At 61.3% G+C, this 57671-nt stretch carries 44 protein-coding genes and 4 pseudogenes (1 of these 48 running past the window's edge); 34 read left to right on the top strand and 14 right to left on the bottom strand.

Annotated features, from left to right (window positions below):
• Window positions 1–5 precede the first annotated feature (5 nt).
• Entirely contained in the window at window positions 6–737 is a 732-nt protein-coding gene (locus tag ACFOKF_RS21770) for a FadR/GntR family transcriptional regulator (protein ID WP_380798660.1), read from the top strand.
• 124 nt (window positions 738–861) lie between these two features.
• The gene (locus ACFOKF_RS21765) at window positions 862–2049 is read left to right on the top strand and encodes a CaiB/BaiF CoA transferase family protein (RefSeq protein WP_380798659.1); all 1188 of its coding nucleotides are present in this window, start codon (window positions 862–864) and stop codon (window positions 2047–2049) included.
• A gap of 76 nt (window positions 2050–2125) precedes the next feature.
• Here ACFOKF_RS21765 and ACFOKF_RS21760 read toward each other — a convergent pair whose 3' ends face one another.
• On the bottom strand, window positions 2126–3265 hold the full coding sequence (locus ACFOKF_RS21760) for an acyl-CoA dehydrogenase family protein (RefSeq protein ID WP_380798658.1): 1140 nt from the start codon (window positions 3263–3265) through the stop codon (window positions 2126–2128).
• A gap of 191 nt (window positions 3266–3456) precedes the next feature.
• On the opposite strand from ACFOKF_RS21760, the pseudogene ACFOKF_RS21755 reads away from it, so the two are divergent.
• Window positions 3457–4569: pseudogene (locus ACFOKF_RS21755) on the top strand (LysR family transcriptional regulator); the annotation flags it as partial.
• Window positions 4570–4717: 148 nt separating this feature from the next.
• Here ACFOKF_RS21755 and ACFOKF_RS21750 read toward each other — a convergent pair.
• The 5 genes from ACFOKF_RS21750 to ACFOKF_RS21730 form a co-directional block, all read right to left on the bottom strand.
• Complete coding sequence (locus ACFOKF_RS21750) at window positions 4718–6205, bottom strand: aldehyde dehydrogenase family protein (RefSeq protein WP_380798657.1); 1488 nt, start codon at window positions 6203–6205, stop codon at window positions 4718–4720.
• A 22-nt stretch (window positions 6206–6227) separates the two neighbouring features.
• Window positions 6228–7856: a GMC family oxidoreductase gene (locus ACFOKF_RS21745; RefSeq protein WP_380798655.1), complete on the bottom strand. Its 1629-nt coding sequence runs from the start codon at window positions 7854–7856 to the stop codon at window positions 6228–6230.
• On the bottom strand, window positions 7853–9208 hold the full coding sequence (locus ACFOKF_RS21740) for an MFS transporter (RefSeq protein ID WP_380798654.1): 1356 nt from the start codon (window positions 9206–9208) through the stop codon (window positions 7853–7855). Before ACFOKF_RS21740 ends, ACFOKF_RS21745 begins: the two co-directional genes overlap by 4 nt.
• A gap of 80 nt (window positions 9209–9288) precedes the next feature.
• Window positions 9289–10221: a PDR/VanB family oxidoreductase gene (locus ACFOKF_RS21735; RefSeq protein ID WP_380798652.1), complete on the bottom strand. Its 933-nt coding sequence runs from the start codon at window positions 10219–10221 to the stop codon at window positions 9289–9291.
• Window positions 10222–10367: 146 nt separating this feature from the next.
• Window positions 10368–11681 (bottom strand): Rieske 2Fe-2S domain-containing protein, encoded by a 1314-nt coding sequence (locus tag ACFOKF_RS21730; protein ID WP_380798651.1) that lies wholly within the window; start codon window positions 11679–11681, stop codon window positions 10368–10370.
• Between the two features lie 221 nt (window positions 11682–11902).
• On the opposite strand from ACFOKF_RS21730, the gene ACFOKF_RS21725 reads away from it, so the two are divergent.
• From ACFOKF_RS21725 to ACFOKF_RS21710, 4 genes are all read left to right on the top strand, one after another.
• Window positions 11903–14161 carry a TonB-dependent receptor gene (locus ACFOKF_RS21725; RefSeq protein WP_380798650.1) on the top strand — a complete coding sequence of 753 codons (2259 nt, stop codon included), beginning with the start codon at window positions 11903–11905 and terminating at the stop codon, window positions 14159–14161.
• A gap of 54 nt (window positions 14162–14215) precedes the next feature.
• Window positions 14216–14998, top strand: a complete 783-nt coding sequence (locus tag ACFOKF_RS21720; protein ID WP_380798649.1) for an SDR family NAD(P)-dependent oxidoreductase — start codon at window positions 14216–14218, stop codon at window positions 14996–14998.
• Window positions 14999–15144: 146 nt separating this feature from the next.
• On the top strand, window positions 15145–16188 hold the full coding sequence (locus tag ACFOKF_RS21715) for an aromatic ring-hydroxylating dioxygenase subunit alpha (RefSeq protein WP_380798647.1): 1044 nt from the start codon (window positions 15145–15147) through the stop codon (window positions 16186–16188).
• A 76-nt stretch (window positions 16189–16264) separates the two neighbouring features.
• A complete protein-coding gene (locus tag ACFOKF_RS21710; protein WP_380798646.1) occupies window positions 16265–17002 on the top strand; it encodes a MerR family transcriptional regulator in 738 nt (245 codons plus the stop codon).
• Here the strand turns inward: ACFOKF_RS21710 and ACFOKF_RS21705 are convergent.
• On the bottom strand, window positions 16977–18080 hold the full coding sequence (locus tag ACFOKF_RS21705; RefSeq protein ID WP_380798645.1) for an NAD(P)-dependent alcohol dehydrogenase: 1104 nt from the start codon (window positions 18078–18080) through the stop codon (window positions 16977–16979). The two genes, ACFOKF_RS21710 and ACFOKF_RS21705, sit on opposite strands and share 26 nt — an antisense overlap.
• 223 nt (window positions 18081–18303) lie before the next feature.
• Here ACFOKF_RS21705 and ACFOKF_RS21700 point away from each other — a divergent pair, with 223 nt between their 5' ends.
• The 7 genes and pseudogenes from ACFOKF_RS21700 to ACFOKF_RS21670 form a co-directional block, all read left to right on the top strand.
• On the top strand, window positions 18304–19605 hold the full coding sequence (locus ACFOKF_RS21700; protein WP_380798643.1) for a cytochrome P450: 1302 nt from the start codon (window positions 18304–18306) through the stop codon (window positions 19603–19605).
• An 85-nt stretch (window positions 19606–19690) separates the two neighbouring features.
• A complete protein-coding gene (locus tag ACFOKF_RS21695; RefSeq protein ID WP_380798642.1) occupies window positions 19691–22057 on the top strand; it encodes a TonB-dependent receptor in 2367 nt (788 codons plus the stop codon).
• Window positions 22058–22125: 68 nt separating this feature from the next.
• Window positions 22126–23634, top strand: a complete 1509-nt coding sequence (locus ACFOKF_RS21690) for an aldehyde dehydrogenase family protein (protein ID WP_380798641.1) — start codon at window positions 22126–22128, stop codon at window positions 23632–23634.
• Window positions 23635–24421: 787 nt separating this feature from the next.
• On the top strand, window positions 24422–25432 hold the full coding sequence (locus ACFOKF_RS21685) for an AAA family ATPase (protein ID WP_380798640.1): 1011 nt from the start codon (window positions 24422–24424) through the stop codon (window positions 25430–25432).
• On the top strand, window positions 25392–27917 hold the full coding sequence (locus ACFOKF_RS21680) for a S8 family peptidase (RefSeq protein ID WP_380798638.1): 2526 nt from the start codon (window positions 25392–25394) through the stop codon (window positions 27915–27917). Before ACFOKF_RS21685 ends, ACFOKF_RS21680 begins: the two co-directional genes overlap by 41 nt.
• 58 nt (window positions 27918–27975) lie before the next feature.
• The gene (locus ACFOKF_RS21675) at window positions 27976–28269 is read left to right on the top strand and encodes an HU family DNA-binding protein (protein ID WP_380798637.1); all 294 of its coding nucleotides are present in this window, start codon (window positions 27976–27978) and stop codon (window positions 28267–28269) included.
• A 687-nt stretch (window positions 28270–28956) separates the two neighbouring features.
• Window positions 28957–29163, top strand: a pseudogene (locus ACFOKF_RS21670) (L,D-transpeptidase); the annotation flags it as partial.
• Between the two features lie 7 nt (window positions 29164–29170).
• Here ACFOKF_RS21670 and ACFOKF_RS21665 read toward each other — a convergent pair.
• A complete protein-coding gene (locus tag ACFOKF_RS21665; protein ID WP_380798636.1) occupies window positions 29171–30043 on the bottom strand; it encodes a formate/nitrite transporter family protein in 873 nt (290 codons plus the stop codon).
• 66 nt (window positions 30044–30109) lie between these two features.
• The gene (locus tag ACFOKF_RS21660) at window positions 30110–30766 is read right to left on the bottom strand and encodes a sigma-70 family RNA polymerase sigma factor (RefSeq protein ID WP_380798635.1); all 657 of its coding nucleotides are present in this window, start codon (window positions 30764–30766) and stop codon (window positions 30110–30112) included.
• A 182-nt stretch (window positions 30767–30948) separates the two neighbouring features.
• On the opposite strand from ACFOKF_RS21660, the gene coxB reads away from it, so the two are divergent.
• From coxB to ACFOKF_RS21620, 8 genes are all read left to right on the top strand, one after another.
• Window positions 30949–31920, top strand: coding sequence for a cytochrome c oxidase subunit II (gene coxB, locus ACFOKF_RS21655; protein WP_380798634.1), 972 nt, complete (start codon window positions 30949–30951; stop codon window positions 31918–31920).
• Complete coding sequence (gene ctaD / locus ACFOKF_RS21650; RefSeq protein WP_380798632.1) at window positions 31917–34439, top strand: cytochrome c oxidase subunit I; 2523 nt, start codon at window positions 31917–31919, stop codon at window positions 34437–34439. The genes coxB and ctaD overlap by 4 nt, the downstream gene beginning before the upstream one ends.
• Before the next feature lie 10 nt (window positions 34440–34449).
• Window positions 34450–34830: a hypothetical protein gene (locus ACFOKF_RS21645; protein WP_380798631.1), complete on the top strand. Its 381-nt coding sequence runs from the start codon at window positions 34450–34452 to the stop codon at window positions 34828–34830.
• Window positions 34827–35417 (top strand): cytochrome c oxidase assembly protein, encoded by a 591-nt coding sequence (locus tag ACFOKF_RS21640; RefSeq protein ID WP_380798629.1) that lies wholly within the window; start codon window positions 34827–34829, stop codon window positions 35415–35417. The genes ACFOKF_RS21645 and ACFOKF_RS21640 overlap by 4 nt, the downstream gene beginning before the upstream one ends.
• Window positions 35414–36448: a c-type cytochrome gene (locus tag ACFOKF_RS21635; protein ID WP_380798627.1), complete on the top strand. Its 1035-nt coding sequence runs from the start codon at window positions 35414–35416 to the stop codon at window positions 36446–36448. The genes ACFOKF_RS21640 and ACFOKF_RS21635 overlap by 4 nt, the downstream gene beginning before the upstream one ends.
• 26 nt (window positions 36449–36474) lie before the next feature.
• Window positions 36475–37842, top strand: coding sequence for an amidohydrolase family protein (locus tag ACFOKF_RS21630; protein WP_380798626.1), 1368 nt, complete (start codon window positions 36475–36477; stop codon window positions 37840–37842).
• Window positions 37843–38119: 277 nt separating this feature from the next.
• Window positions 38120–38518 carry a hypothetical protein gene (locus ACFOKF_RS21625; protein WP_380798625.1) on the top strand — a complete coding sequence of 133 codons (399 nt, stop codon included), beginning with the start codon at window positions 38120–38122 and terminating at the stop codon, window positions 38516–38518.
• Window positions 38515–39450 carry a cation transporter gene (locus ACFOKF_RS21620; RefSeq protein ID WP_380798623.1) on the top strand — a complete coding sequence of 312 codons (936 nt, stop codon included), beginning with the start codon at window positions 38515–38517 and terminating at the stop codon, window positions 39448–39450. Before ACFOKF_RS21625 ends, ACFOKF_RS21620 begins: the two co-directional genes overlap by 4 nt.
• On the opposite strand, the gene ACFOKF_RS21615 is transcribed toward ACFOKF_RS21620, so the two are convergent.
• Together ACFOKF_RS21615 and ACFOKF_RS21610 are read right to left on the bottom strand one after the other, a co-directional pair.
• Complete coding sequence (locus ACFOKF_RS21615; RefSeq protein WP_380798621.1) at window positions 39447–40394, bottom strand: cation diffusion facilitator family transporter; 948 nt, start codon at window positions 40392–40394, stop codon at window positions 39447–39449. The genes ACFOKF_RS21620 and ACFOKF_RS21615 overlap by 4 nt on opposite strands.
• 5 nt (window positions 40395–40399) lie before the next feature.
• Window positions 40400–41008, bottom strand: coding sequence for a flavodoxin family protein (locus ACFOKF_RS21610; protein ID WP_380798620.1), 609 nt, complete (start codon window positions 41006–41008; stop codon window positions 40400–40402).
• A 107-nt stretch (window positions 41009–41115) separates the two neighbouring features.
• Here ACFOKF_RS21610 and ACFOKF_RS21605 point away from each other — a divergent pair, with 107 nt between their 5' ends.
• On the top strand, window positions 41116–41967 hold the full coding sequence (locus ACFOKF_RS21605; RefSeq protein WP_380798619.1) for an SDR family oxidoreductase: 852 nt from the start codon (window positions 41116–41118) through the stop codon (window positions 41965–41967).
• 5 nt (window positions 41968–41972) lie between these two features.
• Here ACFOKF_RS21605 and ACFOKF_RS21600 read toward each other — a convergent pair whose 3' ends face one another.
• A complete protein-coding gene (locus ACFOKF_RS21600; RefSeq protein ID WP_380798618.1) occupies window positions 41973–44840 on the bottom strand; it encodes a hybrid sensor histidine kinase/response regulator in 2868 nt (955 codons plus the stop codon).
• Between the two features lie 191 nt (window positions 44841–45031).
• Window positions 45032–45298, bottom strand: a pseudogene (locus tag ACFOKF_RS21595) (catalase HPII); the annotation flags it as partial.
• Between the two features lie 67 nt (window positions 45299–45365).
• Here ACFOKF_RS21595 and ACFOKF_RS21590 point away from each other — a divergent pair.
• Window positions 45366–45833: an IS5 family transposase gene (locus ACFOKF_RS21590; protein ID WP_380799323.1), complete on the top strand. Its 468-nt coding sequence runs from the start codon at window positions 45366–45368 to the stop codon at window positions 45831–45833.
• An 87-nt stretch (window positions 45834–45920) separates the two neighbouring features.
• Window positions 45921–47176 (top strand): annotated as a pseudogene (locus tag ACFOKF_RS21585) (IS701 family transposase).
• A gap of 49 nt (window positions 47177–47225) precedes the next feature.
• On the opposite strand, the gene ACFOKF_RS21580 reads toward ACFOKF_RS21585, so the two are convergent.
• On the bottom strand, window positions 47226–47885 hold the full coding sequence (locus ACFOKF_RS21580) for an HWE histidine kinase domain-containing protein (RefSeq protein WP_380798617.1): 660 nt from the start codon (window positions 47883–47885) through the stop codon (window positions 47226–47228).
• Between the two features lie 739 nt (window positions 47886–48624).
• On the opposite strand from ACFOKF_RS21580, the gene ACFOKF_RS21575 reads away from it, so the two are divergent.
• The 9 genes from ACFOKF_RS21575 to ACFOKF_RS21535 all read left to right on the top strand — a co-directional run.
• Complete coding sequence (locus ACFOKF_RS21575) at window positions 48625–49524, top strand: LysR family transcriptional regulator (protein ID WP_380798616.1); 900 nt, start codon at window positions 48625–48627, stop codon at window positions 49522–49524.
• A gap of 79 nt (window positions 49525–49603) precedes the next feature.
• Window positions 49604–50830 carry an amidohydrolase family protein gene (locus ACFOKF_RS21570; protein WP_380798615.1) on the top strand — a complete coding sequence of 409 codons (1227 nt, stop codon included), beginning with the start codon at window positions 49604–49606 and terminating at the stop codon, window positions 50828–50830.
• Window positions 50831–50846: 16 nt separating this feature from the next.
• Window positions 50847–52346, top strand: coding sequence for a bifunctional 3-(3-hydroxy-phenyl)propionate/3-hydroxycinnamic acid hydroxylase (locus ACFOKF_RS21565; RefSeq protein ID WP_380798614.1), 1500 nt, complete (start codon window positions 50847–50849; stop codon window positions 52344–52346).
• Window positions 52343–52774: a GlcG/HbpS family heme-binding protein gene (locus ACFOKF_RS21560; protein ID WP_380798613.1), complete on the top strand. Its 432-nt coding sequence runs from the start codon at window positions 52343–52345 to the stop codon at window positions 52772–52774. Before ACFOKF_RS21565 ends, ACFOKF_RS21560 begins: the two co-directional genes overlap by 4 nt.
• Complete coding sequence (locus ACFOKF_RS21555) at window positions 52771–53679, top strand: VOC family protein (RefSeq protein ID WP_380798612.1); 909 nt, start codon at window positions 52771–52773, stop codon at window positions 53677–53679. Before ACFOKF_RS21560 ends, ACFOKF_RS21555 begins: the two co-directional genes overlap by 4 nt.
• A complete protein-coding gene (locus tag ACFOKF_RS21550) occupies window positions 53679–54509 on the top strand; it encodes a fumarylacetoacetate hydrolase family protein (RefSeq protein WP_380798610.1) in 831 nt (276 codons plus the stop codon). Before ACFOKF_RS21555 ends, ACFOKF_RS21550 begins: the two co-directional genes overlap by 1 nt.
• A gap of 40 nt (window positions 54510–54549) precedes the next feature.
• The gene (locus ACFOKF_RS21545; protein ID WP_380798608.1) at window positions 54550–56340 is read left to right on the top strand and encodes a TonB-dependent receptor; all 1791 of its coding nucleotides are present in this window, start codon (window positions 54550–54552) and stop codon (window positions 56338–56340) included.
• A complete protein-coding gene (locus ACFOKF_RS21540) occupies window positions 56307–56765 on the top strand; it encodes a hypothetical protein (RefSeq protein ID WP_380798607.1) in 459 nt (152 codons plus the stop codon). The genes ACFOKF_RS21545 and ACFOKF_RS21540 overlap by 34 nt, the downstream gene beginning before the upstream one ends.
• Before the next feature lie 70 nt (window positions 56766–56835).
• Window positions 56836–57671 carry the 5' portion of an alpha/beta hydrolase gene (locus ACFOKF_RS21535; protein ID WP_380798605.1) on the top strand. It continues 13 nt past the right edge of the window, so 836 of the gene's 849 nt are visible here — the first part of the coding sequence; it begins with the start codon at window positions 56836–56838; its stop codon lies beyond the right edge, outside the window.

Here is a 57671-nt window from a genome sequence, read left to right as displayed (position 1 = left end):
ATGACATGGCGCCCACGCCCTCGACCAAACTCAATTTCGCCCCCATCAAGACGCAGCGGGCGTTTGAAATCATCTGCGAGCAAATACGGGCGCAACTGGCTGCGGGCACGTTGAAGGCAGGCGATAAATTGCCAGCCGAACGAGAGTTGGCAGCAGAATTCCAGGTTAGCCGCAGCGCCCTGCGGGAAGCATTGCGCAGTCTGGAGGTCGCCGGCATCATCCGCAATGTGAAGGGGGTGAAGGGCGGGGCGTTCGTGCAGACGGCCGAGCCGGATCGCATCGTGCAGGCGATGCAGGATTATGTGCATCTGGGCGATATCTCGCTGGCTGAACTGACAGAGGCACGGCTGGCGCTTCAGGATATCATCGTGCGGCTGGCATGCGAGCGGGCGTCCGAGGCCGATCTGGCCGATCTGGAAGCGATTGCCGCGCGGACGAAGCAGGAGAGCGATGTCGAAGCGCGCTATCAATGTGCGGTGGAATATTATGCCGTACTGGCTCGTGCGACGGGGAACCGCATTTTCGGTATTTTCGTGGATTCGCTCTCTGCGATACTGCACGAGTTCGTGCAGGGGCCGGATTATGAGATGCTGCAACAGTCGCTGATCGAATCCCGCTTCAAGCTGGTGCGTCATTTGCGCGCCAAGGACAGCGATGCAGCGGTCGCGGAAATGCGCAAGCATCTGGAGCGCGTGCATCGCCATGTGCGCAAGAACAGCAAGGCAGCCAGAGGCTGATAGTCGCCATAATCCAGTAACCGGGCCGGGGCCTGTCCATACCGCCATCTGGCAGTTGACCCGTCTTGCGCCTCATGTGATAGGTAGGACCATTAAACATTAAGTCCTAATCATGGGTGAGGATATGGCGGAAAACGGGATGGCGGTCAGTACAGGGGCATTGGACGGCGTGCGCGTGCTGGATTTTACCAGCGTGATGGCAGGCCCTTTCGCCACGCGGATGCTGGCCGATCTGGGCGCGCAGGTGATCAAGGTGGAGTCGCTGGAGGGGGATCAGGTGCGGGCGCGGCCGCCGCTGCGGGAAGGGTTCAGCGCCTATTTCGGCAACCTCAATGCCGGCAAGCAGAGCATCGCCTGCAACCTGAAATCACCCGAAATGGTGGCGCTGATCAAGCAGATGGTTGCGACCTGCGATATACTGGTGGAAAATTTCAGGCCCGGCGTGATGCAGCGGTTCGGGCTGGATTATGCCAGCCTGCGGGACATCAATCCCCGCCTCATCTACTGCTCCATCTCCGGCTATGGCCAGACGGGGCCAAAGGCGCTGTTTCCGGCCTATGCGCCCGTCATCCATGCGGCCAGCGGCTTCGACATGGTCAATCTACGCTATCAGGACGGGGCGGAACGGCCGGCGACCAGCGGCATATTCGTCGCGGACGTTCTAGGCGGCACCCATGCCTTCGGCGCGATTCAGGCCGCGCTCTATCAGCGCGAGCGGACGGGCGAGGGGCAGCATATCGACGTGTCCATGCTCGAAGCGATGGTCGGCATGCTGGTGTTCGAAACGCAGGAGGCGCAATTTCCCGGCGATGCCCGGCGCCCGCTCTATACGCCGCTCAAGACCCGCGATGGGTTCATCATGGTTGCGCCGACATCGCCGCGCAATTTCGAGCAGCTTGCCGATGCGGTGGGCCATCCCGAATGGCGGAACGATCCGCGCTTCCGCACCAATGCCGATCGTAACGCCAATTGGGCGACCCTGCTGGCCTTGACCGAAAAATGGACGGAGCAGCATCTTGCCGAGGAAGCGGAAACGATCCTTTCGCGCCACGGCGTCCCCTGCGCGCGCTATCGCGAGATAGGCGAACTGCTGGACGATCCGCAACTGGCGGTGCGTGGCGCCTTTGCCGAGATAGGGGATGGGGCCGGGCGCTACAAAGTGTCCAATCCGCCCTTCCGCATGAGTGGTTCACGGGTTGAAGCGCGCGATCATGTGTCGTGTCTGGGGCAGGATGGCGCAGCGCTTCTGGCCGGGCTTGGGCTGGATGAAGGCCGGATCGCAACCTTGCGAGAGAAGGGCGATCTGCTCTGACAGGAAAGAGGGGCGGGGATATCCCGCCCCTGCAAGGATCGAAGGGCGGGAGGCGTTGCGCGTCCCGCCCTCCATTTTATCGCAGCAGTTCGCGCGCGATCGTGTTCTTCTGGATTTCCGACGATCCTTCATAGATGCGGGTGATGCGAATGTCGCGATAGAGGCGTTCGACCGCAAAGCCCCTGCAATAGCCGGTGCCGCCGAATATCTGGACCGCCGTATCTACCGTGCGACTGCCCGCTTCGGTGGCGAATAATTTGGCCATGGACGCCAGTTCGCGACGTTTCTCGCCCTGATCATAACGCCAGGCGGCGTCGAGCAGGATCAGGCGTGCGGCCCGCATGTCGGTCGCCATGGTGGCGATATAGTGGCGGATCGCCTGAAAATCGGAAATCACGCCGCCAAAGGCCGGGCGTTGCTTCGATTCCTCGATCGCCAGTTCCAGCGCATATTCCCCCATGCCCACGGCGGTCGCGCCGACATTCATGCGGCCCTCGTTCAACCCTTCGAGCGCATAATGAAAACCGCGCCCCAGCTCGCCGATCAGGGCGTCGGGGCCGACCTGGCATTCATCGAAGCTGAGTTCGAAGACGCCCGGTGTTGCGGTGCCCATCAGTTCGATCGTGCCGGTGACCGAGAAGCCGGGCGTGTCGGCCGACATCAGGAAGGCGGAGATGCCGCCGCGCGCGCCTGCCGATTTGTCCGTATAGGCATAGACGATCACATATTTGGCCTTTTTGCCATTCGATATGAATGTCTTGCTGCCGTTGATCACCCACCCGTCGGCATTGCGGACGGCGGTGGTGCGCATCGATCCGGGGTCCGAACCGCTATTGGGTTCGGTCAGGGCGAAGGCGATCGGGATTTCGCCGGTTGCCATGCCGGGCAGCAGGGCTTCACGCTGCGCTTCCGATGCATGATACATGATGTTCTTGGCGCCCGGCCCCATCAGCGGGCGCAGTTCGGTCCAGAATTGCGGAGGCAGGCGCGCAAGTTCGATCTGCACCGCCGCCTGCGCCAGGGCGCCAAGGCCAAGCCCGCCATATTGTTCGGGCAGGGCCATGCCGAAATAGCCATTGTCGACCAATGTCTGGCGGACGATCGGCGGGACAGTGCCGGTTTCCTGAAATTCGATCTCATAAGGCAAAAGGTCGCGGACGATAGTGCGCGTCACCTCGCAAAATTCCCGGACATCGTCTGGCAGTTCAAAATCCATGGGCAACCTCCTTGTCACTCGAATCCGCAGCATGGCTATGCTGTTGTTCGAAATGGTCCTACCATTTATCAAATGGTCAGTCCATTAAAAGCTTTGATGCTATTGGCGGGTGCGCAATCATCCTTTAGGAGTCGGAGAGAAGTCCGACAGCCCGAAAAGGGCGCGGGTGGAGGGTAACAAGAGTAAGCGGCATGGCGACCGATCCGTTCGACCTCAATCTGCGGCACCTCCGCGCTTTGCTGGCAATACGCGAACATGGCAGCATCACGGCCGCGGCCGATGTCGTGAGCCTCTCTCAACCGGCCCTGACCCAGGGGCTGGCCAAGCTGGAGCGGCAGTTCGGCTATAGTTTTTTTGAAAGGCGATCGGGCGGGATGGTCCCCACGGCGATGGGGGAGATCGTCATCGAGCGAGCCAGCGCAGCGCTGGACCATCTGTCGCAGGCGGCCAAGGGCCTGTCGGGCGTGTTTCAATATCCCGAACGGCTGATGACGATGACGCAGTTGCGCGCATTTCTGGCACTGGCAGAAGCGGGCAGTTTCGCGGCGGCCGCCCATGGCAGCACATTGTCGCAGACGGCCGTGCACCGGGCTGTCGGCGATCTGGAACATATGATCGGCGGCAAGCTGGTGGAGCGGCGGGGGCGGGCGGTGTGGCTCAATTCGGCCGGCAAGAAGCTGGCGCGCGGGACGCGGCTGGCCGTTGCGGAGATCGTGGCGGCGCTGGCCGATATCGGGCGGGATAGCGGTAGCGGCAGTGAATTGATCGCTTTCGGCGCCCTGCCGCTGTCTCGCCCCTATCTGGTGCCGGCCGCCATGGCCCGGATGGCGCGAAGCGATCCGCGCGCGGCCTTCAAGGTGTTGGAAGGCAGTTGGCGTGAACTGGTCGAACCGCTGCGCGATGGCGTGATCGACATCATCGTGGGCGCATTGCGTCCTTATGAGATCGCAGACCTTTATCAATTACCGTTGACGGAAGATCGGCTGGTGATTGCGGCCGGCAGCCAGCATCCGCTGGCCGGCGTGGAGAAGCCGAGCATGGAGCAACTGGCGGCCTATCCATGGATCGTCGCGCCCGCCAACACGCCGCTGCGCGAGCAATGGGAGACGCTGTTTCCCGAAGGGATGATGCCGGCGACGCCTGTCGAATGCGGATCGGTCATGATCATCGGCCGATTGCTGACCGAAGCCAATTTCCTGACATTGCTCTCGCCGGATCAGGTCGCGCTCCAGATCCGAAGCGGATTGCTGACGCAGGTCGGGCCAGCGCTGGAAGGCACGAAGCGCGTGGTGGGCATCACGACCCGGCGCAGCTGGCGGCCCACGGCCACCCAGCGCCGCTTTCTGGAAATGCTGGGCGATGCGGCCAAGGGCGAACGGGGGAGGGCGCTGGTCCCGATCTGCGCGAGTCCGGCTGGGTCTGATAGCCGGCGCGCAGATCAGCAATCCGGCATCAGTCCAGTTTTATCCAGACAGCCTTGGTTTCCAGATAATCCTCAATATGGTGCGGCCCGGATTCCCGACCAAAGCCGCTCATCTTGTAGCCGCCAAAGGGCACCGCCGGATCGAGCATCTGATAGCAATTGACCCAGACCGAACCTGCGCGAATGCCGCGCGCCATGCGATGCGCCGTCGCCAGATCGCGGGTCCACACGCCGCTGCCCAGGCCGAATTCCGTCGCATTGGCGCGGGGCAGCACCTCTTCGATCGTGTCGAAAGCGAAGGCGGACAGGACGGGGCCGAAAATTTCCTCGCGCGCGATGGTCATGTCGTCCGCAACCCCGGTGAAGATGGTCGGTTCGATGAAATAGCCGGCATCATAGCCTGCGCCGCGCATGCGGTTGCCGCCGGTCAGCGGCTGCGCGCCCTCCTTGTGCGCGCTGTCGATGAAGGCCAGAATCTTGTCCATCTGCGGGGCGGACACGACCGGACCGATCTGGGTTTCCGGATCGAGCGGATCGCCGACACGGATCGTCCTGGTATAGGCGGCGAGCCGCTCCATAAATTCGTCATGGATCGTGGACTGCACGAAAAGGCGTGTGCCGGCCGAACAGATTTGCCCGGCATTGGCGAACACGGCCATGGCGGCGGCGGGCACCGCCTTGTCCAGATCGGCATCGGCGAAGACGATATTCGGCGACTTGCCGCCCAGCTCGACAGTGACGCGCTTCATCGTCGGCGCGGCGGCACGTAGGATTTTTTCGCCTACCCCGGTGGAGCCGGTGAAGGCGATCTTGTCGACATCGGGGTGGCTGGACAGCGCCGCCCCGGCATCGCCCAGTCCGGTGACGATGTTGATGACACCTTCGGGCACACCGGCTTCAAGGCATAGTTCGCCAAAACGCAGGGCGGATAGTGGCGTCTGCTCGGCGGGCTTCATGACGAGGGTGCAGCCGGTGGCCAGAACCGGCCCGGCTTTCCAGACGGACATGCCGATGGGACCGTTCCAGGGGTTGATCGCGGCAACGACGCCGATGGGTTCCTTCAGCGTATGCGATATGACATCGCCGGGTGCATTATTGTCGATGGTGTCGCCGGTGATCAGCATCGCCTGCCCAGCATAATAGCGCAGCAGCGCACCGGCCCGTGCCTTGCCCATGATGGTGCGGCTATAGGGCGCGCCAAGGTCCAGCGTGTCGAGCATCGCCAGTTCTTCAAAATGCTCTTCGACCAGATCGGCAAGGCGCAGCATGATGCGCTGGCGCTCGACCGGCTTCATCCGGCGCCAGGGGCCTTCAAAGGCGGCGCGGGCAGCCTTCACCGCGCGATCGACATCCTCTGCGCCGCCTTGCGCCACCGTGGCGAGCAATTCACCCGTCGCGGGGTTGCGGGTTTCGAAACGCTTGCCGGACAGGGCGGGCACGCGCTTGCCACCGATCAGCATATCCTGCTGCTGAACGTTGAGAAGGGCGGGGCGGGGCGGGATGGTCATCATGTTCATGGCATTCTCTCCGGGGCCGCGATCAGGCGGCGATATTCGATTGATGGGCGTCTTCCAGAATGAAGCGCGCCGCCCGCTCCGCGATCATCATGGTGGGCGCGGATGTGTTGCCGCTGATGATCTCCGGCATGACCGACGCATCGACCACGCGCAGGCCGGCCACACCGCGCACGCGCAGGCGCCCGTCGACCACGGCCATGGGATCGCTGTCCGGTCCCATCTTGCAGGTGCCGGTCGGGTGGTAGGCGGTGTTGACGATCTTGCGCAGGGCCGCGTCAATTTCGGCGTCGCTTTGATATTGCGCGCCCGGTTCGATCTCCGCGCCGGTCATGGCTGCGAGCGCAGGCTGGGCGAAGATGTGCCGTGCTTCTCGGAAACCGGCGATCAGGGTCTTCATGTCATAGGGATCTGCGAAGAAATTGGGATCGATCACAGGCTTGTCTTCCGGTCGGTTGCTGGCGAGGCGCACCGATCCGGCGCTTTTAGGACGGAGCAACTGGATCAGCGCCATATAGCCATGGCGGCGGGGAATGGCGCGGGCGTCGATCTTCAGCCCGACCAGGAAGGTGATCTGGATGTCAGGCCGGCCGCTCCCGTCGGTGCAGAGGAAACCGCCGCATTCGGCGACATTGGACGCCAGCATGCCGGTGCGGTTGGTCAGATATTTCAGCGGGCTGGCAAGGATGCGGGGCAGTGCCTTGGCCGAAATAGCGTAGGATTCGGCCGAGGGATTTTCCATCGCGACATGGACGGTCGGATGGTCCTGAAGATGCTGCCCGACACCGGGCAGATCGTGGACCAGATCGATCCCCATATCCTTCAGATGGTCCTGCGGGCCGATGCCCGACAGCATCAGCAATTGCGGCGAATTGGTCGCGCCAGCGCACAGGATGATCTCTCGCCGGGCGCTGACCGTGCGGCGCGCGCCGTTCTTCTCGATCTCCAGCCCGACGGCGCGGCCGCGATCGAACAGGATGCGGCGCACCATGGTTTCGTCCAGAACCGTCAGGTTGGTGCGTCCCAGCGCGGGATGCAGAAAGGCGCGCGCACTCGACAGGCGGGTGCCATTGCGCTGGTTCAGGTCATAGCGGCCAAAGCCGTCCTGCCGCTCGCCGGCAAAATCATCGTTGCGATGATGGCCTGCCTGCGCGGCGGCATCCACGATGGCGCTTGCGATCGGGTTCCAGCTTTTGGGTTTCTGAACGTCCAGTTCACCGCCCTTGCCATGCCAGGCTCGGTCAGGGCCGGCATAATTTTCCACGGCCTTGAAGGCGGGCAGGACGTCGGCATAGGACCAGCCGCCATTGCCGGCATCCGCCCAGGCGTCATAATCGGCCTTCTGGCCCCTTATATAGACGCCGCCATTGATCGCGCTGCACCCGCCGAACAGCTTGCCGCGGGGGAAATTGATCTGGCGGTCGTGGACGGCGGCATTGCCGGACAGCGATTGTTTCCAATTATATTTCTCATGGGGCAACAGGAAGATATTCCCCACCGGCATGGCGGTCTTGACGTTGACCTGCCATTTCCTGTCGGATGGCCCGGCTTCGATCAGGGCGACGCGATTGGCCGGATCGGCGGACAGGCGATTGGCCATAAGGCTGCCGGCTGAACCGGAGCCGATCACGATATAGTCGAAGGCGTCGCTCATATGTGCATGTCCTTGCGGCCGAGCCGGGGGATATGGCCCCGCACGGCGATGAAACCCAGGGCGTTGACCAGCATCAATGCGGCCAGAGCGCCAAAAAAGCCCAGATTGCTCCAGCCGATCAACAGGGCGCCGGCGATGGCGCTGACGATCGCGCCTGCTCGCCCGGCCGCGCCCATCAGGCCAAGGCCCCGCGCGCGCAAGGCGGTCGGAAAGGCATGGGCGCCGACCGCAAACATGGCGGACTGGGCGGCGCTGGCGAACAGGCCTAGCGCACCGAGGCAGGCGAGCACCGCCGTTTCATTGCGACCGCCATCGATCGGCAGCAGGGCCAGTGTCGCGCACACGCTCGCCCCGACGACAGCCATCAGGATCAGGACCGGCCGCGACCCAAAGCGGATGATCGCAAGGCTGGCGATCATCGCGCCGATCGTGCCGCCCATGTTGAAGCTGGTCAGGCCAAGGCTGGCGGTCTGAAGGCCGAACCCCGCGCTGGTCAGCATCGTCGGTGCCCAGTTGAACATCAGGTAGATCATGAACATGCCCGAAAACATGGCGATGGACAGCGCCATCGTATCGCGCAGCAGCGCGGGCCCGAACAGGTTGCGCATGGGTTCATAATGCGCGGCTTCGCGCGTTGCGTGCGCCTGACGCGCGACCGATGCCGGATCGGGATGGCCGATGCGGCGCAATATATGGTCCAGTTCGTCGGCACGATCAGGGCGCTGCGCCAGATAGCGGGGCGATTCCGGCAGGACCGACCATAGCCAGGCCACGAAAATCAACGTCACCGTGCCACCAATGTAAAAGAGCCAGCGCCAGCCAAGGCTGGGCAGGATCAGGGCAGCGGCGATCCCGCCCAATATCCCGCCGATGGAGACGCAGACGACGCCGAAGGTAACGGCGATGCTGCGCCAGCGGACCGGCGTGAATTCCGCGATCATCGCGCTCGCCGTGCCCGGTACGCCGCCCAGTCCGACGCCTGCCAGCATCTTGAGCACCGCCACCTGCCACAGCGCATCGGTGAAGCCGGTCAGCAGCGTCGCGACGCCGAAGATGGCGACGCCGATGATCAAAGCGCCGCGCCGCCCGAACCGGTCACCGACCCAGCCCGACGTCAAGGTGCCGACGGCCATGCCGACGAACCCCAGCGCGAACACCGATCCCAGCGCTTCCCGTCCAATGCCCCATTGTTTGAGCAGCGACGGCGCCGCCAGGCCGAGCATCTGGTTGTCGAGCCCGTCGAGGATGACGGTCGCGGCGATCATCAGCACCGACCATAGCTGGAAAGCCGACATCGGCAGGTCGTCCAGCATGGATTGCGGGCTGCTGCTGTCTATCGTGGCAACCGCCAAGACATTCTCCTTACCCTTGGGCCATTTTCGACCGCTTATTCATTTTCTGGCCCGGCATTGAAAAACCGGAATTTCACTTTTTAGATATCGAGCACCAGCGTCGCGGTTTTGGAACCCGAACAGCAGACCATGATCGATGTATTGGCAGCCTTGTCCTCATCGGTCAGGAAATGGTCGCGATGGTCGGGGACGCCGCCCAGCACCCTGACTTCACAGGTGCCGCAAATCCCCTCGGCGCAGGCAAAGCCGATATCGACCCCGGCGCTCAGCAGGGCGTCGAGCATGGTTTCGCCTTCATCGACGCTGATGGTCTTGCCACTTTTGGCCAGTTCCAGCGTATAGCCGCCCTCGGTGGCGACTTCCGTTTCCGCCGAGAAATATTCGATATGGGCATGGCCCTTGGGACGGTCGCAATTGGTGGCGACGAAGGCGTCGAGCATGCCGCCGGGGCCGCAACAATATAGATGCGCATCGGCAGGAGCGGCGGCGCAGATGGCGGCGAGGTCCAGCCTGCGGCCACCGGGGATGCCGTCATAGGCGATTTCCACCCGATCATGGTCGGACAGGCGATCGACATAGGCCGCCCGATCCGGGCTGGCGGCGACATAATGGAGTTCCCAGCTACGCCCCAGCTTTTCCAGCCGGGCGATCATCGGCAGCATCGGGGTGATGCCGATGCCACCCGCGATCATCACCGTGTGGCTGGCATCTTCCACCATCGGGAAATTATTCTTCGGGTCCGAAATGTCGAGGATCTGGCCCACGCGCCATTGTTCATGGATGTGGCGCGATCCGCCCCGGCTGTCGATCGCATGATGCACCGCGATCTCATAATAGCCGCGAATGGCCGGATCGTTGACTAGCGAGTAACTGCGGGCGAGGCCGGGTGACAACTGGACATCGACATGGGCGCCCGGTTCGAATGCCGGCATCAGGCCGCCGTCCACGGGTTCCAATATATAGCTGTTGATCCCTTCCGCTTCCCAACGGATGTTCTTCAATCTTGCGCGCATCTGCCTCTCCATCCGGTGCGATGCGTGTTTTGGCAGGGCCGGGCCGTCATGGATCGACGGACCGGACAAGCCGCAAAGCATTTCGTCACCCTTATATCCTTGTTCAGGAGGCCGGCGCATGGATCGCGCCGACCCCGGTTGCCATTCTATTCCGCCGCCTCGACCTGTTCGGGCCAGCGCACAGCCTTGGCCAACGCGGCTTCATAGGCGTTGGCAAGAGTATCGTTGGGATCATGCAGGAAAGATCCGGCACGGGCACGATAGAAGATGCTCGGATCTTCGATGCCCGGCGGCAGGATGCCCTTGTTGGCCAGAGCACGGGCCGCCAGCAGCACGCGGCGGCGCACACGGGCGATCATCTGGTCGGTCGGGGCCAGATTTTCGAAACTATGGTCCGTGATCGGCCCCATGCTCTCCGTCACGGCCTGATCCTGCATGGTGATATTGGGGATGCCGGTGAACTGCGTGCCGTTGCGCTGCGATTCCCGGTCGATGGCCCAGTCATTGGCCTGGCTGTCGGGCGATCGCCAGCGGCCATACCAGTCGGTCGTATTGGGGGCATATTCCAGCGGCGCGAACAGCGGCGTCCCGTCCTTCAGCGTCGAGGTGTAGGCCGGATTGCCCGCATCGACGCCACAAGTGATGTCGAACAGCATGGAATGCTCGTCGTCCATCGGCACCCAGGCGCGGGCGATGGCGCGGGTGTGGAAGCGGTTGTTGGGCGTCTGCGTCCAGAAGGGGAACATATAATGGGCGACGCGCCAGCTCATCTGGCCATCGTCGTTAGGGCGATAGCCGCCATACATCACGCCCCAGTCGGACTGTGCGACCTCATATTCCGGGGCGCGGTTGAGCACGGTCGGGCGCATCGGATGATCTTCATCGAGATCGTCCGCCTCGATCGAGCCGACATGGAGGAAGCCGACATGGCTGGTGTCGATGTCGCCTTCCAGCGCCTGAAGCCAGTTGCAATCGCGTTGCAGGCACCAGATTTCCGCGTCGGGATGCATGGTTGCCTCGATTTCGGGAAGCGGCGGCGGGCTGGCCTGATTCTCGCCCATATAGACCCAAATCAGGCCATTGGCCTCATAGGTCTTATAGGCCTTGGCATGCACCTTTTCCTTGAAGTCCATTCGTGCCGGGACGGAAGGCATGTCGACGCATTTACCGTCCACATCGAACTTCCAGCCATGATAGACGCAGCGAATGCCATTCTGCTCGTTGCGGCCGATGAACAGCGACGCGCAACGATGCGGGCAGCGATGGTCCATGATGCCGACGCGGCCCGAACTGTCGCGGAAAGCGATCAGCTTTTCGCACAGGATCATCAGGCGGACCGGATCGCCATCCGCCGTCACTTCGGACGACAGGCATGCCGGCAGCCAATATTGACGCATCATCGTGCCCATGATCGTTCCCGGTCCCACCCGGGTCATGTCGGCGCTATCACTGGACTGCATCGCTCAGCCTCTTCCTTGTCTTCGTTGTTGTACCCTGGCCGTGATCTCGCTGGGTCACGACACATGAAATCTTGTTTCTCCTAGCTAGAGGGTCGCTTGCGGTGACCCCAATCGGAATGTGGTCAGACCATTCAATAATCGGGACGATGTTATTGCACGTCTCTTCCTTTTGCTGCTTCACGGTGCCCAGGCGGCATCAAGCCGCGTCGTTAAGGGAGAGTATGGGTATGCCTTTCAGCTTCAAATCCTCGGTCGCAGCATCCGCCATCATAGCCATGATGGTCGCCGAGCCGGCCTGGTGCCAAACCGATCAGGGCACGCCACAGGATGCCGCCGCTCAGCCCAATATGCTGCCCGAAGATATTGTCGTGACGGCGGAGCGCCGTGAGTCAACCGTGCGTGAAGTGCCATTTTCGATTGCGGCCTTTGGCGGCGAGCTGCTGCGCGAGTCACAGGTGTTCAGCCCCGCGGCGCTGACCCAACAGATGCCGGGCATCACCGTCAACACGGCCGACAAGTCGCTGTCGATCGTCGCGATCCGCGGCAATGTGTCGACCTTCCGCACGGCCACGCTCGACACGCCGGTCGCCTATTTCATGGACGACGTCTATTATGTGTTCAACAACGACCTGAACGCCAATTTCTTCGACACGCAGCGGGTCGAGGTGCTGCGCGGGCCGCAAGGTACCCTGTTCGGCCGCAACGTCGTGGGCGGTGCGATCGCCGTTATCAGCAACAATCCGGAGATGAAGGAAGATTGGTTCGGCCAGGTGACCGCTGGCAATGGCGCCTACGTCCGCACCGAAGGCATGGTGAACGGCATGCTGGTAGACGACAAGCTGGCCTTTCGCGCGGCATTCAGCACGGAAACGTCGAACGGGTTGATCGATACGCCCAACCAAAAAGGCAGCTATGGCAAGACCGATGGCATCGCGATGCGCGGCAAATTGCTGTTCCAGCCGACCGATACGCTCAAGATCGTCCTGTCGGGGGACTATAGCTATACCCAGGGCAATGGTGGCGCGATCAGCCTGGGCATCGGCGGCAATCAGGTCGTTCCGGCGACCTTTGGTGACTATGACGATAGCAAGTGGACAAATAACGACTTTGCACGCTCGCCCTATCGCCAGCGGCTGCGCGGGGGCTACCTGCGCGGCGATCTGGAACTGTTTGGCGGCACGCTGACGTCGATCACCGGCTATCGGATGAATGACAGCCATGCGATCAACGACGATGTGCCGGTCGCGACGCAGGTTCCTGTCTTCGATCGCCGCCAGGTCGTGAAGAATCGCAGTTTCACCCAGGAAGTGCGCTTCGCCTCTGCGCCGGGCCGCCTGTCCTATGTGGTGGGCGCCTATTTTCTGTCGGCGGATGTTTCGACCACGAACATCTTCTATTACAGCCCGCTGCCCGGATCGGCCGTCAACGCGACTGTCCGGCGCAATCCGGGCGTGACCAACATCACGCGCGAGCAGGACGGCAATGTCCGCAGCCTCGCGGTGTTCGGTGAGGCGACGTTCGAGGTGACCGACGGCCTGTCGCTGGTTGCCGGTGGACGCTACACGTCGGATCGCAAGAAGATCGACTATCACGCCTTTTCCACCACCGATGCGGGCGCGATTCCCGGGTTCGGCTTCCCCGGTGAAGTGTTCGCGTCGGGCGGCAAGACCTGGAATGCCTTCACGCCGCGGGTGACGGTCAAATATCGCCCGATGCAGAATGTGAATCTCTATGCCACCTGGGCAAAGGGCTTCAAGTCGGGTGGGTTCGTCGACAATGCCTATCTCAACCCGACGATTCCGCTGGAGCCGGAAAAGGCGCAAAATTACGAAATCGGCGCTAAGACGCGGCTGTTCGACAATATGCTCGATTTCAATGTCGCGCTGTTCAAGCAGAAAACGAAAAATCTGCAGAATTTCTCGGGTGCGGGCGGCATCGCCCATACCTATAATGGCACGCTGAAGATGAAAGGGATCGAGGTCGAATCCGTGCTCCGGCCGGTCGATGGCCTGCGTCTGACCGGCAACTGGACGCATCTTGTCGGCACTTACAGCGACTTGCGCGATCCGCTGGTCAATCTCGATTATTCTGGAAACCCTGCGAAATTCGCGCCGCGGGACAGTTTCACGGTCGGGGCCAGCTATGATCTGGCGATGGCGAACGGTGCCAAGATCACGCCGCAGGCCGATTTCAACTATTCCACGCGCATCTCGACCGACGACGCCAACACGCTGCGTCTTTACGACAATCTCTATAATGACACGAAAGGGCGCACGCTCAACGCGCGGCTGAATTATGAAAGCGCCGATGGGCGCTGGACGGTCGGCATCTGGGGCAAGAACCTCACCAACAATTATCAGATCGTCAATGCAGACGACATCACCGCTTTTCTGGCGGTGCCGGGCAACGGCACGACCTATTGGAAAATCTTCACCAACACGCCGCGCACCTATGGCGTGACGCTGTCGCTGCGCCCCTGACGCCGATGCAATCGGGGAGGGGCTCTCGCCTCTCCCCTCCATTTTACAGGATGAATGATGACCGACAATTTCGCACTTCCTGCCAATGGCAGTTTCTCCTTCGCTGGGCGGACTGCGCTCGTTACGGGGGGCGGACGGGGCGTCGGCGAAGCGGTCGCGCGGGAAATTCATGCCGGCGGCGGGCGGGTCGCGGTCAGCGATGTGGACAGTGACGTGGCACAGGCCGTGGCCCATTCTCTCGATCCGTCGGGAGAGACGGCGATAGCGCTGAAGCTGGACGTGCGAGAAAAATCGGATTTCCTGGCGGCCAGAGACCAGATCACGGCGCTCTGGGGCAAGATCGACATCGTCGTCAACAATGCCGGCTTTGCCAAGCGGACGCCGACGCAGGACATCAGTCCGCAGGAATTTGACCTGATCGTCCAGATCAACATGCGCAGCGTGTTCCTGAGCTGCCAGATATTTTCCGAACATATGCGCGAAAATGGCTATGGACGGATCGTCAACATCACTTCGCTCGCCGGGCAGAATGGCGGCACTGTGGCCTCGCCCCATTATGCCGCGTCAAAGGCCGGAGCGATCATGCTGACCAAATATTTCGCGCGCTATCTGGCTGGCACAGGTGTCACCGTCAACGCCATCGCGCCGGGACCGATCGACACGGCCAAGGCGCGCCTGTCCGCCGAACAGATTGCAAGAGTCGAAGCAGAAGTGCCGGTGGGGCGTTTCATGGCCGTGAGCGAAATCGCGGCCGCGACCGCGCTGCTGGCATCCGATCGGGGCGGCTTCTTCGTCGGGGCGACGCTGGACATGAATGGTGGCCTTTATCTGCGCTGATCCCGGTTCGCGAGGTTCGTTTCCCGTTTTTCTTATGGCTTTATGGCATTGCGATTGGCGTCGGCCGGTAGGGCCTCCATAATCGCGACCGACAATAGGGTAGCGCCGGAACCGAAGAACGGGCTGGCCGAACAGATGGAGAGCTTATGTTCATTTACAACGCTTGGTATGTGGCCGCCTTTGCCGCCGATATCGAACCCGGCCAGACGCTGGGGCGCAGGTATCTGAACAAGGCGGTCGTGCTGTTCCGGACTGAAGATGGCGAGATCGCGGCGCTGGAGGATCGATGCAGCCACCGGGCTATGCCGCTGTCTGCCGGCCATGTCGAAGGCAATATTCTGCGCTGCTGCTATCATGGCGTGGAATTCGACGGTCGCGGCACCTGCACCCGAATTCCCAATCAGACGCGTATCCCGGCATCTGCCAATGTCCGCCATTATCCCGTGGTCGAAAAGGATCATCTGATTTGGATCTGGATGGGTGAACCGGCGCTGGCCGACCCCAGCGTGATCGTCGACAGTCCCGAACATAATGATCCGGCCTGGACATGGCGGCCCTATACTTTCCCGGTGAAGTCGAACTGGCAGTTGATCATCGACAATATAATGGACCTCACTCATGTGCCCTATATCCATGCGCGCACGATCGGTGGAAATCCAGAGCAACATTATAACGCGGACACCAAGGTCGAATTTGACGGCCGTCGCGTGACCTTGCTGCGCAAGATGCCCAATTCGATCCCGCCCAAATCCTATGTCGATGCGGGCGGCTTCAAGGGGCGCGTCGATCGCTGGCAGGAAGTACGGTTTGAACCGGGGATCGGCATGACCTGCCGGGTCAATGCCGGTGGCTGCGACGCGGGGACCGGCGCCTATGAAGGACGTCGCGATAACGGCTTCATGCTGGCGAATAATCATTTCATCACGCCGGAAACTGAAACGACCAGCCACTATCTCTGGACGATCTGTACGACCGCACCCAAGGAAAGCGGCGTGCCCGCTACGCTGTTCGACCAGTTTTTCGATACCATCACCGAAGATGAGGAAACGCTGGAGGCACAGCAGCGCAGGATCGATGATGAGCCGGGGCGGCCTTTCGTCGGCATCGCCAGCGATGGCGCGGTCAATCAGGCGCGCCGCCTGTTGAGCATCATGCAGGAAGCAGAAGAAGGTGGAAAGGTTGCGGCCTGATGTCGCGGCCTTGCGTATGTCGATAACATAGTGGCTTGCTCCCGCCGCTGCCTCATGCTGTAGCGCGGCTATGAAGATGCGCGAGCTTGAGCAGAGGACCGGGGTCCACAGGGAGACGATCCGCGTCTATCTGCGCGAAGGGCTGATCCCCGAGCCGGCCAGACCGCGCAAGACCGTCGCCGATTATGGTGATGAGCATGTGCAGGCCATTTTGGCGGTGCGGCGGTTGCAGCGCGAAAACCGCCTGACCCTAGCGCAGATCAAGGCGATCATCGGTGGTGAGGGGACTGAAGCGCGGGTGGAAGCCAGCGCCTTCGATCAACTGGAACAATTGGTCGCGCACCGGGCTGGTGTCGATGGGCCCCCGGTGACGCTTTCCTCCCTGCTCGAGCGCTATCCGCATGCGGTAGAAGATGCGCGCACGCTGGCGAAGATCGGCATATTGGACATCATCGATACCGAACAGGGCGAAGCGCTCAGCATCACCTGCGCGCAGCTCGTGCGGCTATGGGGCGATATGCGCAAGGCCGGGTTCGACCAGCAGCTCGACTATACGCCGGATATTCTGGGCTTCTACACCGAGGCCGCGGATTTTGTCGGGCGATGGGAAGCGACCACCTTCATGGAACGGGTCGAAGGCCATATCGATGTCGAAAAGGCGGCAACCATGGTCGAGCATGCTTTGCCGCTCATGCTCGATTTCTTCGGTCTGATGCGTCAGCGCGCCTTCTTCCGCCATGTCGAGGCGATCCGTGCCGGCGAAGAAGCGGATCGCCCCGCGCAGGGCATCAGGCCATCGTCAGGACAGCCTTGACACACCGCCCGGCATGCTGGTCGGCCACGGCCTGATTGATATCTTCTAACCTGTAGCGAGTGATCAGCATTTCGAACGGGAAAAGCCCCTTTGCGTTGAGGGCAACCAGTTCAGGGAGGAATGTCTGCGGGTCGGCATTGCCTTCCGTCACGCCGCAGATGCTGATGCCCAGGGACAGCATGTGCAGGATGTTAAGGCTCACCGCTGCGTCTAGCGCTTTGGGGACGCCGACCATGGCCAGGCGTCCCAGAGGGGCAAGGGCTGCAATGCCGGAATGGATGGCCGAGACGACACCCGAGGTGTCCAGCACGCAGTGGACTCCCTGTGGCTGGACCGCGCGCAATTGTTCTGCAGTGTCGCCCGCCGTCACATCGATGGTGCTGGTCGCCCCCAGATCGATGGCTATGGCGCGGCGAGTCTCCAGAGGGTCGGCGACGATGATCTGGTCGGCATTCAGAGCCTTGGCGGCCATGACGGCGCTTAGGCCGACCGGACCACCGCCGATGATGAGGATCGATTCGCCCGCTTGCAGCTTGAGCGCGTTCATCACCGCACCGGCGCCCGTCATGATGCCGCAGCCTAGCGGACCCAGCAGTTCCAGCGGCGCGTCGGCCGGCATTTTCACCAGATTCTGCGCGGCAACGATGGCGTAGCTGCCGAAGGAGGATTGGCCGAAGAAATGGCTGCTGACCGGGGCCTGGCCGTCATGCAGGCAAGTCGATCCGTCGGCGCGGTGGCCGCCGAAATTCAGCGGGGCGAAGTCGCGGCAATAAGCGGGCTGACCGGCATCGCATTGCGGGCAGGCGCGGCAGGCGGCGAACCCCATGACGACAGCATCACCCGGCGCGATCGAGGTCACGGCATCGCCCACAGCCTCCACGATACCGGCCCCTTCATGCCCCAGCACGGCTGGCAGGGGCACCGGCAATATCTGGTCGCGCACGACAAGGTCGGTGTGGCAAAGGCCCGTCGCGACGACGCGCACCAATGCCTCGTTCGGGCGCAATTCGCCGAGTGTCAGACGTTCGACACTGAAGACCTCGCCCGCGGTCCGGGCTACGGCTGCCTCTATTTCCATGTGCATCCTCCTATTCAAACTTGGTGTCGTCCATTCAAATGCAGGGACGGACAAGGGATGGCTGATGGATGTGATCCGCAGAAATCCGTTATTTCCGTTCGCTAAAAGCCTGAATGGTCGGACCTGTTTTTACGATTGACCGACACCCTTGTCCACTATTACGTAATTGGCATACGCAATACGCAAATGTCCTGAGGACGGCGTAACCGGAGAGGGTAAATTCATGGCGACTTCGCTGGATGCTGACACGCGTCCCATCATTCCAGAGGATATCGCGCGGATCGTGATCGCGCCAAAAAGCTACACGGATGACGCGACCATCTATCGCGCATTCAAATGGCTTCGCGAACATATGCCTTTGGGGATTGCCCAGGTGCCCGGCTATGATCCGCTCTGGATCGTGACGAGGCATGCCGACATCCGGGAGATTGAGCGGAACGCCAAGCTGTTCCACAATGCCGATCATAACCCGGTTCTGAACGATCGGGCGTCCGATGCCTTCACGCGGGAAATCACCGGCGGCACGACGCGGCTGCTGTCGTCGCTGACCTATATGGACCCGCCCGAACATGCCACCTACCGCATGCTGACGGCCAACTGGTTCCTGCCTGGCAAGATCAGCAAGCTCGAAGAGCAAATCCGGGTGCTTGCGCGCCAGTCGGTCGACAATCTGCTCAGCTTCGATGGCGAGTGCGATTTCGTGCGCGACTTTGCACTGCATTATCCGCTGCGGGTGATCATGACGCTGTTCGGCGTGCCCCCCGAAGACGAACCGAAAATGCTGAAGCTGACGCAGGAATTTTTCGGCGTCCATGATCCGGAGGAGCAACGTCCGGAAATGGCGGCGGACCCGGTCGTCGCAGCCAAGCAATGGGCGGCTTCGATCGAGGATTTCTACGTCTATTTCGACAAGCTCAGCGCCCAGCGCCGCGAACAGCCGACGGACGATCTCCTGTCGCTGATCGCCAATTCCCGGATCAACGGCGCGCCGATCCCGCGTGATGAAGCCAATGGCTATTATGTGGCGATCGCGACGGCTGGCCATGACACGACATCGTCGTCTACGGCCGGCGGCCTCCATGGCATGATGATCTATCCGGAAAATTGGGCGAAGGTGAAGGCCGACCCCGGCCTCATACCCGGCCTTGTCGACGAAGCGATCCGCTGGACCAGCCCGGTCAAGCATTTCATGCGCAACGCCACCGCCGACACGCAGGTTCGCGGCATGGATATCCGCTCCATGGAACGGCTGATGATCTGCTATCCGTCCGGAAACCGCGACGAGGATGTCTTCACCGACGCCGACCGGTTCGACATCACCCGCTCGCCCAATCCGCATATCGCGTTCGGCTTCGGTCCGCACATGTGCTTGGGCCAACATCTGGCCAAGCTGGAGATGCGCATTCTGTTCGAGGAACTTTTGCCGCATTTGCAGTCGGTCGAGTTGGCGGGCGATCCCCGGCTGGTCGAGACCAATTTTGTCGGCGGTTACAAGGCGCTGCCGATCCGTTTCAAGAAAGCCTGATTTTTCAAGGCCGGGACATCGCTCAGGCGGGACCGGCACATGGCCCAGGGGTGGAACATCCGGGCGACAATGGGAGGAGTCTGAAATGCACAACAGGATGATCTTGCTCGTTGCGAGCGTATCTGCGGTGGCGCTGCAATCGCCAGCCTTCGCACAGACCGACGGGGCGCCTCAGGCGCAGCAGCCAGTGGGCCTGGGCGATATCGTGGTGACGGCGCAGAAGCGGGAGCAGGCCATCAACGACGTGCCGCTCTCGATCACGGCGGCATCGGGCGAAAAGCTGGCCAGTCAGGGCGTCGCCAGTGTCGCCGATCTGGTGAAGATCGTACCCGGCTTCAACTATACCGAAAGCGCCTTTTCCACGCCGGTCTATACGCTGCGCGGGATCGGCTTCTACGATACCAGCCTTGCTGCCAAGCCAACGGTCAGCATCTATCAGGATCAGGTGCCGATCCCCTTTTCGATCATGACGCGCGGCGCGACGCTGGATCTGGAACGGGTCGAGGTGCTCAAGGGACCGCAGGGCACGTTGTTCGGATCGAACGCAACCGGTGGTGCGATCAACTATATCGCGGCTAAGCCGACTTCGACCTTCAAGGCCGGGCTGGATGCCGGGGTGGATAGTTTTGGGCAAGTCAGCGGCGGCGGGTTCATCAGCGGACCGATCAGCGACACGCTGACCGCGCGGGTGGCGGTGAGGACGGAGCAGGGCGGTGCCTGGCAGCGCAGCTATACCCGCGATGAAAAGCTGGGTGATCGCAATTTTACCACAGGTCGCATCCTCCTCGATTTCGAGCCGTCGGACGGCGTGCGCTTCTCGCTTAACCTCAATGGCTTTATCGACAAGAGTGATGGGCAGGCCGCGCAGCTGATCGGTGTCGTTCCGCTTGGCAATCCCGCGCGACTGGGGCCACTCGCTACCTATCCGATTGCGCCACGCAACAATCGCGATGCTGACTGGACTCCGGAGCAAAAGCCCAAGCGCGACGACTGGTTCTATCAGGCGGCTTTCCGGGGTGACATTGACCTGACCGATGACATCACCCTGACGTCGATCAGCAGCTATTCCCAATATCATAACGATCAGGACATCGATCCGGATGGCGTGGCGCTGCGCGACTATTTCTACAACACAACGGGCAAGATTACGGCGTTGTCGCAGGAATTGCGGTTGCAGGGGCGTGTGGGCGGCCTGACTTATATCCTTGGAGGCAATTATGCTCGGGAAAAAACCTATCAGCAGGATGATGCAGGTCCCTATGATCAGTCGACGCCTGCCTATAATTTCGTCGATGCCGGCCTTGGCATCCCCTTCTTCGTCTATAGCCAATATGCTCGGCAGAAATTTGTGAACAAGGCGGTGTTCGCCAGTCTCGACTATGACATTGGCGATACGATCACCCTGCATGGTGGGGTGCGCTATACCAAGACCAATATCGACTTCGCCGGTTGTACGGCCGATCGCGGCTTCGCACTGGGGCAGGGTATCCAGAATCTGGTCAACTTCATTCGTGGTGGCGCAGGGCTCGCGCCGATTTCCATCGCGGAAGGGGCCTGTGTGACCATCGACGGGTCGACGTTGACCGTGGGAGAAGTGCAGCGCTCGCTGAACGAGGATAATGTCTCCTGGCGCGCGGGTATTGATTACAAGCCGAGCAAGGATGTCTTGCTCTACGCATCGGTCAGCAAGGGCTACAAGTCCGGCAGTTTCCCTATGCTGTCGGCCAGCGATGCAAACCAGTTCAATCCGGTCACGCAGGAATCCATCACCGCCTATGAAGTGGGCGCGAAGCTGACGGTTCTGGAAAATACCGCCCAGATCAATGGCGCGCTCTTCTATTATGATTATAGCGACAAGCAGTTGAAGGGGCGGGTGATCGCGAATCCCGACGTGTTCGGGCCGCTTGAGGCGCTGGTCAACGTGCCAAAATCCCGCGTGCAGGGCGCGGAACTGCAACTGGATCTGGCGCCTGCGGATGGATTGCGCGTCAGCATCGGCGCGACCTATCTGGACACCAAGATCAAGGGCAGCTTCGTCAATTATGACAGCTATGGCAATCAGGTCGATTTCGGCGGTTCTGCCTTCCCCTACACACCTAAATTCCAGATCGTGACCGACGCGCAATATGACTGGGCATTGAGCGACGATGTGGAGGCCTTTGTCGGCGCGAACCTGAATTTCCAGAGCGATACCAAGGCCGTTCTGGGCAATGCCCGCGCCACGCCATCGGCGGATCTTTCCGCACAGGGAGGCCTGACGATCGAGGATTATACGCTGATCGATCTCCGGGCAGGGCTTTCGTTCGATGACAAGCGCTACAAGATCAGCGCCTTCGTCCGGAATCTCGGCAACAGCTATTACTGGACCAACGCCACGCGCATCACCGACACGACGGTCCGCTTCGCCGGCCGACCGCGCACCTTCGGGGTCAATCTTTCGGCGCGTTTCTGAACGCTCTCCCCCTGGGCCGCGCCATGAAAGGCGGCGCGGCTCCTTCTTGTTTTCTGGAGAAAAAGACGATGAATGCACCCATGTTCGCTGCCGATCGCCTTCATGGTGACGTCGGGCATCAGGTTCGCCTGCCCACGACCCGCATGCTGATCGGTGGCGATTGGGAAGAGGCAGCGGATGGGCGTAGCATCGATGTCGAGGACCCTGCGACCGGACAGATATTCGCCAGCGTCCCGGCGGGCACCGCAGAGGATGTGGACCGGGCCGTGAAGCGTGCGCGCGCCGCGTTCGAGTCCGCTACATGGTCGCGCATGCGGCCGCTGGATCGGGGCAGGATCATCGAAACGATCGCGCGCAAGATCGAAGAGAATGCGCAGGAACTGGCGCTTCTGGAAAGCTATGACAATGGCAAGGCGGTGCATCACGCGCTGGCGGTAGATGTGCCAGCGGCCGTGGATATCTTCCGCTACATGGCGGGATGGACGTCCAAGATCCATGGACAGGTCAATCCGATTTCCGGGGATGGCCGCCAATATCACAGCTATTCGGTGCGCGAGCCGATCGGCGTGGTCGGCCAGATCGTGCCCTGGAATTATCCTCTCGCCATGGCCGCATGGAAGATCGCCTCGGCGTTGGCGGCAGGCTGTACCATTGTGCTGAAGCCCTCCGAAGTGACGCCCCTCACCGCGCTGCGACTGGCGGAACTGGCGCTGGAGGCGGGGCTACCCGAAGGCGTGCTCAACATCGTCACCGGCTATGGGCATGAGGCCGGTCAGGCCCTGGTGGAGCATCCCGGCATCGACAAGATCGCCTTCACCGGATCGACCCGTGTCGGCAAGCAGATCGTGCAGACGGCGGCACGGGATCTGAAGCGCGTGACGCTGGAACTGGGCGGAAAATCGCCGTCGCTCATCTTCGCCGACGCGGATCTGGAAAAGGCATCGCTGGGGGCGGCGCTCGCCATATTCTTCAACTCCGGGCAGGTCTGCCTTGCCGCGTCGCGCCTCTATGTCGAACGGTCGGTGTTCGATCGTGTCGTGGACGGCGTGGCGCAGGCGGCGAAGCAGTTCAAGCTGGGGCATGGCCGTGATCCCGATACGATGCTGGGGCCGCTGGTGTCGCGGACGCAGCAGGGCAGGGTGCTCGACTATATCGAACAGGGGCGGGCGAGCGGCGCGGAACTGGTGACGGGCGGCAAGGCCGGCGAAGGGACCGGCTATTTTGTCGAACCGACGATCTTCGCCAATCCGTCAGCCGACGCATCGATCGTGCGTGAAGAGATTTTCGGCCCCGTACTCGTCGCCACACCCTTTGACGATGTCGAGGAGGTCATCAGGACCGCAAATGACACGCGCTATGGTCTGGCCGCCAATATCTGGACCCGTGACCTGTCACGCGCGCATCTGACCGCGCGCAAGTTGCAGGCCGGCACGGTGTGGATCAATACCCATGGCATGAACGATCCCTCCGCGCCCTTCGGTGGCGTCAAGGAAAGCGGCTGGGGGCGCGAAGTCGGGGAAGAGGGCGTTCTCCATTATACCGAAACGAAGACTGTGACGGCACTTCTTGCTGATTGACGCGCGTGCTGTATGCCATGAGGAAGTTCTCGCCACGGTCTCTGCTTCAACTCTAATGCAACAGGCAACGCGTGTTCCGCAATTGGAGAGTGATAGCAGGTAAAACCTGGTAGATAATTGCTTGGACTGTGAGATCAGAATACGGGAGTGAAACGGCTCTGATGGATCGGGAAACACCGATTTCAGAATGGCTGCTTTCCTATCTATTTTGCTCCAAACCTGGCTATAGGCAACCGGCCAACTTCGGCTGTCCAGAATAGCATAGCGGACCGGCCGCACCTAAGAATGAAAAATCGGCGGCTCAACGGCGAAAAAGGGGCGATTTTGCAAGCGATTGCGACGCTCCTAGCTAGGCCATTCGCCCAAAGTCTGCCTAGGAGCGCCTCGCCCTTCGGCAGGAAATCAGCGCCCCGCTGATTGCTGATTTGGAAGAATGGGGCGGGACAATCGGTCTCTCGGAGAACAGCAATGTGGTCGAGGCTAGCCTGGCGATCTTCCATTCGCCTTCGATGGAGCGAGACACGGCTTATGGAAAAATCTGTACGATGACTGCATTTGACACCCAACGCTCGTTGGGTTTGCGAAGTTAACAGACATCAATGGCCAAACTCTCAGCAGCGCGCGGATGGTCCCGAGCGTTCAGCGGCTTGCATCAGGCGGCCTGGCTGCGCGGTCGGCGCGCTCGGGATGGTTGGAAATAACAGCGACATTGCTCGCGATACGCTCTGTTTTCGAGCGTGACAGACTGCTAGTGTCGCTAACGTTATATATTGAGGGCGCCTGGTAATTGGCTCGTAGTGATCTTCTCCTGTCTGTCGTGCGAGCCGGTGCATCCGGTGATCAGGCGGCTTTGCGCTCTTCTGTGGAGGCTATCGTTGCCGAGGAGCGCAGCAAGAATCACAACGTCCTTGCTGACAGGCTGCAACGTGCGCTTCATACTGTATCGGTGGCATCGCCTGCCCGCTCTCCGAGCGCGAGCCATGCTGGCCGCGATACGATCCTGGAAAGTGAACCGAGGCAACGGATCGACGATCTGATACTGCCCCTCCCGGTCGCTCGCCAGGTACAGCAGCTCGTAGAAGAACAGCATCGCGCTGATCTCCTGCGAGCCAACGGGATGCAGCCTCGCCACCGGGTGCTGCTGTCAGGGCCTCCAGGCAACGGGAAGACATCAGTCGCAGAGGCTGTGGCGGAAGCACTCGCGGTTCAGTTTTTCACCGTTCGCTATGATGCCCTCGTCGGCTCTTATCTGGGCGAGACCAATACCCGACTCGCGCGTTTGTTCGATTATGCCCGGACGGTTCCATGCGTCCTTTTCTTCGACGAGTTCGATTCGATCGGGAAGGAGCGCGGCGATATTCACGAGACCGGTGAGATCAAGCGCGTAGTCTCGTTCCTCCTGATGCAGATCGACCAGCTTCCAAGCTATGTCGTGACGATCGCAGCGACCAACCACGCGGAACTTCTCGATCGCGCTGTCTGGCGCAGGTTCCAGTTGCGGCTCGGACTGCCGCAACCCTCGAGCGACGCCTTGGCTGTTTTCCTGCAGCGTCAGTTTGATAGCTGGCCGGAGACGGTCGGCACGCGGGCTTCGACCGTCGCCAGCAAGCTTGGCGCGATCAGCTATGCTGAAACCCTGGAATTCTGTCAGACGGTGCGTCGTCAGCATATCCTTTCGCTCGGCGGACGCAGCATCAAGGACATTCTTAAAGAACAGCTCGAACTGTGGGCGACAAGAGTGGGGACGAACGAGGTAAATGCCGCACGATCTGGGAAAGCCGCTCCTTCGCCTGAATGACCCTACCGATGCGCCGCGCCGCCGGTCAGGTGGAGGCGGAGGTGATGCCCGATCGTTCACGAGGGCAGCGCAGGTCGCCAATCACGGCCCCTTCTTCAAGCAACTCGCCGAGGTACTCGACGGCGATAACCCGGCGCTCGAATTGCGCGCCAATCCCGATTCGCTCGCGCCCGAGCGCCTGCTGGTTTTCGAGGTCACCGGCTCGGTAAAGGATTTCGCCAAGGCCGCGAGCCGGATAGCGGGGCTCGAATTTACTGGTGAAGAGGAACTTGGCGCCGACGAGCATGACAAGAATCCTGAATTCTATCTTCTCGTCCCTCAGCTTGGAGCCCTCAGAGAGATACTCTCGCTTTGGGATGGCTGGGAAACGAATGGTACTGTTCCTCGGAACTACACACCCTGGCGCGATCTTTTCCTTCAACTCCGAGCGGTTCGACCATGGGGGCCGGCCGATCGCGTCTCGCCTCAGAACCGCGAATATTTCGAGGCCGTCGTTGATGGAGCACCCGATGATTTCGCTGTCCGGATCGAGATAGAACTGGTCTTTCGCGCGGCTGCTGAAGCCCGGCAACGCGCTGAGCAGGAGGTCGCCGCAGCAGTGATCGCGAGCGGTGGAACCATCATTCATCGCTGCGTGCATCCAGCATTTGCCTATCATGCCCTGCTGGTCGATGTGCCGGCTGCCGAGGTCCGGCGGTTCTGTGCGCTCAATCCTGAATCGCTCGCTGGCGTTGATCCCATCGGTTCGATCGTCCCGCAAAGTGTCGGCGTCCCACTTGAGGTCGGGGACAGCCTTCCGATCGACCCAGTACATCCTCAGCCGGCCAACGCAGAACCTATCGCGGCCATATTCGATGCAGTCCCGCTTCAGGCGCATCCGCTCCTGGCCGGTCGGCTCGTAGTCGACGATCCGGCCAATCTGGAAGCTCGCGCGGTCGGCTCACGCGTCCATGGAACGGCAATGGCGTCCCTCGCGGTCCATGGCGACCTTAACGATCCCGCGTCTCCTATCTCGCGCCGGGTCTATTTCCGCCCCGTCATGTTCGCGCCTGCCTTTGGCGGCGAGATTTTCGCTGATGACCGGCTCGTCATCGATACGGTTGTCGAGGCCGTGATGCGAATGCGTGCCGAAGGTGGCACGCAGGTCTTCATCGTCAATCTCTCCCTGGGAGACACGACGCGTCCTTTTGCAGGCAACATATCCGCATGGGGTAAGGCGCTCGACTATCTGGCCTATCAATATGGCATCCTTTTCCTGGTGAGCGCCGGCAATGTCGCAGGTGGCCTGACACTCGAGGGACATGCCGACGTCCCGACCTTTCATGCCGCGGAAGTAGGTGTCCGCAATGCCAGCGTTCTGCGTGCCCTTGATGCGATCAAGGCCGACCGCCGTCTTCTGGCTCCCGCCGATAGCCTGAACGCGCTGACGATCGGATCATGGCATCGGGATGCAGTTGCCAACGCTTTTGCCGGTGCCAGCCCCTTTGCGCCCTATATCGATCAGGACATGCCCAATATTTCCTCGCGTCTGGGCCTTGGGCACCGCCGCAGTACCAAGCCCGATATTCTTCTGGCCGGTGGACGGCAGCCTGTTTTGTTCGACCCCATGGCGCAGGGGCTCGTCATGGGAAGCCATCCCAATCCCAGTCGCTACTGGGGGCTCAAGGTCGCCGCACCGACGGGTGATGCAGCAACGGGAACGCATTTCACGATAGGCACAAGTGGCGCGAACGCCCTAGCGACACATACAGCCCACCGGATCCATGATGCGTTGGAGCGTGCCTATCCGCAACTCATTGAGACCATGGCTCTTGGCCACAAGGCAGCCCTCATCAAGGCGCTTCTCGTTCATTGTGCCTCATGGCGCGACGTTGAGCAGTTCATCAGGCCGATTGTAGACCCGGAGTTGACGCTCAATCACGAGCATTGGCGGCGGGAGGTGTGCCGCCACCTGGGCTATGGTTTCGTCGATCCCGAAGACGCTATAGCATGCGCGGGGGATCGCGCGACGATGTGGGCTACCGGCACGCTTGGGCTTGAGGGCTCAACCGTTTTCAATGTGCCCGTTCCCGTGGCGCTTGCGGGCAGTCCTGCTCATCGCGAAGTTCGGGCAACTCTTGCCTGGCTGGCGCCGGTACGCCCTGGGCACCTTGCCTACCGGGCGATCAAGCTCAAGATCAACGCGCTTGGCGGCGAGGATCTTGGCGCTTTTGGTGTCGCGACCATGAACAGCCAGCCGACCAACAGCCAGTCGGAGAGTGGCACGATCATTCACAGGCGCTGGCGCGATGCCCGGATCGGCAACTTCGAGGATGGCGCGACGATGCCCATCCATATCCAGCGCGAGAAGGACCAGGGTACGCCGATCGACGAACCAATACCCTTTGGCCTCGCCGTAACCATAGAGATGCCCGGCATGCAGGAGATTTACACGCAGGCGCTCCAGGGGATCGATCTCAAGCCGCAGGTTCAGGTCCCGGTCTGATAGAAGAAGGGCTGGGAGGAACGAGCGTCGTTCATGGCAAATATCGAGGGGGAAAAGAATGATACGCTCTGAACTGGTGACGCGCCTGGGAGAGGAATATCCTGGCCTTGGGCAGGGGGATATCGAGAGGATCGTCACGATCTTTTTCGAGGCGATCGTTGGCCAACTCGCATCTGGGGGACGGGTGGAATTGCGCGGGTTCGGCGCATTTTCGGTTCGAGATTATGAGCCGCGTACGGGGAGAAACCCCAGGACTGGCGAGGCGGTTGCTGTGCCGGGCAGGTCGCGCCTCCATTTCAAGGCTGGCAAGGCTATTCTCGAACGCGTGAACCGGGAAGGGCAGGGCGCGTAATGGCAAGCCATCCCGTCTGGACCTATCGCGCGCCACTTATTTGCAGGCTCAGCCTCGCTTCATTCGTGGTCAGGGAAGGTGCAACGGTCATGCGAAATCACCCACCGGATTTGCAACCTAGCCGACAATCCTGCCAGCAGAAGGAAAGAAGGAAGGGGGAATTTGAATATAATACTGATAAATAAGGAGAATTTAGGACATTAGGCAGCCGGTTTCTTCTGCGGGCATAATTGCGGGCATGATCGCAAGTTTAGTAGAAAAAATCTATTATTTTCAACATATTAATCACCAATTTCGGTCGCTGCCGGGGGATTCGAACCAGCTAGGTTGTAAATCGGTTTTGACCATCCGGCATACAAAGTCGCCTATAAAGCGGTCTTAGGACGCCCTTTCGCTCGACGCTCTACCGAGATGATACATCGCGCAAGGCGGTCGTATGCTCCGTCCCCGGAGGATTTCTCATTTGGATGCGAGGCCGTCGCAGTTTTCTCACCGTCGCCTGAGAAAATGTAGTTTGAGGGCAAAGCGCTCTCCCGCAACCATATCCAGGTCCAAAAAGACCAACAACGTCTCATGTCGATGTCGAAAAACAGCCTATATTCAGTCTGTTATATCATGTAATATGATCTACTGTAGGATCATAACCACCCAGGTGGTTGGCATGGGATGTGTTGGTAAAATTGTGGGAAAGTCGTGTTGCAGCCCGGTCCCAACAATCCCGTCGGCGTAGTGTGGATCGACCTCGGCAAGCCCCATTTTGGCATTCATGGTACGCCCGAACCATCGCGGATCGGACGCTCGCAAAGCCATGGCTGCGTTCGCCTGAGCAATTGGGATGCGGCGCGTCTGGCACAGATGACCAGTACTTCAACGCAGGTCATTTTTCAGGAATGAAAATTCGTTAGTGTTTCTCGTCCGCTGCCTCGCTGTCACCCCGCATCTGACCATGCGCCAACACCGCGAAGAGACCGGTGCCTCCGATGATGTTCCCGGCAAGCGCTGGGAGAAGAAAGTCGAGCAGCATGTCCGCAACGGTCATGGAACCGTTCAGCCAGAGAAAGGCAGTCTGCGAAAAGCCGGTCACGACATGGCTGAAGCCACCAAGCGCTATGACATAGGTCAATAAAGAGATTACCCAGAATTCACTGCCTTTTGCATTGGGCAGGAGCCAGGCGATGGACGCCATCAGGAAGCCGGCCGGAATACCCAGAGTCAGCGTCTTGAAGCCCTCCTGCGCGGGTAGTTTTTGCAGGATGTCGATCGCGATGAGCCTTTGCTCATGCGTGATGATGATCTCTCCCGCCATCAGCGCAACTACGATCAACACACCGATGAGGTTTGCGGTCAATACGACAGACCATAGCCTTGCAAGCCGCGCCAGCCCCGCAATGCTGGGCCGTGCGGCCACGGGGAGCACGGCAGTTACCGTACTCTCGGTAAAAAGCTGTAGCCGTCCCAAGATGACGATCACATAGCCGACAGGATAGCCCAGCAGATAAACAAGCTCAGCCCAGCGCTCATCGGGCAGGCGCATGCGAAGATAGAGTTCAGCCAGCAGCGATATGGTGATGGCGAGACCGGCCGCGAGGCCAGAGAGCATCAACGCGACGACCGGCCTTGCCAGTTCCTCCTCGCCCTGGAGCCGCACAGCCTCATGCACCACCATGTGCGAACTGGCCTGCCGCCGCCGGACCTCCTGCGCTTCATCGGGCGACAGCGCGTCATCCGGTGCGCTGGGATCGTCCGCCAGTGGCTGAACTTGATCGGATGTCATTGGCTATGGCCCCGACGAAACCGAGAAGCGGGGCCGGGTCGAACCTTGTTCCGCTTCCTCATCCGCTCAGGCGGCCAGTGCCAACAGCCCTGACACATCAGGTCGCGTTGGCTGACGGTTCTGAATTTTGTCGAGATAAGCAAAGATGCTGACAACGGCATCTTCTTCATTGTCAAAATCGCCGCGCGCGGTTTCGAGCACCCCACCAATCATCAAGGCGTCCAACGCCATGCGCGCTCGGGCCACGCGGCTTTTGACCGTGCCAATGGCGACCCCTGTGATTTCAGCGGTTTCTTCGTAGGAGATTCCACCGGCCCCGACGAGGATCAACGCTTCGCGCTGCGGCTCCGGCAACTGCATAAGCGCACGCATGAGGTCACGCAGTTCAATGCTGGTATCCTGCGAAGCGGGCGCGGCCAGAACACGGTCTGCCACCAGGTCATCCCATTCCCCAGTGAAGCGGCGGCGACGTGTCAGGCTGAAATAATGATTGCGCAGAATCGTGAACGTCCATGCACGGAAATTCGTGCCAGCGACATAGCGTTGCCGAGCAGCCCAGGTCTTCATCATCGTTTCCTGGACAAGGTCGTCCGCCAGATCGTGGTTTCCACAAAGGCTGCGGGCGAAGGCGCGTAACTGTGGGATAACCCTGGTCAATTCTGCTTTGAAGGCGACATCGGAAAGACGGGCAGGCTCAGCCTGCGATGCGATGGTGTCCGACATATAATCCCCTTTAAAACTATTCGAGAAGAAGAACATTTCGATAGGGTATCGGTTCCGGCGCCCACGTCGCCCCCATTTTCGATTGCCCGTCTGTTGCGCCGCAGAAATGTTTGAACCTCCCGACAATTGACGGGTTGGAAGAGAATATAACGCAGGGAAACGACAGGGGATTATCACACCAAATGGCGCGGATGCTGCTTCTGACCATGCTGGTCGCTGCTCTGACCGGCTGTAATGCGGAGCAATCGACGCTGGCAGTGTTTGGCGCCGATGCGCGCGCAATCCGGCACATCGCGATCATTCTGACGTCAGGCGCGATCCTCATCCTGGCAATCACCGTCGCCCTCTATGTTCGGGCCGTCCGTGCGTCCGAGCATAGTTTCAGCCATGAACAGGGCATGCGCATGATCCTCTGGGTCGGGGCGATCGGGCCGACGCTCATTCTGACTGCGCTGCTGCTTTACGCTTTGCCTGCCATGCGTCCCCGCCCGGCCGATCCGGGCGATCTGGTAATCCGGGTGGAAGGCGAGCAATTCTGGTGGCGGGTTGCCTATTGGCCGTCCGATAATGCTCCACCATTGTCTTCGGCCAACGAAATTCGCGTACCCGTCGGCCGGACGGTCGTATTCGAACTGATGGCCAAAGACGTGATCCACAGCTTCTGGATACCCGGCCTTGCCGGCAAGATGGACATGATCCCCGGCCGCACCAACCGGCTAGTGGTGAAGGCGGAGAAGCCGGGACGCTATCGTGGCGTATGCGCGGAATTTTGCGGCCTCAGTCATGCGCTGATGGCGTTCGACGTGATCGCGATGGAACCGGCCCCCTTCGATAAATGGCTGGCCGATGCCCGCGCCGTCGTCCCGCTGCCTGCCATCGCTACGCCTGGCCGCGCCCTGTTCGACGCGCAGGGATGCGGCGCTTGCCACACGATCCGTGGCACGCCCCATGTCGGCACCATCGGTCCCGACCTCAGCCGCTTTGGCGAGCGGCTGACCTTGGGCGCAGGCATATTGCCGCCAACCATCGACAATATTGCCGCGTTCATCCGCACGCCGCAACAGGCCAAGCCCGGCGTGCGAATGCCCGCTTATCCGCAACTCAGCCAAGAGGATGCCCGCGCTATCGCTCATTATCTGAAGGGCATGAAATGAGCCTGCACGATCAGGACGATCCCGCGCTCCGCGCTGCGCAGGAGGAGAGGCTGCGAGCCGTCTGGGCGCCACCCAAGGGGTTTTTCCTGCGCTGGACCGACTGCAACAATAACAGGGTCGGCGTCTGGTATGTGCTGACGGCCTTCGGCTTCATGCTGTTTGCGGGCGTGCTGGCGCTGATCATGCGCACGCAACTGGCCGTGCCCGACAACGACTTGGTGAGCGCAGGGACGTTCAACCAGCTCTTCACGCTGCACGGCTCGATGATGATGTTCCTCTTCGCCGTGCCGATGTTCGAGGCGGTGTCGATCATCCTGTTGCCGCAGTTGCTGGGCGCGCGCGACCTGCCCTTTCCGCGCCTCTCGGCCTTTGGCTACTGGTCCTTCCTGCTCGGCGGGGTGTTCGTCGGCGGCTCCATCTTCTTCAACGCCGCGCCTGATGGCGGATGGTTCATGTACCCGCCGCTCACCACGCGAACGGACCTGAGCGGCCTTGGCGCAGACATCTGGATGCTGGGCCTGTCCTTCATCGAGGTGTCCTCGGTCGCCGCTGCCGTCGAGTTGATCGTGGGCGTCCTCAAATGCCGACCGCCGGGCATGCGGCTCAATCTCATGCCGCTCTATGCCTGGTACATATTGGTCGTGGCGGTGATGATCCTGTTCGCCTTCCCGCCGCTGATCGCGGGCGACATATTGTTCGAAATGGAGCGGCTGCTGAACTGGCCTTTCTTCGACGCGAGCCGGGGTGGTGATCCGTTGCTGTGGCAGCATCTGTTCTGGATATTCGGCCACCCGGAAGTCTATATCGTCTTCCTGCCCTCTATCGCGCTGTTCGCCATGCTAGTGCCGACCTTCTCCAACCGGCATCTGCTGGGCTATCCCTGGATCGTGCTGGCGGCGGTGGGCACGGCCTTCCTGTCCTTTGGCCTGTGGGTCCACCACATGTTCACGACCGGCTTGCCCAAGATCAGCCTCGCCTTCTTTTCCGCTGCGTCCGAAGCCGTGGCGATCCCGACGGCGGTGCAGATATTCGCGTTCATCGCGACGCTTTGGGCGGGCCGCGTCACCTGGTCCACGCCTCTGCTCTATGCGACGGGCAGCCTCGCCATCTTCGTCATCGGCGGCCTGACCGGCGTGATGGTCGCCGTCGCGCCCTTCGACTGGCAGGCGCACGACACCTATTTCATCGTCGCCCATCTCCATTATGTGCTGATCGGCGGCACGTTGTTGCCGCTGTTTGCGGGTCTCTATTATTATTGGCCGCTGATTACAGGCAAGAAGCTCTCCGACCGGCTCGGCCGCATCGCCTTCTGGATGCTGTTCGTCGGCGCGAACCTCACTTTCTTCCCGATGCATTTTTCGGGGCTGATGGGCATGCCGCGCCGGGTCTTCACCTATCCGGCTGAACTGGGGCTTGGCGGGCTCAACATGGCCTCGACTCTTGGAGCGTGGCTGTTCGCCGCCGGCGTAGCCGTGATCTGCGTGGACCTCGCGCTCTCGCCGCGCCGGCCAAAGGCGCAGCGCAATCCCTGGGGCGCCGGGACGCTCGAATGGCTGGCCCATCCCGATGACGAGGATTGGGGTATACGCTCGGTCCCACTGATCGAAAGTCGCTACCCGATCTGGGACCAGAAGGATTTCGTGCAGAAGGTCGATGAAGGCCGATTCTTCCTGCCCGATGCGGAAGAAGGAAGGCGCGAAACGATCGTGACGACCGTGCTGGACGCCCGACCGCTGGCGGTGATCCGCCTCGGCACGCCCAGCGTCATCCCAATCCTGACCGCGTTGGCGCTGGGCGGCGTGTTCATCCTGACGACCTATCATCTTTATTGGGCGGCGCTCGCCTGCGCCGTGGCGACGCTCGCTTGCACGCTCTGGTGGCTATGGACCGGGACGGCCGAAATCCCGGAAAAACCATGCAAGCCGATCGGCCATGGGATCGAACTGCCGCTCTACATGTCCGGTCCCGCTGCGCCCGGATGGTGGGCGATGTTCATCACCATGATGGCCGACGCGACCGCCTTTTCCGGCCTCGTCTTCGGCTATTATTTCTTCTGGACCCGTCATGCGGATTTCCCACCTGTGGCACAAGCGGACGGGCCGGGCATATTCTGGCCGATGGCGGCGCTGGCGCTCGGGCTGGCGAGCTGGCTCGCCACCATCGCCGCGCGCGAAGTCCACGCACGCGGTGGCGTCGGGATCGCGCGCCTGCTGCTGGTGCTGGGCATAGCCGTAAGCCTCGCAGGCATCGCTACGGGCCTGGCCGGACCATGGACGCATGGCATGAACCCGGAAAGCCACAGCTATCCCGCAATCGTGTGGACGCTCGTCATCTGGACCGTGGCCCATGCTGGCGTCGCCGCGATCATGCAGAGCTATGCCCTGGCCCGCAGCATGGCAGGCAAGATGGACCCACAGCATGACGCAGACATTCGCAACGTCACGGTCTACATGCACTTCTTCGCGCTGACTGCGGTAGTGGCCTATGCGACCATCGGCCTGTTCCCGGTGCTGTCATGAGCGCCAAACCATGAGGGATCGACGGCCCCACTGGTCCGAGCGGCTGAAGGTCACGCTCTGGACGCTGATCGTCCCGCCGACCATCTGGGCGGGGCATTTCCTCTTCTCCTATCTCTGGGCATCCATATCCTGCGCCAAGGTCGGTGCGTTCGCGACCTTCCCTACCTTGTTCGTCGCTGGCACCGTCCTTGCCCTGATCCTGATCGCCCTGTCCGGCTGGATCGCCTGGAACCAGGGTCGGATGCCCGGTGGCCGCGCGCCACATGAGGATTCGACCGATATCGACCGGCTGCGCTTCCTGGCGAAATCGACGCTGTTGCTGGCGGGCCTCAGCTTCGTTGCGGTGCTCTTCACCGCCTTGCCTGTCATCTATCTGCGAGACTGCCTATGAAGCGGACGAGCCTTATCTCTGGCCTCCTGCTGCTGCCATTGGGCTGGATCGCCAGCGCCATGGGCATGACCGGTCATATGGTTGGCCATATGATGACCGTCGCCATCGCCGCGCCGCTGATCGCCCACGGCCTGTCGAACACACGCGTCGATCCAGCAGCGTGCTGGCCGCGCATAGTCTCTCCCATGGCGATGATGCTGGTCGAACTCGCTACGGTCTGGTTCTGGCACCTGCCCGGCCTGCGCGCCGCCGCCCATAGTTCATGGCTGGTCATGGCGATTGAACAAGCCTGCTTCCTCGTGGCCGGCCTGCTCCTCTGGTCATCGGTCCTTCATGCGCCGCAGCGCATCGCCGGCATTGGCGCGCTGCTTCTTACCTCCATGCACATGACCCTGCTGGGCGCGCTGATCGGTCTCGCCCCTCGCCCGCTCTACACCCATCACGACACAAATTTCGGCCTCGATGCCCTTGCCGACCAGCAGTTTGGCGGCGTGGTCATGCTCGTCATCGGTGGCGCCAGCTACATGATCGGCGGGTTGGTCCTGCTGGCCGGACTGCTCAGGGCGAGGGAGGACGAACCGGCATGATCATTCGCATCACCTGGAAGCGCGCGATCATCGCTGTCTCCTTACTGTTTGCGGCGGGGATGTTGTTCGCCTGGTCTGGCGCGATGCAGGTGTCGGCGTCTTCGGGCCACTGGAAGGTAACCGACTGGTTCCTCCATTGGGTAATGCGCAATTCGGTGCGGACCTATTCCACATTTCAGACACCCGAAGGCAAGGCGCCCAAGCGCGATCTCGTCAGCGCAGCCGGTCATTTTCGGCAGGCTTGCCAGGTCTGCCATGGGGCTCCGGGCGTGAAGCCCTCCCCGGTCATGCAGGCATCGACACCCCCAGCCCCGGACCTGTCGGTCACCGCAAAAGAATGGAGTGATCGCCAACTCTTCTGGATCATCCGCCACGGCGTCAAATTTACCGCCATGCCGGCCTGGCCGGTGGAGGATCGCGATGACGAGGTCTGGCGGATGGTCGGCTTCGTGCGGCGCTTGCCCGGTATGACATCAGAGCAATATCGCGCACTGACGCAGGAAGCCGTGCCAGCCGACCTTCCGGGCACGCGCCCCGGCACGCTGACCGCATGCGCTTCCTGTCACGGCAGCGACGGACGCGGGCGTGGGCAGCGCGATATTCCATTGCTGGGTGGGCAAAAGCCAGCCTCGCTCCTTGCGGCCTTGCGCGACTATGCGGCCGGGACTCGCAAAAGCGCACCGATGCAGGTGGCCGCAGCCGCACTCACTCAGGAGGAGATGAAGAGGTTGGCAGCACATTTCGCAGCGATGCCGGGGCTGGAACAGCGACCGATGCCGACCTTGCCCATCATTGCGAAGGGCGATCCTGCCCGCCAGCTGCCGGCCTGCGGCAATTGTCATGCGCCGGGCAAGGACGCGCCTGTTCTGTCCGGTCAACGAAGCAGTTATCTCGCTGCACGTCTGCGCCATTGGCAGGGCGACCCGACCGTGGTCGATGCGCGCAAACCTCCCCATGGCATGGCGGTCATCGCGCGCCGCATTCCGCCGGATCAGATCGATGCGATCGCTGCCGCCTTTGCTGAACCGTGAAATTGCCCGACCGGAAAGGATCGCAATTGCCGACCATCATGAACCGCAGGCAGGCAAGCGCCCTGCTGGCGACAGCGCCATTGGCAATGACGATAGCAGCGCGAGCGGCATCTCCGCGCCGCTTGTTGCTGCGGGGCGCGGATCACCTGCTGACGATGACCGGAGTGCCGCGCCAGAAAACGGACCTGCTCATTTCCGGCGGCTGGATCGAGGCGATTGGTCCCAACCTGCCTGTCAGGGAGGCAGACGTCATCGACCTTTCAGGGCACATCCTGATGCCCGGTTTTGTCGATACCCATTGGCATATGTGGAACACGGCGGCGCGAGGGCTATGGCGAAGCGCCAAAGGAGGCTTCATGCCAACTATGGCGGCGATAGCACCGCATTTCACACCAGCAGACGTGGCGATCGGCGTCGATCTGGCGCTCGCCGAAGCGGTGAGCAGTGGCATCACCACCGTCCACAACTGGGCGCATAATCTACGCAGCCCCGCCCACGCGGAAGCCGAAATTGCCGCAATGGTCCGATCCGGCGTTCGCGGTCGCTTTGCCTATGGCTACGCCCAAGATGCCGACAAGGACCAACCGATGGACCTCGACCATCTGTCCGCGATCGCACGTAGGCCGCCATCGGCTCTGGTCTCCATCGGGATTTGCGCACGTGGCCCGGATCGTTCCGACGCCGAAGTCTGGCAGGCGGAATGGGACGCCGCGCGGCGGCTGGGCCTGCCAATTTCCACCCATATGGCGTCCGACGCCAAGGCAGCAGCGGGCGGCGGCATCGCGGCGCTCGCGGCCAGAGATGGTCTCGGCCCCGACGTACAGCTCGTCCACCTGACAGCTGCATCGCGCGCAGATATGGACCGTGTGGCAAAGGTCGGATCACCCGTGTCAATTAGCCCCTGGACCGAACTGGAGGTCGGCTATGGTGTGCCGCCCATTCCGGATATGATCGCGGCCGGATTGCTGATGGGTCTCTCCGTCGATAATATGGTGTTGGCAGGACAGGCCGACATGTTTTCCGTGATGCGTCTGTCGACGGATCTAGCGCGTGGGGTCTCGCGCGATCAGCTGTTGGTGGAGGACATGACGGCGCTACGCTGGGCCACGGCAGTTGGTGCTCAAAGCCTGGGTCTGGGGAAGCGGGTCGGTGCGCTGGTGCCGGGGATGCGCGCCGATGTCATTGCAGTCCGGGTAAACACACTGAATACGATGCCCCCCGCCGATCTGCCCTCGCTACTAACCCATTCCGCACGACCCGATGATGTGTCGCTCGTCCTGATCGACGGCGTGGTGCACAAGCGCGATGGCCATTTGATCCGGGTCGATCTGCCGGCGATCCAGGCGCAAGCGGCGGCTTCTATCGCGCGAATGCGATCGACTACTGCCGTCTGAAGGGTGTCGCAGTTCTGCCGATTGGCTCTTTTGGCGTTTCGCGCGTTGTTCGCGAGCAATAATCCAGAAAGATTTCATGACGCACTCCGGCCTCAGTGAAACCCTTAACCTCCGCGCCGCCACGTTACCGTCGAGGGAGGCGGACTGGAGACATCCCGCCGACCCACATCCTGCTGTGCGACAAGGAATAGCCGTCATGAGCAGCCTGTGTCAGAGGGGTGGCCGCAAAATGACGCGGGTAGCTTCCTTAGCACTACTGCTGCTTAGCGCATGTGACATGCTGCCGCACGATCCGGCCGGTACATCGACACGGATCGAGCATAGTCGCACCTTCACCGTCGCGCTTGCAGACCCCGCCATCTCGTCCGCGCCGCAGGTCGGCAGGCTTGTCGCGGAAATCGAGCGGCGCACCAATGCGCATGCTCAATGGCGCAGCGGATCGGGTGAGTCCTTGTTCCAGCAACTCGACGATGGCTCCCTTGATCTGGTCATCGGCCGCTTCACGGCCGATAGCCCCTGGGCAACCGGCGTGGCCTTTGCTCCTGCCCTTTCGACAAGTGACATAGGAGACGCGCAGATCGAATTGAAAGCCGCGATGCGCAATGGCGAGAACCGGTGGATCATGACCGTCGAGCGCGCCAGCCGGACAATATCGCAGGAGGCACGCAACCAATGAGCGAAACCAGCCTTCCGCAGGAACTGCGCGACACGATGGCCAAGGCGGTCCGCCTTGAATATTGGAACATCTTCTGGACGCTCACCATCATCGTCACCATGGGGCTGGTGCTGGGCCAAAGCGAGACGATGAAGACCGCCTGGATCGAGGATACGCTGGGACTCGTCCCGCCGATCATGTTCCTGATCGCGGCGCATATGGAGCGCCACAGCCATCGCTCCCGCCGCTTTCCCTTCGGCTTTGAACGGGTCAACGGGCTTGGCTTCTTCGTCGCGGCGGTCGCGCTGACGGCGGTCGGCGCGCTGCTGCTCTATAATGCGTTGATGGCGCTCGGCTCACGGGAGCATGCCACCGTCGGCTCTATTGTCATTCTGGGGCACGATCTGTGGCTCGGCTGGCTGATGCTCGCCGCGCAAATCTATTCGCTGATCCCTCCCCTCTTCATCGGGCGCAAGGAACTGCCGCTCGCTGAACAGCTCAACGATAAGCTGCTCCATACCGACGCGCTCATGAACAAGGCCAACTGGCTGACCGGCGCGGCGGGGCTGGCCGGGATCATCGGCCTTGGCCTTGGCTGGTGGTGGGCGGATTCGGTGGCGGCGGCGATCATATCTGTCGATGTGCTCAATGACGGGATCAAAGCGCTGCGGTCCTCCACCGCCGAACTGGTCGACGGCGCGCCGCGGGCGCTGTCCAGCACGGACCTGTCTGAGGACGCACAGAAGGTCTGCGATCGACTACAGGCAGAATTTCCCGATGCGACAGTGCGTCTGCGCGAGACCGGGCGGCTGATCCGGGCCGAGGTGCATGACACCCATCCGCCGTCGGAATGCCGCCATCCCCGACATTATTGGCCCGACGAGGAGGATCGGGCCTGGCGGCTGGCACAGGTCAGCTTTATTCCACCAATGCAGAATGACAATGAGAGCTAGATCGGCGGCGGCTGGCGGATCGCGTCGGCCTGCTTCTCCGGCCTGATATAGATGGAGGTCAACTGCGGTACGCTTGCCTTCATCTCACGCTCGATATCTTCGATCAGGCTCTCCGCCTCCCCCATCGGCAGGTGGTCAACGAAATCGGCGCTAATCGCGACAAACACGGCATCGGGCGCCGTGTGAATGGTGCGCACATGGTTGACCGCGCTGATCTGCGGCCGCTTGTCGAGGATTGCCCACACCGCAGAGACGATAGCTGGCTCCGCGCTTTCGCCGATCAACAGGCCCTTCGCTTCGCGCGCGAGCAGGGCCGCAACACCCGCCAGGATAAGGCCGATCGCGATCGACGCGACACCATCAATGTGAGGATCGGCATAATGATGGCTGGCCCATACGCCGATGCCCGCAATGCCAAGACCGATCAGAGCCGCACTATCCTCGAACAGCACGATAAACCCTGCCGGGTCCTTCGACCGGCGGATCGACTGCCACCAACTGCTCGCACCGCGCTTCCCGTTGAATTCCCGCACCGCGATGGCCCAACTCGTTCCCTCCAGGAGGACGGCAACACCCAGCACCACATAGTTGATCGTCGGGTCGCGCAATGGCTCCGGCTTGGCAATGTGCAACCAGCCTTCGTAGATCGAGACACCAGCCCCTACCGCGAAGATGAGGATCGCGACGACGAACGCCCAGAAATAAAGTTCGCGTCCATAGCCGAAAGGGTGGGTGGTATCGGGCGGACGCTTTGCCTTGGCCTGCCCGTACAGCAGCAGAACCTGATTGCCGCTATCCACCAAAGAATGCACGCCTTCGGTCAGCATGGAAGAGGAGCCGCTGATCGCCGCCGCCACGAATTTGGCGATGGCGATCCCGACATTGGCGAACAGGGCGCCGTAAAGGACAATATTCTCGCGAAACCTGCCTGACGGACCAGTCATGCAGCTTAACCCGGATAGGGACTGGATTGCAGCAAATCTGCCAAATGCGCGGCATTGCTCGCGACCATCTTCGCAGTCTTTGTCACCATGTCCGGCGTCTCCTTCAAATCCTTGAAGTCGGTCGATCCCATCGCTTCGCCGACCCAGTAACAGGCGGCTACCGCCGGGATAGTCCAGCCAACGTCGTTCAGCGCCTGAAAAAGCTGAGCAGACGAGAAATGCGCACCGTCCTCATTGCCCACGATCGCGGCGACCGCGACCTTGCCGTAGCTGGGCATCCGGCCCTGATCGTCGGTCTCGGACAGAAAGGCGTCCATCCGCTCCAGCACGCGCTTGGCGACGCTGCTGATCTGCCCCATCCAGATCGGACCACCGAAGATGACAATGTCGTGCGCCAGTATCTTCTTCCGCAGTGCCGGCCATGCGTCGCCATCGCCTTCATCGGAAGTGACGCCGGGCTTTATATCGAGCGCAGCAGCCCGAACGGTTTCGCTTAATGTTACCCCCTTCTCGCCAAAAGCCTTTGCCAAGACGGCGATCATAGCGTCGGTCGAGCTGTCCTCTCCGGCATCCGCCTTGAGGGTGCAATTGAGCGCCAGAGCCTTGATCGGCATCGATCATCTCCTTTCCGGTCTTGTCGACCGCAGGGTGCGACCGTCCGTTCATCACAGGGAGAACTCTTGAGCCATCAATGGGTTCTTGGGAATGAAGGAGATAGTTGATGAGCGATACCGCACAGATGATCCATGAGGACGCGCTGCCCGGCCATGAGAGCAAGCTCTCGCCCAAACCCGATTGGCAGCCGCGCTATATCGGATCTGGCCGCCTCGCCGGAAAAGTCGCGATCATTACCGGCGCCGACAGTGGCATCGGCCGGGCGGTTGCCGCGCTCTATGCGCGAGAAGGCGCCGATATCGCGATCGTCTACCTTATGGAAGATGATGACGCCGCAGAGACCAGACATATCGTCGAGGCGGAAGGATGCAAAGCGATCACCCTCCGCGGCGACCTTGGCGAGAAAGTCTTTTGCGACGATGTCTTAGCCCAGACGCTGAAAGCATTCGGCAAGATTGACATTATCGTCAACAATGCCGGTGAACAACATCCGGACAAAGACATCACCGACATCAGCGAGGACCAGCTTCGCCGAACATTCCAGACAAACATCTTCAGCATGTTCTTTCTGGTGCAGGCCGCCCGCCCACATCTCAAGGCGGGCGCCGCTATCGTTAACTGTACAAGCGTGACCATGTACCAGGGTAGCTCCGAGCTGCTGGACTATAGCGCGACCAAGGGCGCCATCACCGCCTTCACCCGGTCGCTGTCGGAAAATCTTGTCGGCGACGGCATCCGCGTGAATGCCGTCGCTCCTGGCCCGATCTGGACACCGCTCAACCCCTGTGGGGGCGCCAGTCCCGAAAAGCTGGAGCATTTCGGTGAAAGTACGCCCATGGGTCGCCCCGGCCAGCCCAATGAAGTCGCGCCGTCATTCCTTTTCCTGGCGTGTGACGACTCCAGCTATATGTCCGGGCAGGTGCTGCATCCCAATGGCGGTACCATCGTCAACGGATAACTGATTTATGGCATGATCTCGCGGATGCGCTGCGCCAATATATCCATTGCGAAAGGCTTGGTTAGAAGCGCCATGTTCGGCGCAAGCTGTCCATTCCCGATAACGGCATTTTCGGCATAGCCGGTGATGAACAGAACATGCAGATCGGGTATCAGACTGAGCGCCGCATCCGCGACCTGCCGCCCATTCATCCCGCCCGGCAACCCAACGTCGGTAATGAGCAGGTCGATCCCGGCATCCGCCTGTAGCAGGCGCATCGCGCTGGGGCCGTCAAAGGCTTCCAGCACGGTATAGCCCATCTCCTCGGCAACCTCTACGACGAGCATGCGGACGGTCGGTTCGTCATCCACCACCAGCACCGCACCGGCCCTTTGTTCCTGCTCTCCTTGCAGACTGGGAACCAGGGCAGCGCCGATCCCGTCGTCAGCGCTCTCCCCTCCGGAAAACAGGCGTGGCAGATAGATGCACATCGTCGTGCCCATGCCCAATTCGCTGTAAATCCGGACATGGCCGCCCGACTGGCGCGCAAAGCCATAGATCATCGACAGGCCCAGCCCCGTCCCCTCGCCCATCGGCTTGGTCGTGAAGAATGGATCGAACGCGCGCGAAATGACCTCCGGCGTCATGCCCGTGCCGGTATCGGTGACGCAGATCGAGATATATTGGCCGGGATCGAGATCACGCTCCCGCGAGGCCGCCTCGTCCAGCCATTTGTTGGCGGTTTCGATCGTGATACGACCGCCATCAGGCATGGCGTCACGCGCATTGATGCACAGGTTCAAAAGCGCATTTTCAAGCTGGTTGGGATCGACCAGCGTGGTCCAGATGCCCGCCTTGCCGACCGTCTCCACCTCGATCTGCGGCCCGACGGTACGGCGAATCAGCTCTTCAAGATCGAAGATCAACCGGTTCACATCGACCGGCTTGGGGTCCAGCGTCTGGCGCCGGGAGAAGGCGAGCAAACGATGGGTCAGGGCAGCGGCGCGGCGGACCGCCCCCTGCGCCGCGACCGAATATTTGTCGATCTCCGCAATGCGTCCTTGCGCGATGCGTATCTGCATCATTTCCAGCGCGCCGGAAATGCCGGTCAGCAGATTGTTGAAGTCATGCGCCAGCCCACCGGTCAACTGACCGACCGCTTCCATCTTCTGCGACTGACGCAGCGCCTCTTCGGCCCTGTCCCGCTCGGCCGTGGTCGTGACGACCTCCTCCGTCAGCGCGCGTTCCAGCGCCTTGCGCTCACTCACATCCAGCATGGCGCCGACCATGCGAAGCGGCGCGGCATTCTCGTCGCGCAACACATAGCCGCGGTCGAGGATATCGGCATAGCTGCCATCGCCGCGTCTGAACCGATATTCGTCGGTCCAGTCTGTGCCCGTGCCTTCGATCACGCGATGGATGCTGTCATCGACCCGCTGGCGATCGTCGGGATGGATATGCTCCAGCCACCATTCGCCGGTCGGCGCGACATGCTCCAGCCGATGGCCATAAGCCTGCTCCAGCGCGATATTCCAGGTCACATGATTGGCGCGCAGATCCCAGTCCCAGATAGCGTCGTTCGTGGCCCGCCCCGCCAGCCGAAGACGTTCCTCGACCTCGCGCAGCGCTTTCTGCCCAAGGCGATCGGCCGTCACATCCTGCACCGTGCCGATCAGGCGGATCGGCACGTCATCCTCGAACAGGGCCACGCCCTGCGCATGGATATAGCGATCGACCCCATCCTCGATTCCGACCGTCCGATATTCTGTGTCGAACACGCCTGTTCCCGCAGGATCCAGAGCCGCGCGAACGGCTGCATCCGCCGCCGACCGGTCATCGGGATGCAAACCGGCGAGAAATGCCGTCTCGTAACTGACAGGAGCGCCGGGGCTGAGGCCGAATAGCGCACGGCATCGGTCATCCCATTCCAACTGGCCGGTCTGCGGCCAATAGTCGAACTGCCCCATTCGCGCCGCGCGGGTCGCCAGTTCAAGCTTGTCCCGGCTCGTGGCAAGCGCTTCGCGCGCCCTGTACGCCGCCGTCACGTCCGTCGCCGTACCGAACCATTCCAATATCTCGCCATCATGCCCCAGGATCGGCACGGCGCGCGACGCCGTCCAGCCGATCGCGCCGTCCGCCTGCCACACCCGATGCTCCAGAACGAAAGGCGATTGGGTGGCGATGGCCTGCGCGATGGCATCCTGAACGACCGGCCGCTCTTCGGGCGGAATATAGGCTTCGATCCAGCGGACCGAAGGGGCTTCCGTATCGGCCAGAAAACCCCGTCCATCGAGCTGCCGCATTTCCTGCCAGTCGGCGCTCATCTGATAGATGGCGTCCGACGTCGCCCCCACCAGCGCGCTGAAGCGCGATTCACTGGCCGCGCGCCTGTCTCCTTCTTCTGCGATACGGCGGGCATCGGTAAATTTCTGCGTCGTATCGACCGCAACGTCGAGAAGGCCGACAATCGCCCCATGATCGTCGCGTAGCGGGCTGTAGCTGAAGGTCCACCAGGTATCTTCGGCATAGCCGTTGCGGGTCATGACGAGATGCATGTCCTCGACCGACACGGTTTCGCCCGCCATCACGCGGGCGATGAGCGGTTCGAGATCGTCCCAAAGTTCGGACCATACCATTTGCATCGGTTGCCCCAGTGCAGCAGGATGGCGATCACCAAGAAACGGGGCGTAAGCGTCATTATAGAGGAAAGTGAGGTCATCACCCCAGGCGACGAACATCGGAAAATGAGAGCCCAACGCAAGATCCACCGTCGTCCGCAGGGATATAGGCCATTGCGCCCGCGCCCCAAGCTCGGTGGTCGACCAATCGAAATTATCGACTCTTATCTTTATGGAAGCGTCCGATGAGGGCTGTGCGGAAAAGATCGAGGCCATTCAACTCCAATATCCGGTCTTTCCAGCCATGTCATTCGCCAGGATTGCAACATGGATCAGCCAGCCATTGGATGCCGACGCCTTTGGTCTGGCGCGCGCCCTTCATGAAAACATAGCGCCCGGCGGCTCAAGCCGGTGTTTGCGATTTACCTGTATCGCCGGGCGCCTTGAAAATGGATCATCACATCCTTTCAGGCGAGGATGCGTAGCGACGGCTCACGGTCATAGTAGCGCAGAGCTGCAGCCTTCACGAAAGCGCCACCAAGTGCGGTAACGCCCGCGTCGGGCATCACTCCAGCCTTGTCGAGCAGCGGCTGCGCTGCGGCACTTGCGCCTATGGCCTTGAGATGGCCGTAGGCGTTCATCACGAATTCGACAGCGGCGGCCTCGTTGACGAGCACTGCATAGTCCTCTTTCGATAATATGATCGCCACCGCGTCGAAAATCTGACTGGGCGACGCCGGCTGAGATCATGGCGGATAGCGGTCACTACAGCATCGACAGTACCACCGTTCGCGCTCACGTATCTGCAGCGGGCGGAAAAGGGGGACTCATCGACGCGCTCTTGGCCGCTCGCGGGGCGGGTTCACCAGTAAACTTCACTGTCTGGCTGATGCCCTCGGGCGACCGCTCGCCTTCCATCTGACGGTCGGTGAGGCCGCAGACTGCAAAGCCTATGACGCCCTAATCGGCCTGCCCGAGCGCGCACCTGACGCTCTGCTCGCCGACAAGGGCTACGATGCCGACGCAATCCGCGCCGACCTTGCCGAGCGGAAGATCGAGGCCGTCATTCCTGGCCGATCAAACCGTCGTGTGCAGACCAAACATGATCGGGCGCTCTACAAACAGCGCAACCGCATCGAACGCATGTTCGGCCATCTCAAGATCAACCGGGCCATCGCCACACGCTACGACCAGCTTGCCAATAGCTTCCTTGGCATGGTCTACCTCGCCACCGCTCGATACTGGCTCAAATTTGTCCATGCCGCCTAGCACTACTTTGGCAGAAGTGTGATTTTTGGGATTCCCTTTTTCGCGGATCGGTGATTCATGGGGAGCCAGCTTTGATGGAGGCTGGTGATGGGCGAGGGCTGGCGAGCAGATTTGGAACGCTGGCTTGAGCCGTATCTGCAGGTTCTGGGCAACAAGACGCGGCGTCGGATGTGTCCGGCTTATATTGCCGGTTTGATTGGTCCGGGCGATCGCAAGAGCATCCAGCCCATGGCGGCGCGAACTGAATCACTCAACTATGATCGGCTGCATCAATTTATCGGCGCAGGGATCTGGGACAGCGGGCCGCTGGAAGCGTGCCTTTGGCGACAGGCGGACGCGTTGGTCGGTAGGGACAAGGCCTGGTTGATCACGACGATACGGCGCTGCCGAAGAAGGGCAAGGCCTCGGTCGGTGTCGCGCCTCAATATGCGACGGCACTGGGCAAGAATGCGAACTGCCAGACGCTGGTATCGGTGACACTGGCGTCGGGAGAAGTTCCAGTCATGCTGGGTTTGGGGCTGTTTCTGCCGGAAAGCTGGACCAGTGATCCAACCCGGATGGACAGGGCCGGAGTGCCTGAAGAATTCCGGACCTATCGCACCAAGCCCGACATCGCCATTGAAGAGATCGACCGCCTCATCGCTGCCGGCGTGCGCTTCGGCTGCGTGCTGGCCGATGCCGGATATGGCCTGTCAGCGCCGTTTCGACAGGCGCTCAGCGCGAGAGGCTTGTGCTGGGCAGTCGGCATTCCTCGGCACCAGAAGGCCTATCCCGCAGATGTGCAACTGGTCTTCCCGGTGGCAGGGCGTGGACGACCGCGTGTCCGGCATGTGCCCGATGTCAAATCCCGGGCTGCCTATGCCATGCTCGAAGAGGTGAAATGGAGGCAAGTCAGTTGGCGCAAGGGCACAAAGGGGCGTCTGACAGCACGCTTCGCCGCCATGCGCGTGCGGGTCGCCGATGGCGCGCCACAACGGATTGGTGCTGCTGGCGCACAGCATATGCCGGGTGAAGAAGCCTGGCTGGTGGGCGAGCATCGTTCCAACGGCGAACGAAAATACTATCTCTCCAATCTCCCCGCCGACGCGGCGATCAAGGATGTTGCCGGTGCCATCAAAGCGCGCTGGATCTGCGAGCAGGCGCATCAGCAACTCAAGGAAGAGCTGGGCCTCGACCATTTCGAGGGGCGCTCCTGGACGGGATTACATCGCCACACACTCATGACAATGATCGCCTACGCCTTCTTGCAGACCAGAAGGCTCGCTCGGACGGGCCGGAAAAAAAAGAGCCTCAGGCCCACCGCCACAACCGAGCCTGCCAGCTGTCCGCCAAGTCATCATTGACCGCATGTGGAGACCGCCGCCTCGGCATTGCCCTCATTGCGGGGGAGATCTACCCAATATGAACCCAGTACTTCTGCCAAAGTAGTGCTAGGAGCGACGCCGATGACCAGTCCTGACGCAGCAGGATGTCGTGCGCGTGTCCAAGCGCACCTAACCGCTTCGAGAAGCTCTCCATTTCCTTGGTCGTAGCCGCATCTCGCAACGTCTGGACGGCAATTGCCTGAACCAGCGCCAGTGTGTTCTTGAGGCGATGCCCGAGTTCCTCGTTGACCAGTTTCAGGCTTGCCTGCGCCCTGACGGTATCGGTGGTTTCCACGACCGTATCGAGCATGCCGGCCACGGACCCGCCCGCGAGCCGCAGCGGGCTATAGCAGAAGGTGAACCAAGCCTGCTCTTCCTCGCCGCTGCGGTCAATGATCAGCGGAAAGTTCTCGATATAGGTTGGGGCACCGGCATAGGCACGCTCCGCGATGGGGCCGATAGAGTTCCATCCCTCCGACCATATGTCGGCAAAGGAGCGTCCAAGTGCGACATGCTTGTTCCCCAGGATGGGGATGAAGGCGTCATTATAGATCGTGGTGAAACGATCACCCCAGACGATGGCTTTGGGGAAGCTCGAATCCAGGATCTGGCGCACAACGATTTCGAGTTCTGATGGCCAATCGACCCTTGGTCCCAACGGCGTCGTGCTCCAGTCGAAAGCATTCACGCGCGCGCATACCCGGCTCGACCTGGATGTCGTGGCATATTTGTTTGGCGTGTTCCGCAGTCGTCTTCGTCAACTTTAGCTCCCATCGGTGCACGCGGGAGCGGGACGCTCACTGGATCGGGGCGAAACAGGGGGGAATCGTCTTGCGACGCGCGGATGCTATCACAGCGGTGCTGGGCATCAAAGGCGATGCCGAGGTTACGTTCTGTTGAAAGCCTTGATGTCCTGCGCCAGCGATTCGACGACCTTACTGCTGTCTGGATGGCGCCTATCCCGGTCATCCAAACATAAAGAGGTCAAGCCTGTAAGCGGTCGTTTAAGTACGACCTCCAGCCAGTAGATTCATTTATTCTGAATGATCTGATCACGCGAGAATGCATCAGCAAGAGAAATGTCACAAATCAATCTTGGCTGGTCACGCTTATGAGGCGGAGATCGAAATCGTGGCCACTATCTCACAACAATAGAGTTAATTCACTGCGACGAGTAAAACAACGCTTAAAGATGTATTTGCCCTGCGCGCTTCTTCGTTCGATCTATATTGAGAATGTGGCGGATGTGTGGTCAAGAACATGCCGCGTAAGTATAACCAGATCATCTTCGGCTTCAAATTTATACGAGCAGATTATCATTTTCATCGCTACTGTGAAAGCTGACAACAATTCTGCTTTTGAGATTCCGAGAAAGGCCGTTAAATGTAACTGCCAAGCTCCAAAATAAGTTAATGGCTATATTATATATGATTGATCCGCGCTCTATACGCACATTCTTGGCGGTGTGTCGCGCCAACAGCATCAGCGGCGGCGCGCGCGCGCTCAATATCTCCCAGCCGTCCGTGTCCAATGCGATCGCGCAACTGGAACAGTCGCTGGGCGGCGTGTCGCTGTTCGAGCGCTCGCGCAGCGGTATCCAGCTTACGCCAGAGGGGGAGGCGCTGCTGCGCCGGGCGGAGGCGATCGACAGCCTGATGGCGGATGTGCAGGCGGAAGTGTCGCTGGCCAGCGCGGGTGTCACCGGACCGCTGCGCGTAGGTGGTACGCCCGGCGCACTGGTCAGTCTGCTGCCCGACGCCGTACGCCGGATGGAGGCGCGGATCGGCCGCTTCGCCCTGCATGTCGTGGAACGGCCGGATCATGATCTTGCGGCAATGCTTCATCGTGGCGAGATCGAACTGGCGTTCGTCACCACCGGCATCGAGCAACCTCCCGAGGGGATCGAGGAACGCACCTTCTCGCGTGATCCCTTCGCCCTGATCGTGGGAAAGCAGAATGACCATATGCCTGCGCGTCTTTCGCTGCGTGATACGACGCATATGCGCTGGGTCTTGCCGGAAGCGCGCGGCGCTTTCCGTCGTCAGGTGGATGCGCTGTTCATGGCCGCCGATATTCCGGTGCCGCAGGATATCATTCGCTGCGACTCTCTGCTGACGACGAAGGCGATGGTGCGTGGCAGTCAGCGTGTCACCATATTGCCGATGCAGGTTGCTTCAGCCGAACTGTCGATCGGCGTCTTGCGCGCCATTACCATCGAGGAAGCGCAATTCGCCCGCAGCATCGGCGTCCGCCGATTGGCCGGCGGTCGCTTGTCACGGTTGGGCGCTGAATTGTTTGACACACTCATCCATAGTTCCAAACTATAACATATCAAAAAATCATTATTTTTCTTTTCGGCCGGGTAGGTCCATAACGTCTCTACAACGACGGCAGGAGAGACTTCAGGTGCGACAGCTTATCCGCAATGTTCGGATATTCGACGGAACGGGTAGCGATCCCGTCCCCGGCGCTGTCCTGATCGAAGGCGATCGCATCGCCGCCATCCTGCCAGCTGATACGAATACAGAAGCCGGCAGCGTGATCGACGGCCAGGGCGGCACGCTGATGCCCGGCATGGTCGACGCTCATACCCATCTGACCTGGGGCAGCTCGGTAGAGAAAATCTATCACCAGTTCATCCTGCCGCCCGAAGAGTTGAAGGTCGCCGCCTGGCGCAATGCCCGCGTGCTGCTCGACCATGGCTATACCAGCCTCTATTCGGCCGGCGCGCTGGGCGACCAGATCGAACCCGAACTGGCCCGCGCGATCGACGCCGGCGAAACCCCCGGTCCGCGCCTCGTTCCATCGACGCTGGAACGCAGTCCGGAAGGGGGGGAGGGCGTCGAAACCGGCGACGTGTTCAACGGTCGTGGCCCTGAAGCCATGCGCGCCTTTGTCGCCTATTGCGCGGCGGAAGGGGTGAAGTCGCTAAAGCTGGTCATCTCCGGCGAAGACGCGCTCAAGCCCGGATCGTCGCAGGACATCCTCTACACGGACGAGGAAATGCAGGCGGCTGGCGAAGCCGCGAAGGAAGCTGGTCTCTGGATCGCGACTCATGCCTATACCGGGCGCGCCATCAATCTGGCACTCGAAGCGGGTGCGCGCATCCTCTATCATTGCTCCTTCGCTGACGCCGCCGCGATCGACGCGATGGCGGCGAAGAAGGACGAGATTTTCTACGCGCCCGGCCCCGGTGTCTCGGTTGCCGCGCTGGAAGCATCGCCCCCGCCGCATATCGACATGTCTTCGATGAAGGCTAGCGGCGCCGAGCGGCTGGAACTGGAAAAGGCGCTGGTGCCCAAGCTCAAGGCGCGGGGCGTGCGCATCCTGCCGGGCGGCGACTATGGCTTCCCCTTCAATCCCCATGGCCGCAATGCCCGCGATCTGGAGCATTTCGTGACATATTATGGCTTCACCCCGGCCGAAGCGCTCAGCGCCGCCACCATGCTGGGCGGACAGCTTGTGGGACAGCAGGTTGGACAGGTGAAGCCGGGCTATCTGGCCGATCTGCTGCTGATCGACGGTGACCCGACCCAGGATGTCCGCATTATGCAGAATGTCAATAAAATCAATATGATAATGCTTGGCGGGAAGCTGCATAAAGCGCCCGCTGTTCAGCCCGTGACCGCCTGACCGGAAAGACGCTACCATGTTCGATGTTGCTATCATCGGCTGCGGGCCGGTGGGGGCCTTTGCGGCCAATTTACTTGGTAAATCCGGTGCCTCGGTCCTCGTGATCGAGCAGGAAGCGCGTCCCTATCCGCTGCCCCGCGCGGTGCACCTGGATCATGAAATGATGCGCCTGTTCCAGTCGGCCGGCGTCATCGATCGGGTCGCGGGCGACATGCGCGATACCGAAGGGCATATGCATGTCGGTGCCGACCATGGCGTCATTCGCTATATGGGTACGGTGGGGCGCGCGCGGCCGTTCAGCTGGTCAAACGACTATTTCTTCTACCAGCCCGAACTGGAGGATCACCTTCGCGAAGCGTTGATTGATTATCCCAATATAGTTGTCCAACTCGGTGTCGCATTTGAAGGGCTGGAACAGGGCGCCGATGGCGTCACGCTGCGCCTGTCGGGCGGGCATAGCGAGCAGGCTCGCTATGTCATCGCCTGCGACGGGGCACGCAGTGCGGTGCGCAAGGCGCTGAATATCAAGCTGGATGACCTTGATTTCGAAGAACCCTGGCTGGTGGTCGATGCCGAAGTCGACGGTCCGGTTCGCTTCCCCGATCTGTGGGGCGTGCCCGACACCGCCGACCTCCAGAAACTGTCGGTGATGATGTGCGATCCCCGGCGGCCTGCGACCATCGTGCCGGGGCGCGGCAATCATCGCCGCTGGGAATTCATGTTGCTGCCGGGCGAAGACGACCAGGCGATGATGGAGCTGCAAGCGGTCGCAGCCCTTGTCGAACCCTATCTCTCCGGGGTTCCGCACAAGGTGGTGCGCGCGGCGACCTATCGCTTCCACGGTCTGATCGCCGAGCGGTGGCGGCAGGGCGGCGTCTTTCTGGCCGGCGATGCCGCGCACCAGACGCCGCCCTTTTTTGGGCAAGGCATGTGTCACGGCCTGCGCGACGTCGCCAATCTGGCATGGAAGCTGGAACTGGTGCTGAAGGGGCAGGCGCCCGGCGGGCTGCTCGACAGCTACCAGCCCGAACGCGATCCCCATGTCCGCGCCGTCATTTCCGCTGCCGTGGGCGCTGGTCGATATATCTGCATGCTCGATCCGGAAGCGGCGGCCGAGCGTGACGCGAAGATGCGGGAAGCCGCCAGGGGCGCGCAGCATGGCACCGCCGCCGACCTGATCCCGGCCATCGCAACGGGCATTGTTGCGACCGATACGGCGGGCGCCGGCGAACGCTTCATCCAGCCGCGCGTCGGCGACCTGTTGCTGGACGATGTGACCGGCGGCGGCTGGCGGCTCTTCACCCGGACCGCGATCGACAGCGATGACGTGACTGTCGTCGACCTCGCGCAACTGGATGATGACGGCGCGATCGCGGGCTGGCTGACCGACCGCAAGGCAGACTCCGTGTTGATCCGGCCCGACCATTATGTATTCGGCACCGGCAAGGCTGCTGACCTCATCGCCCGGCGCAATGCCCTGATCGCCGGTGCCGCCCATCAGGAGATTGCCGCATGAGCCTCACCCTTGCTCAGGCGCGGAATGTCATCGATGCCGCTCTTGCGAAGGGCCGCGCCGACAGCGCGCAGCCGCTGGCCGTCGTGGTGCTGGATGCCGGTGCGCATCCCGTTGCCATGGTGCGCGAGGATGGTGCCAGCCTGTTCCGTTTCGACATCGCGAAGGCGAAGGCCTCGGGGGCGCTGGGTATGGGGGCGGATACGCGGGTTCTCGCCGCACGTGCCGCCTCCAACTCTGTCTTCTTTCAGAGCGTCGTCGCTGCCACCGGTGGCCGGCTGGCTCTGTCCCCCGGCGGCGTCCTGATCCGTGACGTGGAAGGTGCGGTGATAGGCGCCATCGGGATCAGTGGCGACACCGGCGATTGCGACGAAGCCTGTGCCATTGCGGGCATATCGGCGGCCGGCCTTTCCCATGGAGATATGAAATGAAGTTGCGCAGCATCGAACTGGCGCTGCCCGGCGCAGCAGAGGCGGCAGCCTTCCTGACCGATATCTGGGGCATGGCCCCGGCGGCGGTCGCCGGCAATATCCATTATCTGCGCGGGTCGGGGAGATTCCCCTATCTGGTGGCGCTCGAAGAATCGCCCGAACCCTATGTGCGCTCCACCACATTCGTCTGCAGCGCCGATCGTCTGGAGCAACTCAAGCGCAGCGTGACCGAAGCCGGCCTGCCCGCCGCACCGGTGTGGTCCAATGATTTGGGCGGCGGCCATGGCATTATCGTGGAACTGGCCGAGGGCGAACTGTTGCGCTTCCTGGTTGATGCGGCCGAAGTGGCGCCGATCGAAGGCGCTGACTTGCCGGTGAAACTCACCCATGTCGTCTTCAACAGCGCTGATGCCGAAGCGACCGGCCATCTGGTCGAGGACGCGCTGGGCTTCCGCGTGTCGGATCGGACCAAGGGCATGGTGTTCGTGCGCTGCAATGACTCGCACCATAGCACTGCCTTTGCCCGCGCCGGCTTCGCCAGCCTCAACCATATTGCCTTCGAAATGGAGGATATGGACGCGGTGATGCGCGGCATCGGCCGCCTGCGGGATCAGGATATGGCACCGGCCTGGGGACCGGGCCGCCATGGTCCGGGCGCGAATGTCTTCGCCTATTTCATCGCCCCCTTCGGTCCCGTGATCGAATTTTCGACCGCCGTGAACAAGGTGCCCGACGATTATCAGGCGGGTGCGCCCGAAGACTGGACCTGGCCCGCCAAGCGGATCGACCAGTGGGGCATGTCCGACAAGGATTTCGACGGCCTGCGCGCCGCCGAGGAGAAGTTCCGCCATCGCCGCGACTGGGAAGCCCAGCCCCTCAATGTCCTGACAGAGGAAAATCACTAATGCGTTATGTCAGCTTCCGCCGTCCCAACGGCACCCCCAGCTTCGGCCGTCTGGATGGCGAAACCATTGTTGAACTGGCGACCGATGCGACGTCCAGCCTGAAGGCCGCGTTGGCTGATGGCAGTCTGGCTGCACTGGCCGATGGCGCGACATTTGCCGCTGCCGATATCGTGTTGCTGCCGGTCATCCCCGATCCCGCCAAGATCCTGTGCGTCGGCCTGAACTATGCCGAACATGTCAAGGAAACCGGCCGTGAGCAGAAGGCGCATCCGGCGATCTTCGTGCGCTATGCCGACAGTCTGGTCGCAGATGGCCAGCCGATGGTGAAGCCCACCGTGACCGAACGCTTCGACTATGAAGGCGAACTGGCGATCGTCATCGGCAAGCCCGCGCACAAGGTCGTGGCGGCCGACGCCTGGAACTATGTCGCTGGCTATGCCGCCTTCAACGATGGCAGCGCGCGCGACTGGCAGCGGCACAATATCCAGTTCACGCCGGGCAAGACCTTCCCCGGCACCGGCGGCTTCGGCCCCGCACTGGTGACGCCGGACGAGATTGACGATCTGAACGCCCTGCGCGTCCAGACCCGCCTGAATGGCGAATTGCTTCAGGACCAGCCGATCAGCGACATGATCTGGGATATCCCGACCGTGATCGAATATGTGACGGCCTTTACCCCGCTCGCCCCCGGCGACGTCATCGCCACCGGCACGCCCGGCGGCGTCGGCGATAAGCGTACCCCGCCGCTCTACATGAAGGCCGGCGACCAGGTCGAAATCAGCATCGGCACTGTCGGCACACTCACCAACCGCATCATCGACGAACAATAATTCAACGATCACCCAATCATAAGAAAGGGAGAGGGACACCATGCGTAAGTTCAATCTGACTATCACTGCGCTCGCTGGCGCCAGCGCTGTTGCGCTGGCCGCACCGGCCTTCGCTCAGGACGCCCCGCCGCAGCAGGCCGCGGATGCACCGGAGGTTAATTCCGACATCATCGTCACCGCCCAGCGTAAGGCGGAAAAGGTGACGGAAGTACCCATTTCCATCACCGTGGCCAGCCAGAAGCAGTTGGAGCGCCAGCAGGTCAACAATCTCAATGACCTCAATCGGGTTGCGCCCTCGCTGGAAATTCAATCGGCACCGTCGCAGAATACCGGTGGCGGTGGCTCCATCCGAGGTATCGGTACGCAGAGCTTCTCGCCCGGCGCAGTCGCCTCGGTCGGTGTCGTCGTGGACCAGGTCAGCCAGGGCAATGCCAATATCTCGGACCTGTTCGACGTGTCCCGGATCGAGGTGCTCAAAGGGCCGCAGGGTACGCTCTTTGGCCTGACGACATCTGCCGGTGTCATCAACATAACCACCAATGCACCTGATCCGACGCAGTTCAGTGGTCGGGTACGCACTGAATTGTCCGACGCTGGTACGGCCGGATCGAAATATGGCCAGCAGATCATTCAGGGCGTCATCAACGTGCCAGTGAGCGCGACCAGCGCGTTGCGCGTATCGGGCATGAGCAACACGCGACAGGGCGTCAACCGCAACGCCGTGACCGGCGACTGGAACGACGTCAATCGCTATGCGGTGCGTGGCCGTTTCCTCTGGAACGCGACCGAAGACCTGACCTTCAACCTGATTGGCGACTGGTCCAAGGGTACGACGGACAATGGCGGGGACTTCTTCACTTTCCTGGCAAACACCCCCGCCAACACCACTTTGCTCAACAGTTGTGGCATCACGCCGGGCGAGGGAAACCAGACCTTCTGCATTGGTGATGAATTCAGCAGCAGGACCAAGGCCTGGGGCGGATCGGCGCAAGTGGATTATGATGCCGGGCCGCTGGTGCTCACGTCGATCACCGCCTATCGCAAAACCGAAACCAGCAACACTTCAGGCAATATCTACCGCGCCGATCCGCTGGCTTCGGAACTGATCAGCGGTCCTACGGGCACAGACATTCGCCTGTTCACACAGGAATTTCGCGCATCGTCCAACAGCAGTTCCGCGTTCGAATATACGGTCGGCGCCTTCTATTCGAACCAGAAGACGGTGCAGCGCCCCGAACGCTTCACGATTTCAGTAACCTTGCCGAACGGGATGATCATCCGTCCGGTGGATTCCCTCGGTGCGCTCAACGAAATAACCGACGAATCATTGGCTATGTTCGGGCAGGGGACATTGCATGCGACTGACAATCTGCGCCTGATCCTGGGAGGGCGCTACACTGCCGGACGCCTCTCACTCGACCGGACTGACGCCGGCTCGGGCGCAGAAACTTTCCAGATATTGAATGTCGACAAGATTTCCTGGCGTGCCGGCGTTCAATATGACGTCGCCCGGTCGATCATGGCCTATGCCACTGCGGCGCGGGGTTTCAAAGGTGGCCAGATTGCGGTGCCCACCGCACCGATGCTTCCCTATGTGGTACAGCCGGAAATTCCAATGTCCTACGAGGCAGGGATGAAGGCCACGCTGTTCGGCGGTGCGGTGCTGGATGTCAGCCTCTTCTATCAGAAGATCAAGAATTTCCAGGCACAGGAATGCAACGTCAACCCGACAACGGCTCAGTTGGTCTGCGCCCAGACCAATATTGATGGGGTCAAGACCGGGGCGCGGAAGTCAATTTGTTTGGTCAGATTTCCGATCGTCTGTCGATGAACACCGGCTTCATATATATTAAGGCAACTTATCCGGGTGGATTTATCGGCAACGACGGCGCTGACATCGGCGGGATGCAACTGGCCTATTCCCCACGTTACAAATTCACATTGTCGGGCGAATATGAACAGCCGCTGACGTCAGGCTTCAACGGCTTCCTGGCCGTCGATTCCATCTGGAAATCGCGCATCCGCTATCAGAATACGGCCCGGACGGAAGAGACGTTTCGGCCGCATTGGACAGTTGGCGGCCGGTTAGGTGTGCGGAGCGATGACGAACGTTATTCCGCCGGCATTTTTGTCAGAAACCTGTTCAACGTCTCCGAACCATCATTGCTTCAGAGCAACTTCGGGTCGGGTCTGGGTGCCATTTACGGGCCGCAGTCCTTCCGCCAGGTTGGGTTGCAGCTCGACGCGAAGTTTTGATCGGACCGCGGCATGGTGGAGCGCTGGGCTCCGCCATGCCCATTTAGCGCGCGGCAAGGGAAGAGGTCAGATGAACCCGATCAGGCAGGCTATTGCGACGCTGGGCACCGATCTTGGTCCTGATGTGCTAGGCAGGTGTCGCGCATTGTTCCAAGTTGAGCAGGCGGCGTTGCTGGCGCAGATCCCGGTTTCGGTTGCGGATGTCGCCTATGGTCCGCATGAACGGCACCGGCTCGATCTATATCAGCCGCAGGGGAAGGATCGCACGCCTGTCCTGGTCTTCGTTCATGGCGGCGGCTTTCTGAAAGGCGACAAAGGCGGGGACGATGCCTGGCCCAACGCCAATGTCGGTCGCATGGCGGCACAGGCGGGCTTTCTGGGCGTGGTCATCAACTACCGGCTCGCGCCCGACCATGTCTGGCCGGCAGGATCGGAGGATGTCGCTGCGGTCGTCGACTGGTTGAAGGCCCATGCTGTCGAGCATGGCGGCGATCCGGACCGGATCGTGCTGATGGGCACGTCAGCGGGGGCTGTTCATGTCGCCGGCTATCTGAAACTGGCGGGATCGGAAGACATTCGTGCCGCCATCCTGCTGTCGGGTCTTTATGGCTATGCCCCGCTCGATCAACGCGACACGCTCTATTATGGCGACCCCGCGCTCTATGCCGACCGCATGCCGCTGGAAGCGGTCGCTGCCACAGAACTGCCGCTATTCCTGGCCTGTGCCGAGTTCGATCCGCCCCGATTCCAGGCTGAATTTCTCGGCCTGATGCAGGATCGGCTGGCCCGTCACGACATCATGCCGCGCGCCTTCATTCATTCGGGCCACAATCATTACAGCATGGCCATGCACCTCGGCACCGCTGACCAGCGGCTGTCGCAAGAAATCTGCGCCTTCGTGCGCGA

Source organism: Sphingobium rhizovicinum (assembly GCF_042647625.1).
Lineage (GTDB): Bacteria > Pseudomonadota > Alphaproteobacteria > Sphingomonadales > Sphingomonadaceae > Sphingobium > Sphingobium rhizovicinum.
The sequence above is the reverse complement of the archived record's forward strand: the minus strand, read 5'-3'. Positions and strand labels throughout refer to the sequence as shown.

Excerpts from the sequence above, each read along its gene's own strand:
- ACFOKF_RS21770 (WP_380798660.1), top strand. The coding sequence starts at position 6 with ATGGCGCCCACGCCCTCGACCAAACTCAATTTCGCCCCCATCAAGACG.
- ACFOKF_RS21765 (WP_380798659.1), top strand. The coding sequence starts at position 862 with ATGGCGGAAAACGGGATGGCGGTCAGTACAGGGGCATTGGACGGCGTG.
- ACFOKF_RS21760 (WP_380798658.1), bottom strand. The coding sequence starts at position 3,265 with ATGGATTTTGAACTGCCAGACGATGTCCGGGAATTTTGCGAGGTGACG.
- ACFOKF_RS21750 (WP_380798657.1), bottom strand. The coding sequence starts at position 6,205 with ATGAACATGATGACCATCCCGCCCCGCCCCGCCCTTCTCAACGTTCAG.
- ACFOKF_RS21745 (WP_380798655.1), bottom strand. The coding sequence starts at position 7,856 with ATGAGCGACGCCTTCGACTATATCGTGATCGGCTCCGGTTCAGCCGGC.
- ACFOKF_RS21735 (WP_380798652.1), bottom strand. The coding sequence starts at position 10,221 with ATGCGCGCAAGATTGAAGAACATCCGTTGGGAAGCGGAAGGGATCAAC.
- ACFOKF_RS21730 (WP_380798651.1), bottom strand. The coding sequence starts at position 11,681 with ATGCAGTCCAGTGATAGCGCCGACATGACCCGGGTGGGACCGGGAACG.
- ACFOKF_RS21725 (WP_380798650.1), top strand. The coding sequence starts at position 11,903 with ATGGGTATGCCTTTCAGCTTCAAATCCTCGGTCGCAGCATCCGCCATC.
- ACFOKF_RS21720 (WP_380798649.1), top strand. The coding sequence starts at position 14,216 with ATGATGACCGACAATTTCGCACTTCCTGCCAATGGCAGTTTCTCCTTC.
- ACFOKF_RS21715 (WP_380798647.1), top strand. The coding sequence starts at position 15,145 with ATGTTCATTTACAACGCTTGGTATGTGGCCGCCTTTGCCGCCGATATC.
- ACFOKF_RS21710 (WP_380798646.1), top strand. The coding sequence starts at position 16,265 with ATGCGCGAGCTTGAGCAGAGGACCGGGGTCCACAGGGAGACGATCCGC.
- ACFOKF_RS21705 (WP_380798645.1), bottom strand. The coding sequence starts at position 18,080 with ATGGAAATAGAGGCAGCCGTAGCCCGGACCGCGGGCGAGGTCTTCAGT.
- ACFOKF_RS21700 (WP_380798643.1), top strand. The coding sequence starts at position 18,304 with ATGGCGACTTCGCTGGATGCTGACACGCGTCCCATCATTCCAGAGGAT.
- ACFOKF_RS21695 (WP_380798642.1), top strand. The coding sequence starts at position 19,691 with ATGCACAACAGGATGATCTTGCTCGTTGCGAGCGTATCTGCGGTGGCG.
- ACFOKF_RS21690 (WP_380798641.1), top strand. The coding sequence starts at position 22,126 with ATGAATGCACCCATGTTCGCTGCCGATCGCCTTCATGGTGACGTCGGG.
- ACFOKF_RS21680 (WP_380798638.1), top strand. The coding sequence starts at position 25,392 with ATGCCGCACGATCTGGGAAAGCCGCTCCTTCGCCTGAATGACCCTACC.
- ACFOKF_RS21675 (WP_380798637.1), top strand. The coding sequence starts at position 27,976 with ATGATACGCTCTGAACTGGTGACGCGCCTGGGAGAGGAATATCCTGGC.
- ACFOKF_RS21665 (WP_380798636.1), bottom strand. The coding sequence starts at position 30,043 with ATGACATCCGATCAAGTTCAGCCACTGGCGGACGATCCCAGCGCACCG.
- ACFOKF_RS21660 (WP_380798635.1), bottom strand. The coding sequence starts at position 30,766 with ATGTCGGACACCATCGCATCGCAGGCTGAGCCTGCCCGTCTTTCCGAT.
- coxB (WP_380798634.1), top strand. The coding sequence starts at position 30,949 with ATGGCGCGGATGCTGCTTCTGACCATGCTGGTCGCTGCTCTGACCGGC.
- ctaD (WP_380798632.1), top strand. The coding sequence starts at position 31,917 with ATGAGCCTGCACGATCAGGACGATCCCGCGCTCCGCGCTGCGCAGGAG.
- ACFOKF_RS21645 (WP_380798631.1), top strand. The coding sequence starts at position 34,450 with ATGAGGGATCGACGGCCCCACTGGTCCGAGCGGCTGAAGGTCACGCTC.
- ACFOKF_RS21640 (WP_380798629.1), top strand. The coding sequence starts at position 34,827 with ATGAAGCGGACGAGCCTTATCTCTGGCCTCCTGCTGCTGCCATTGGGC.
- ACFOKF_RS21635 (WP_380798627.1), top strand. The coding sequence starts at position 35,414 with ATGATCATTCGCATCACCTGGAAGCGCGCGATCATCGCTGTCTCCTTA.
- ACFOKF_RS21625 (WP_380798625.1), top strand. The coding sequence starts at position 38,120 with ATGCTGCCGCACGATCCGGCCGGTACATCGACACGGATCGAGCATAGT.
- ACFOKF_RS21620 (WP_380798623.1), top strand. The coding sequence starts at position 38,515 with ATGAGCGAAACCAGCCTTCCGCAGGAACTGCGCGACACGATGGCCAAG.
- ACFOKF_RS21615 (WP_380798621.1), bottom strand. The coding sequence starts at position 40,394 with ATGACTGGTCCGTCAGGCAGGTTTCGCGAGAATATTGTCCTTTACGGC.
- ACFOKF_RS21610 (WP_380798620.1), bottom strand. The coding sequence starts at position 41,008 with ATGCCGATCAAGGCTCTGGCGCTCAATTGCACCCTCAAGGCGGATGCC.
- ACFOKF_RS21605 (WP_380798619.1), top strand. The coding sequence starts at position 41,116 with ATGAGCGATACCGCACAGATGATCCATGAGGACGCGCTGCCCGGCCAT.
- ACFOKF_RS21600 (WP_380798618.1), bottom strand. The coding sequence starts at position 44,840 with ATGGCCTCGATCTTTTCCGCACAGCCCTCATCGGACGCTTCCATAAAG.
- ACFOKF_RS21575 (WP_380798616.1), top strand. The coding sequence starts at position 48,625 with ATGATTGATCCGCGCTCTATACGCACATTCTTGGCGGTGTGTCGCGCC.
- ACFOKF_RS21565 (WP_380798614.1), top strand. The coding sequence starts at position 50,847 with ATGTTCGATGTTGCTATCATCGGCTGCGGGCCGGTGGGGGCCTTTGCG.
- ACFOKF_RS21560 (WP_380798613.1), top strand. The coding sequence starts at position 52,343 with ATGAGCCTCACCCTTGCTCAGGCGCGGAATGTCATCGATGCCGCTCTT.
- ACFOKF_RS21555 (WP_380798612.1), top strand. The coding sequence starts at position 52,771 with ATGAAGTTGCGCAGCATCGAACTGGCGCTGCCCGGCGCAGCAGAGGCG.
- ACFOKF_RS21550 (WP_380798610.1), top strand. The coding sequence starts at position 53,679 with ATGCGTTATGTCAGCTTCCGCCGTCCCAACGGCACCCCCAGCTTCGGC.
- ACFOKF_RS21545 (WP_380798608.1), top strand. The coding sequence starts at position 54,550 with ATGCGTAAGTTCAATCTGACTATCACTGCGCTCGCTGGCGCCAGCGCT.